Annotated in this window: 39 protein-coding genes; 5 read left to right on the forward strand and 34 right to left on the reverse strand. The window is 70.9% G+C overall.

Annotation, left to right across the window (positions count from 1 at the left end):
• The 4 genes from ACIWQI_RS12385 to ACIWQI_RS12400 form a co-directional block, all read right to left on the reverse strand.
• Positions 1-817, reverse strand: an 817-nt coding sequence (locus ACIWQI_RS12385; protein ID WP_396657816.1) for a cbb3-type cytochrome c oxidase subunit I, incomplete at its 3' end; no start/stop codon positions are given.
• Positions 818-819: 2 nt separating this feature from the next.
• The gene (gene coxB / locus ACIWQI_RS12390; protein WP_396657818.1) at positions 820-1,719 is read right to left on the reverse strand and encodes a cytochrome c oxidase subunit II; all 900 of its coding nucleotides are present in this window, start codon (positions 1,717-1,719) and stop codon (positions 820-822) included.
• 125 nt (positions 1,720-1,844) lie between these two features.
• Complete coding sequence (gene erpA, locus ACIWQI_RS12395) at positions 1,845-2,210, reverse strand: iron-sulfur cluster insertion protein ErpA (protein WP_396657820.1); 366 nt, start codon at positions 2,208-2,210, stop codon at positions 1,845-1,847.
• A 67-nt stretch (positions 2,211-2,277) separates the two neighbouring features.
• Positions 2,278-3,687 (reverse strand): dipeptidase, encoded by a 1,410-nt coding sequence (locus tag ACIWQI_RS12400; RefSeq protein ID WP_396657822.1) that lies wholly within the window; start codon positions 3,685-3,687, stop codon positions 2,278-2,280.
• Positions 3,688-3,737: 50 nt separating this feature from the next.
• Here ACIWQI_RS12400 and ACIWQI_RS12405 point away from each other — a divergent pair, with 50 nt between their 5' ends.
• Complete coding sequence (locus tag ACIWQI_RS12405; RefSeq protein ID WP_396657824.1) at positions 3,738-4,310, forward strand: DUF3043 domain-containing protein; 573 nt, start codon at positions 3,738-3,740, stop codon at positions 4,308-4,310.
• On the opposite strand, the gene ACIWQI_RS12410 is transcribed toward ACIWQI_RS12405, so the two are convergent.
• The 25 genes from ACIWQI_RS12410 to ACIWQI_RS12530 all read right to left on the reverse strand — a co-directional run bounded on the left by ACIWQI_RS12410 (position 4,285) and on the right by ACIWQI_RS12530 (position 30,727).
• The gene (locus ACIWQI_RS12410; protein ID WP_396657825.1) at positions 4,285-5,322 is read right to left on the reverse strand and encodes a quinone-dependent dihydroorotate dehydrogenase; all 1,038 of its coding nucleotides are present in this window, start codon (positions 5,320-5,322) and stop codon (positions 4,285-4,287) included. The genes ACIWQI_RS12405 and ACIWQI_RS12410 overlap by 26 nt on opposite strands.
• 6 nt (positions 5,323-5,328) lie before the next feature.
• Positions 5,329-5,781 carry a transcriptional regulator NrdR gene (nrdR, locus tag ACIWQI_RS12415; RefSeq protein ID WP_396657827.1) on the reverse strand — a complete coding sequence of 151 codons (453 nt, stop codon included), beginning with the start codon at positions 5,779-5,781 and terminating at the stop codon, positions 5,329-5,331.
• 34 nt (positions 5,782-5,815) lie between these two features.
• Entirely contained in the window at positions 5,816-7,117 is a 1,302-nt protein-coding gene (gene hisD / locus ACIWQI_RS12420; protein ID WP_396657829.1) for a histidinol dehydrogenase, read from the reverse strand.
• A gap of 22 nt (positions 7,118-7,139) precedes the next feature.
• Complete coding sequence (locus ACIWQI_RS12425; protein WP_396657831.1) at positions 7,140-8,285, reverse strand: hypothetical protein; 1,146 nt, start codon at positions 8,283-8,285, stop codon at positions 7,140-7,142.
• A gap of 76 nt (positions 8,286-8,361) precedes the next feature.
• Positions 8,362-11,844 carry a DNA polymerase III subunit alpha gene (gene dnaE / locus ACIWQI_RS12430; protein ID WP_396657920.1) on the reverse strand — a complete coding sequence of 1,161 codons (3,483 nt, stop codon included), beginning with the start codon at positions 11,842-11,844 and terminating at the stop codon, positions 8,362-8,364.
• Positions 11,845-11,990: 146 nt separating this feature from the next.
• Positions 11,991-12,440 carry a DinB family protein gene (locus ACIWQI_RS12435; protein WP_396657832.1) on the reverse strand — a complete coding sequence of 150 codons (450 nt, stop codon included), beginning with the start codon at positions 12,438-12,440 and terminating at the stop codon, positions 11,991-11,993.
• A 46-nt stretch (positions 12,441-12,486) separates the two neighbouring features.
• Positions 12,487-13,407 carry an RluA family pseudouridine synthase gene (locus tag ACIWQI_RS12440; protein WP_396657834.1) on the reverse strand — a complete coding sequence of 307 codons (921 nt, stop codon included), beginning with the start codon at positions 13,405-13,407 and terminating at the stop codon, positions 12,487-12,489.
• 1 nt (position 13,408) lies between these two features.
• The gene (gene lspA, locus ACIWQI_RS12445; protein ID WP_396657836.1) at positions 13,409-13,975 is read right to left on the reverse strand and encodes a signal peptidase II; all 567 of its coding nucleotides are present in this window, start codon (positions 13,973-13,975) and stop codon (positions 13,409-13,411) included.
• A gap of 9 nt (positions 13,976-13,984) precedes the next feature.
• The gene (locus tag ACIWQI_RS12450) at positions 13,985-14,575 is read right to left on the reverse strand and encodes a DivIVA domain-containing protein (RefSeq protein ID WP_396657838.1); all 591 of its coding nucleotides are present in this window, start codon (positions 14,573-14,575) and stop codon (positions 13,985-13,987) included.
• 120 nt (positions 14,576-14,695) lie between these two features.
• A complete protein-coding gene (locus ACIWQI_RS12455) occupies positions 14,696-14,995 on the reverse strand; it encodes a YggT family protein (protein ID WP_396657839.1) in 300 nt (99 codons plus the stop codon).
• 6 nt (positions 14,996-15,001) lie between these two features.
• Positions 15,002-15,463 carry a cell division protein SepF gene (locus tag ACIWQI_RS12460; protein ID WP_396657841.1) on the reverse strand — a complete coding sequence of 154 codons (462 nt, stop codon included), beginning with the start codon at positions 15,461-15,463 and terminating at the stop codon, positions 15,002-15,004.
• Positions 15,464-15,494: 31 nt separating this feature from the next.
• Positions 15,495-16,193 carry a YggS family pyridoxal phosphate-dependent enzyme gene (locus tag ACIWQI_RS12465; RefSeq protein ID WP_396657842.1) on the reverse strand — a complete coding sequence of 233 codons (699 nt, stop codon included), beginning with the start codon at positions 16,191-16,193 and terminating at the stop codon, positions 15,495-15,497.
• A 45-nt stretch (positions 16,194-16,238) separates the two neighbouring features.
• Positions 16,239-17,381 (reverse strand): cell division protein FtsZ, encoded by a 1,143-nt coding sequence (gene ftsZ, locus ACIWQI_RS12470; protein WP_396657843.1) that lies wholly within the window; start codon positions 17,379-17,381, stop codon positions 16,239-16,241.
• A 169-nt stretch (positions 17,382-17,550) separates the two neighbouring features.
• Positions 17,551-18,486, reverse strand: coding sequence for an FtsQ-type POTRA domain-containing protein (locus ACIWQI_RS12475; RefSeq protein ID WP_396657844.1), 936 nt, complete (start codon positions 18,484-18,486; stop codon positions 17,551-17,553).
• 3 nt (positions 18,487-18,489) lie between these two features.
• A complete protein-coding gene (murC, locus tag ACIWQI_RS12480; protein ID WP_396657846.1) occupies positions 18,490-19,890 on the reverse strand; it encodes a UDP-N-acetylmuramate--L-alanine ligase in 1,401 nt (466 codons plus the stop codon).
• An 89-nt stretch (positions 19,891-19,979) separates the two neighbouring features.
• On the reverse strand, positions 19,980-21,056 hold the full coding sequence (gene murG, locus ACIWQI_RS12485; RefSeq protein WP_396657847.1) for an undecaprenyldiphospho-muramoylpentapeptide beta-N-acetylglucosaminyltransferase: 1,077 nt from the start codon (positions 21,054-21,056) through the stop codon (positions 19,980-19,982).
• A 9-nt stretch (positions 21,057-21,065) separates the two neighbouring features.
• Positions 21,066-22,271 carry a putative lipid II flippase FtsW gene (gene ftsW, locus ACIWQI_RS12490; protein ID WP_396657849.1) on the reverse strand — a complete coding sequence of 402 codons (1,206 nt, stop codon included), beginning with the start codon at positions 22,269-22,271 and terminating at the stop codon, positions 21,066-21,068.
• Entirely contained in the window at positions 22,222-23,769 is a 1,548-nt protein-coding gene (gene murD / locus ACIWQI_RS12495; protein ID WP_396657851.1) for a UDP-N-acetylmuramoyl-L-alanine--D-glutamate ligase, read from the reverse strand. The genes ftsW and murD overlap by 50 nt, the downstream gene beginning before the upstream one ends.
• Positions 23,766-24,875: a phospho-N-acetylmuramoyl-pentapeptide-transferase gene (mraY, locus tag ACIWQI_RS12500; RefSeq protein WP_396657852.1), complete on the reverse strand. Its 1,110-nt coding sequence runs from the start codon at positions 24,873-24,875 to the stop codon at positions 23,766-23,768. Before mraY ends, murD begins: the two co-directional genes overlap by 4 nt.
• Positions 24,872-26,302, reverse strand: coding sequence for a UDP-N-acetylmuramoyl-tripeptide--D-alanyl-D-alanine ligase (gene murF, locus ACIWQI_RS12505; protein WP_396657854.1), 1,431 nt, complete (start codon positions 26,300-26,302; stop codon positions 24,872-24,874). The genes mraY and murF overlap by 4 nt, the downstream gene beginning before the upstream one ends.
• 31 nt (positions 26,303-26,333) lie before the next feature.
• Positions 26,334-28,109 carry a peptidoglycan D,D-transpeptidase FtsI family protein gene (locus tag ACIWQI_RS12510; protein WP_396657856.1) on the reverse strand — a complete coding sequence of 592 codons (1,776 nt, stop codon included), beginning with the start codon at positions 28,107-28,109 and terminating at the stop codon, positions 26,334-26,336.
• Positions 28,110-28,123: 14 nt separating this feature from the next.
• Complete coding sequence (locus ACIWQI_RS12515) at positions 28,124-28,699, reverse strand: hypothetical protein (protein ID WP_396657858.1); 576 nt, start codon at positions 28,697-28,699, stop codon at positions 28,124-28,126.
• On the reverse strand, positions 28,696-29,649 hold the full coding sequence (gene rsmH / locus ACIWQI_RS12520; RefSeq protein ID WP_396657860.1) for a 16S rRNA (cytosine(1402)-N(4))-methyltransferase RsmH: 954 nt from the start codon (positions 29,647-29,649) through the stop codon (positions 28,696-28,698). The genes ACIWQI_RS12515 and rsmH overlap by 4 nt, the downstream gene beginning before the upstream one ends.
• Positions 29,650-29,754: 105 nt before the next feature.
• Positions 29,755-30,186 (reverse strand): division/cell wall cluster transcriptional repressor MraZ, encoded by a 432-nt coding sequence (gene mraZ / locus ACIWQI_RS12525; protein ID WP_396657862.1) that lies wholly within the window; start codon positions 30,184-30,186, stop codon positions 29,755-29,757.
• A gap of 172 nt (positions 30,187-30,358) precedes the next feature.
• A complete protein-coding gene (locus ACIWQI_RS12530) occupies positions 30,359-30,727 on the reverse strand; it encodes a DUF3040 domain-containing protein (RefSeq protein ID WP_396657864.1) in 369 nt (122 codons plus the stop codon).
• A gap of 67 nt (positions 30,728-30,794) precedes the next feature.
• On the opposite strand from ACIWQI_RS12530, the gene ACIWQI_RS12535 reads away from it, so the two are divergent.
• A complete protein-coding gene (locus tag ACIWQI_RS12535) occupies positions 30,795-31,889 on the forward strand; it encodes a polyprenyl synthetase family protein (RefSeq protein WP_396657866.1) in 1,095 nt (364 codons plus the stop codon).
• Positions 31,890-31,895: 6 nt separating this feature from the next.
• Here ACIWQI_RS12535 and ACIWQI_RS12540 read toward each other — a convergent pair whose 3' ends face one another.
• The gene (locus ACIWQI_RS12540) at positions 31,896-32,255 is read right to left on the reverse strand and encodes an Rv2175c family DNA-binding protein (RefSeq protein WP_396657868.1); all 360 of its coding nucleotides are present in this window, start codon (positions 32,253-32,255) and stop codon (positions 31,896-31,898) included.
• A gap of 120 nt (positions 32,256-32,375) precedes the next feature.
• Here ACIWQI_RS12540 and ACIWQI_RS12545 point away from each other — a divergent pair, with 120 nt between their 5' ends.
• Both ACIWQI_RS12545 and pknB read left to right on the forward strand, forming a co-directional pair.
• Positions 32,376-33,545 carry a LysM peptidoglycan-binding domain-containing protein gene (locus ACIWQI_RS12545; RefSeq protein ID WP_396657870.1) on the forward strand — a complete coding sequence of 390 codons (1,170 nt, stop codon included), beginning with the start codon at positions 32,376-32,378 and terminating at the stop codon, positions 33,543-33,545.
• 50 nt (positions 33,546-33,595) lie between these two features.
• Positions 33,596-35,533, forward strand: a complete 1,938-nt coding sequence (gene pknB, locus ACIWQI_RS12550) for a Stk1 family PASTA domain-containing Ser/Thr kinase (protein ID WP_396657871.1) — start codon at positions 33,596-33,598, stop codon at positions 35,531-35,533.
• Between the two features lie 7 nt (positions 35,534-35,540).
• On the opposite strand, the gene ACIWQI_RS12555 is transcribed toward pknB, so the two are convergent.
• From ACIWQI_RS12555 to ACIWQI_RS12570, 4 genes are all read right to left on the reverse strand, one after another.
• On the reverse strand, positions 35,541-36,878 hold the full coding sequence (locus ACIWQI_RS12555) for a class II 3-deoxy-7-phosphoheptulonate synthase (RefSeq protein WP_396657872.1): 1,338 nt from the start codon (positions 36,876-36,878) through the stop codon (positions 35,541-35,543).
• Positions 36,879-36,933: 55 nt separating this feature from the next.
• On the reverse strand, positions 36,934-38,130 hold the full coding sequence (locus ACIWQI_RS12560) for a M23 family metallopeptidase (protein WP_396657873.1): 1,197 nt from the start codon (positions 38,128-38,130) through the stop codon (positions 36,934-36,936).
• Positions 38,131-38,284: 154 nt separating this feature from the next.
• Positions 38,285-38,974 carry a lysophospholipid acyltransferase family protein gene (locus tag ACIWQI_RS12565; protein WP_396657875.1) on the reverse strand — a complete coding sequence of 230 codons (690 nt, stop codon included), beginning with the start codon at positions 38,972-38,974 and terminating at the stop codon, positions 38,285-38,287.
• 1 nt (position 38,975) lies between these two features.
• A complete protein-coding gene (locus tag ACIWQI_RS12570; RefSeq protein WP_396657877.1) occupies positions 38,976-39,911 on the reverse strand; it encodes an ROK family glucokinase in 936 nt (311 codons plus the stop codon).
• Between the two features lie 121 nt (positions 39,912-40,032).
• Between ACIWQI_RS12570 and ACIWQI_RS12575 the strand changes: the two genes are divergently transcribed.
• Positions 40,033-41,883, forward strand: a complete 1,851-nt coding sequence (locus tag ACIWQI_RS12575) for an AMP-dependent synthetase/ligase (protein ID WP_396657878.1) — start codon at positions 40,033-40,035, stop codon at positions 41,881-41,883.
• Positions 41,884-42,497: the final 614 nt, after the last annotated feature.

The raw sequence follows: 42,497 nt of genomic DNA on the forward strand, positions 1-42,497 counted from the left end.
AGAACAGGTGCTGCCACAGCAGCACGCCGCCGTTGGCGGGATCGTAGATGTGCGCGCCGAGGATGCGGTCGGCCGCCGCCGCGAGCAGCCCCGCGGCGAGCACGGGGAACACCATGATGATGAGGATGCTGGTGATCAAGGTGTTCCACGAGAAGATCGGCACGCGGAACATCGTCATACCGGGCGCGCGCATGGTGATGATCGTCGTGATGAAGTTGACCGCGCCCAGGATCGTGCCGAAGCCGCTCATGCCCAGGCCCAGCATCCAGAGGTTCCCGCCGACTCCTGGTGAGAAGGTGAGCCCAGCCAGCGGCTGATACGCGAACCATCCGAACGATGCCGCGCCCTGCGGGGTCAGGAAGCCGGCGGTGGCAATGGTCGATCCGAACAGGAACAGCCAGAAGGCGAAGGCGTTCAGCCGCGGGAACGCGACGTCGGGGGCGCCGATCTGCAGCGGCATGATCACGTTGGCGAAGCCGGCGAACAGCGGCGTCGCGAACATCAGCAGCATGATCGTGCCGTGCATCGTGAACAGCTGGTTGTACTGCTCCTTGGTCGGGATGATCTGCATCCCGGGCTCGAACAGCTCAGCACGGATGATCAGGGCCATCACGCCGCCGAGCATGAAGAACATCACGGAGGCGATCAGGTACAGGTAGCCGATCGTCTTGTGGTCGGTGGAGGTGATCCACTTGACGATGATGTTGCCCTTCTGCTCCGTGCGGGAGGCGCTCAGCAGCGCCGCCTGGCGGGGCGGGAGGGTGGTCGGCCGGGCGTTCGGGACCTGTTCTTCCCGTGGCGGGAGTGTCGTTGTCATTTTCAGTTCCCTTCCCCGTCGTCCGGAGCGCCCGTGCCCGGGAAGTTGTTGAGACGGTTGTACTCGTCGGTGACCGGACCGGTCTGCCCGGCGTCGCGCAGCGACTGCAGGTAGTCCTCGTATTCGGCCTCGCTGACGACCTTCACGTTGAAGAGCATCTCGGAGTGGTACTCGCCGCACAGCTCGGCGCACTTGCCGGCGTACGTGCCCTCACGGGTGGGCGTGAACGACCACGAGTTGTCGTGCCCGATGTACATGTCCTTCTTGTAGAGGAAGTCGATGATCCAGAACGAGTGGATGACGTCGCGCGAGCGCAGGTCGATGCGCACGCTCTGGTCGACCGGCAGGTAGAGCGTCGGCAGGGCCTCCTGGTCGACGTCGCCGGTGGTGTGGTCGACCTGCGCCTGGATGCCCATGGTCCACACCGCGTCGGACTGGTCATCGGCCTCGCCGTTGTACTGGAAGTCCCACGCCCACTGCTTCCCGTAGGCGATGATCGAGACATCCGGATTCTCGTCCTGCGTCTCGAGGATGGTCTGGTCACGCGCCGTGAAGGCGAAGAAGCCGATGATCAGGATGACCGGGACGATCGTGTAGAAGATCTCGATCGGCATGTTGTACCGCAGCTGCACCGGAAGGCCGGTCTGGCCCTTGCGACGGCGGTACACGGTGATCGCCCAGAGCATGAGGCCCCAGGTCACGATGCCGACGACCAGCAGCACGATCCACGACGTGGTCCACAGCCCGGCGATCAACTCGGTGCGGTTCGTTGCGGGCTGGCCGTCCTCGGTGAACCCGGGCATGAACCCGTGCAGCTCCGTCGGAGTGCAACCCGCGAGAGCGATGGCCACCGCGATCCCGACGGGGATCACGGCCCAGCGGAGACGGTGTTTCGAGTGCACAGCGCACCTTTCCGGGACGAGGATGTGACTGTCGCCAGTCTAGGGCAACCTCACGGGTGATTCTGGCCGTAGACCCAGGTTCAGACCGTGTCGACCGGCGGCCGGCGACACGATTCCCGGTCTGATCAGTGGAAGCTGTCGCCGCAGGCGCAGCTGCCCGCCGCATTGGGGTTGTCGATCGTGAAGCCCTGCTCCGAGATCGTGTCCTTGAAGTCGATCTTCGCGCCGTCCAGGTAGGGCACGCTCATGTCGTCGACGACGACCTCGACCCCGTCGAAGTCCACGGTCTTGTCGCCGTCGAGGAGCCGCTCGTCGAAGTACAGCTGGTAGATCAGTCCCGAGCAGCCGCCGGGCTGCACGGCGACACGCAGCCGCAGGTCGTCGCGTCCCTCCTGCTCCAGCAGGCTCTTCACCTTGGCGGCGGCGTCGTCCGTGAGGGCGACCCCGTGAGCGCGCGTCGCGGTGTCGGGCGACAGGGCGGTGTCTGTCATTTCTTCTCCTTCGGCCACGGCCGCAGTGTGCGTCGGCCTCCCTCGGAGTCTACCGCCCGAGCCACCCTCAGGGTCGTGACTCTCCCGACCGCTGGTCGAGTCGCGACAGCAGCAGGGCCTCGGTCAGCACGGCGTTGCGGAAGGTCTCCAGATGCAGCGATTCGTCGGGGCTGTGCGCCCGTGAATGCGGGTCCTCCACCCCGGTGACGAGGATCTGCGCTCCGGGGAACTCGCGGACCAGATCGGCGATGAACGGGATCGATCCGCCGACCCCGACGTCCACGGGCGGCACGCCGAAGCCATCGTGCATCGCCTCGCGCGCGAGCGTCGCGGCCCACCCTTCGGTGTCGACCAGGAAGGCGTCCCCGCAGTCGACGTCGCTGAATTCGAGCTCCGCCCCGAAGGGTGCGTGGGCGCGCAGGTGGGCCGCGATCGCCTCGTACGCCTCCTGAGCGGGCTGGCCGGGGGCCACCCGTGCGCTGACGACGACACTCACCTCGGGCGCGAGCGTGTTCGATGCGGCCGCGACGCTCGTCGCGTCGATGCCGGTGACGGTGATCGACGGCTGATACCAGATGCGGCTGAGGATGCTGCCGCTCCCGATCGGCGAGACGCCGTCCAGCAGTCCGGTCTCGGCGCGCAGCGTCGCCTCGTCGTAGTCCGGCGTGTCGGCCTCGTGAGCGGTCAGGCCGGCGACGGCGACGGAGCCGTCCGGATTCCACAGCGAGTCCAGCAGCCTGACCGTCGCCATCATCGCATCCGGCACCGCGCCCCCGAACATCCCGGAGTGCGAAGCGTGCGCGAGGGTGCGCACCCGCAGCGTGAACCGGGCGTTGCCGCGCAGCGAGACGGTCAGCGCCGGCGTCCGCTCGTCCCAGTTGCCGGAGTCGGCGACCACGATGACATCCGCGCGCAGCGCGTCGGCGTGGTCGGAGAGGAACTGCCCGAAGGAGCGGGAACCGTACTCCTCCTCCCCCTCGATGAACATCGCGACACCGAGGTCGATGTCGTCGCCCAGAGCCGCCTTCAGGGCGCGCAGTGCGGCGACGTGTGCCATGATCCCGGCCTTGTCGTCGGCCGCGCCGCGCCCGTACAGCCGGCCGTCGCGCACCGTCGGCTCGAAGGGCGGCGAGCCCCACAGCGCCTCGTCGCCCGGGGGCTGCACGTCGTGATGCGCGTACAGCAGCACGGTCGGCCTGCCGTTGCGGGCCCGCCGCACGGCGAGCACCGCCGGCTGGCCGACCTCGTCGGTGCCGGGGATCGCGGCGCGGGCGACCTCGACCCGCTCGAACAGGCCGGTGCCTTCGACCAGCGCCGCCACGGCCTCCGCGCTGCGCACCACCTGCTCCTGGTCGAACGCGGGCCAGGCGATGGAGGGGATGCGCACGAGAGCGCCGAGGTCGGCAAGGGCGGCGGGGAGGCCGGCGGCGGCCGCTTCGCGGACGGCGGATTCCCGAGACGAAGTCGCTGAGATCATGCGGGTAATCTTAAGGGGCAGCTTCCCGACGTCTCCCAGAGGAATCCACTGTGGCCAAGACCCCTTCCCCTTCCGCGCCCGACGGCGAGCAGGACGCTCCCGCCACGGTCGGCAAGGGGCGCCCGACGCCCTCCCGCGCCGAGCGCGAGGCCGCCCGCCGGCGCCCGCTGGTCGCGGACACCAAGGAGGCGAAGGCGCGTGCCCGGGCGGAGATGGCCGAGAAGCGCGAGAAGGCGCGGATCGGCATGGCAGCCGGCGACGATCGCTTCCTCACGCCCCGAGACCGCGGCCCGCAGCGTCGCTTCGTGCGCGACTGGACGGACGCGCGCTGGAGTCTGAGCGAGTGGATCATGCCGCTCATGCTCATCGTGATCATCATCGGGTTCCTGCCCAGCACCGGATGGCTGGTCACCTACTCGTTCCTGGCGCTGTGGGGGATCATCTTCCTGGTCATCATCGAGATGATCCTGACCTCCGTGCTCGTCAAGCGCGCCGCGGCGCGCAAGTTCGGCGCCGACCGCGTCGAGAAGGGCCTGGGCTGGTACGCGGCGATGCGGCAGATCCAGATGCGCTTCCTGCGCCTGCCCAAGCCGCAGGTCAAGCGCGGCGCGAAGGTCGACTGAGCAGCCCCCGGGCGATCTGCCGCGCCCACAGCGGACCGCGGTAGAGGAACGCCGTGTACCCCTGCACGAGGTCGGCACCGGCATCCCGCCTCTCCTGCACATCGGCGGCGGTCTCCACTCCCCCGACCGACACGACGCAGAACTCCGGCGGCACGACCGCCCGCACCTGTCGCAGCACGGCCAGCGAGCGCTCTTTCAGCGGAGCACCCGACAGTCCGCCGTCGCCCGCGGCCGCGACCACGGCGGGATCGGTGACCAGGCCCTCGCGCGAGACGGTGGTGTTGGTCGCGATGAGCCCGGCAAGGCCCAGCCGCACGGCCAGCCGGGCGATGGCGGCCACCTCGTCGTCGGGCAGATCCGGCGCGATCTTCACGAGCAGCGGCGTGGACCCGGCCGCCTCGCGCACCGCCGTCAGCAGGGGTTCGAGGGTCTCCACGGCCTGCAGGCCGCGCAGGCCCGGCGTGTTCGGCGACGACACGTTGACGACGAGGTAGTCCGCGAGCGGGGCGAGCAGCCGGGCGCTGTGCAGATAGTCGGCGGTGGCCTCGGCGACATCCACCACCCGGCTCTTGCCGATGTTGACTCCGATGACCGGTCGCCGCGCACGCCGGCGGAGCCTGGTCAGGCGACGGGCCGCGGCCTGCGCCCCCTCGTTGTTGAATCCCATGCGGTTGATCACGGCGCGATCCGGGATGAGCCGGAACAGCCGCGGCCGGGGGTTGCCGCTCTGCGGGATCGCGGTCACCGTGCCGACCTCGACGTGACCGAACCCGAGTGCGCCCAGGCCGCGCACGCCCTTCGCATCCTTGTCGAACCCGGCGGCGACGCCGAAGGGCGTGGCGAACTCCAGCCCCAGGGCCTGCGTGCGCAGGCGCGGGTCGGGGCGGGTGATTCCGCGTGCGATCCAGGAGAACGGCGGGATGCCGAGGACCCTGATCACCGTCATGGCGGCGTGGTGCGCGGTCTCGGGATCCATGCGCGCGAGCACGGTCCGGAACAGGAGCGGGTACATCGCCGGCTAGTGGTCGTGATCGGCGCGCAGCTGCGCGATCGCGATGTCGAAGTCGTCGAGCGAGTCGAACGCCTGATAGACGCTCGCGAAGCGCAGGTAGGCGATCTCGTCGAGCTCGCGCAGCGGACCGAGGATCGCGAGCCCGATCTCGTTGGTGTCGATCTGCGACGAGCCGGTCCGGCGCACCGTCTCCTCGACGGTCTGGGCGAGCAGCGCGAGGTCGGCGTCGGTGACCGGACGGCCCTGACACGCCTTGCGCACGCCGGCGACCACCTTCTCGCGGCTGAACGGCTCGATCACGCCGGAGCGCTTGATGACGTTCAGGCTCGCCGTCTCGATCGTCGAGAAGCGGCCGCCGCACTCCGGGCACTGCCGGCGCCGGCGGATGCTGAGCCCGTCGTCGCTGGTGCGGGAATCGATCACGCGCGAGTCGGGGTGGCGGCAGAAGGGGCAGTGCATGGCGGGACCAGCCTAACGGGAGTGCTGCGCGGGATCAGGCGAACCGGACGCGCACGGCCTCACCGTGTGCGGGCAGCTGCTCGGCCTCCGCGAGGGCGGTGATGTCGTCGGTCACCGCGGCCAGGGCCGAGCGGTCGTACTCCACCACCTGCTGCGGACGCAGGAACGTGTGGGCGCCCAGGCCCGCGGCGTAGCGCGCCTGCCCGCCCGTGGGCAGCACATGGTTGCTGCCGGCGAGATAGTCGCCCAGGCTCACCGGGCTGTGCGCGCCGATGAACAGGGCTCCGGCGTTGACGTACCGCGCGGCCGCTTCGGCGGCGCCGTCGATGTGCAGCTCGAGATGCTCGGGGGCGTACGCGTTGCTGAACGCCTCCGCGGCGGCCGCATCGTCGACGAGCACGACGGCGGACTGCGGTCCTGCCAGCGCCGCGGCGACCCGATCGCGGTGTCGCGTGGCGGCGGCCATGCGCTCGACCTCCGCGACGACGCGCTCGGCAAGCCCTGTCGACGCCGTGACCAGCACCGCGCCGGCCTGTTCGTCGTGCTCGGCCTGGCTCACGAGGTCTGCGGCGACATAGCGGGGGTCGGCCGTGTCGTCGGCGACGACGAGGATCTCCGTGGCTCCGGCTTCGGAGTCGGTGCCCACGATTCCCGCGACCACGCGCTTGGCGGCGGCGACGAAGTTGTTGCCTGGTCCGGTCACCACATCCACCGGGACGAGCCCGATGCCCGGCACACCGTGCGCCAGTGCCCCGATGGCGCCTGCGCCGCCCATCGCGTACACCTCGTCGACGCCCAGCAGCGCGGCCGCGGCCAGGATCGTGGGGTGCACGCGCCCTCCATGCTCGCGCTGGGGCGGCGATGCCAGCGCGACGTCGCGGACGCCCGCCACCTGGGCCGAGACGACGTTCATGACGACGCTGGAGGGATACACCGCCTTGCCGCCGGGCACGTAGACGCCCGCGCGGGCGACCGGCTGCCATCGCTGGGTGACACGGGCGCCGGGCGCGAGCCGGGTGACCGATGCCAGGGGCACCTGCGCGGCCGACGCAGCCCGCACGCGGCGGATCGCCTCGGTCAGGGCATCCCGCACCGCCCGGTCCAGCGCGGCGATGGCCTCGTCGAGGTGCTCGCGGGGCACTCGGATCAGGTGACCCGAGACGCCGTCGAAGCGCTCGGCCTGCTCGCGCAGCGACTCCTCGCCGCGGGCGCGCACGTCGGCGACGACGTCGGCGGCCACCTGCAGGGCGTCGGCGCGCGCGCCGGTGGCGCGCGGGACGACGGCCAGCAGCTCCGCGGTCGTCAGCGCACGACCGCGCAGGTCGATGATGCGCACTCCTCCAGCGTACTGGCGGCGCTCAGCCGCGCGTGACGCCGGTCACGTCGTGCAGGTAGCCGATGCGGCCGTCCTCATGACGGATCACGAACAGCGAGCCGCGGTCTTCGATCACCAGCGCCCACGCGGTGGGTCCGATGCGGAAGATCGGGACCCCGTGCTCGTCGTGCACGTCCCGCTCCTCCGGCGCCAGCGCCCAGAACGCCTGGTGCGCGGTGCGCTGCGGCTCCGGCTCCGGCTCCGGTTGCGGCTCGGGCTCGGGCTCGGGCTCGCTGCGGGCGTACCGCGGCCCGGCGGCGAACTCGTCGGCGACCGGCTCGTCCCGCCGCTCGCCCTCGAACCCGAGCGCGCGGTAGGCGCCGGTGACCGTGAGCGCATCGTCGAGAGGCTCCGGCCGCACCGTGGGATCGGCCGGCGCCCCGGCGCTCGCGGTGACCTCGTCGCCCGCGCGGCCATAGGCCTCTTCGGCGGTGAAGGTCCCCTCCGCGGGCGGCACGGCCTGGGCCTCATCCTGATCCGGCGCAGCGTACGGGTCGGCCGCCGGGGCCGGCGCCGGCTTCGGGCGCGGGGGCCGCGGGGTGACGGCGCGCACGGGACGTGCGCTGCGGTGCGCCGGAGTCTCGGGCCGGCCGCGGAAGTCCTCGGCGAGCACGGGGATCAGCGGAGCGGCGACGGTGAGCACGACGCCGGCGAGCATGAGGAAGAACTCGACCCACACAACCCAGGTGCGCACCCAGACGCCGTCCGAGATGACGACGGCGACGTTGTGCCACAGCGCGACGAGCCACACCGTGGCCGAGACGGTGAACGCGACCGAGGCGAACTGGTCGATCCCGAGTGATCCCACGCGGCGGATCCCCTGCGGGGAGAATCGGCGCAGAACGACGAGGAACATCGCCACCGTCGGGACGCCGATGGTCAGGATCCAGTCCAGGCCCATCACCCACACCGACAGGCCGCCGCCGAGGGCGCGGCCGACGAGGTCGGTGTACACGGGGAAGAACGAGACCACGAAGGCCGCGAGCCACACGCCCAGCAGGGCGACTTCACGGATGGTGAACGGTCCGACGCCGTACTGCGGCGGATCCTGCGACGACATCGGGTCTGCGCCGACGGCGTCGGCCTCGATCGGATCGTCTGCGGGCTGTGCGAACTGGTCGTCGGTCACGTCATACCTTCCGTCGGGGGGACACGCCGGAGCGCGCTGAGCGGATTCGCGTCCCCGATACTACCCGCGCGACCTTTCAGCCCAGGCAGTTCGGGCCGAGCAGGCCCTTGAGCTCGCCGTAGAGGTCTGCAGTGACCGTCACCGGCAGCGGCACCTCGAAGACCTTGGCCACGCCGGCGCTCGCGCGGCCGGGCAGCAGCCGCAGCATCACCTCCGTCGATCCGGAGTGCCGGCCGAGCACGTCGGCGAGCTCGCCCACGACCGACTCGGTGGCGCGGTGCTCGGGCATGACCAGCAGCAGCGGGCCGCCGGAATCCATCGTCCCGAGATCCGGCGCGAACGCGGACTGCGCGTGCAGGTTGAGCCCGTCGTCGCGCCGCGACACGCGGCCGCGCACCACGAGGATCGCGTCGGGCTGCAGGACCGGCTGGAACTCGGTGTACGTCTTGCCCATGAACATGACGGTCACCTCGCCGCCGAAGTCCTCGACCGTGACCATGCCGTACGGGTTGCCGCTCTGCTTGGCCACGCGGTGGCTCACCCCGGTGAGCAGGCCGGCGATGGTGACCTGGTCGCCGTCTTCGATCTTCTCGTCGGAGAGCAGATCGTGGATCGTGTGGGTCGCATGCTTGGCCAGCGGCACCTCGAGTCCGGCGAGCGGATGATCGGAGACGTAGAGACCGAGCATCTCGCGCTCGAAGGCGAGCTTGTCCTTCTTGGCGAACTCCGGGCGCTCGGGGACCTTCGCGGTCGTCTGCGGCTCGTCGTCGCCCCACAGGCTGTCGAAGTCGAAGCCGACCTCGCCGTTGGCCTCGCGGCGCTTGTCGAGCACCGCCTGCTCGGCGGCATCCTCGTGGATCTCCAGCAGCGCCCGGCGGGTCGAGCCGAGCGAGTCGAAGGCGCCGGCCTTGATGAGCGACTCGATCGTGCGCTTGTTGGCGACGTGGACGGGCACCTTGGCGAGGAAGTCGTGGAACGACGTGAAGGGTTCCTGCTTGCGGGCCTCGACGATCGCATCGACGACGTTCGCGCCCACGTTGCGCACGGCGCCCAGCCCGAAGCGGATGTCGTCGCCGACCGCGGCGAAGTACCGCCCCGACTCCCGCACGTCGGGAGGCAGCACCCGGATGCCCATGCGGCGGCATTCGTTCAGGTACACCGCGAGCTTGTCCTTCGAGTCGCCCACGCTGGTCAGCAGCGCCGCCATGTACTCGGCCGGGTAGTGCGCCTTCAGGTAGGCGGTCCAGTACGAGATCAGCCCGTACGCGGCGGTGTGGGCTTTGTTGAAGGCGTAGTCGGAGAACGGCACCAGCACGTTCCACAGCGCGGTGATCGCAGCATCCGAGTAGCCGTTGGCCCGCATCCCCTCGGAGAACGGGACGAACTCCTTGTCGAGGATCTCCTTCTTCTTCTTGCCCATCGCACGCCGCAAAAGATCGGCCTGGCCGAGGGTGTAGCCGGCGAGCTTCTGCGCGACGGCCATGACCTGCTCCTGATAGACGATGAGCCCGTACGTCGTCTCGAGGATGTCCGCCAGGGGCTCGGCGAGCTCGGGATGGATCGGCTCGATCGCCTGCTTCCCGTTCTTGCGCAGCGCGTAGTTGGTGTGGGAGTCCACGCCCATCGGACCGGGCCGGTACAGGGCGAGGACGGCCGAGATGTCCTCGAAGTTGTCGGGCTTCATGAGGCGCAGGAGCGACCGCATCGGCCCGCCGTCGAGCTGGAAGACCCCCAGCGTGTCGCCGCGGGCGAGCAGCTCGTACGAGGCGCGGTCGTCGAGGGCGAGCTCTTCGAGCACGAGCTTCTCGCCGCGGTTGGCCGCGATGTTGTCGAGCGCATCGTCGATGATGGTGAGGTTGCGAAGCCCCAGGAAGTCCATCTTGATGAGCCCCAGCGCCTCGCACGCCGGGTAGTCGAACTGCGTGACGATCTGGCCGTCCTGCTCCCGCTTCATGATCGGGATGATGTCGATGAGCGGCTCGCTCGACATGATGACGCCCGCCGCGTGCACGCCCCACTGGCGCTTGAGGTTCTCGAGTCCGACCGCCGTGTCGAAGACGGTCTTGGCCTCCGGGTCGGTCTCGATGAGGGTGCGGAACTCGCTCGCCTCCCGGTAGCGCGGGTGCTCCGGGTCGAACATGCCCTCCAGCGGCATGTCCTTGCCCATCACGGCGGGCGGCATGGCCTTGGTGAGCCGCTCCCCCATGCTGAAGGGGAAGCCCAGGACGCGGCCGGCGTCCTTGAGCGCCTGCTTGGCCTTGATCGTGCCGTACGTCACGATCTGCGCGACCCGCTCGTCCCCGTACTTCTCGGTGACGTACTGGATCACCTCGCCGCGACGCCGATCGTCGAAGTCGACGTCGAAGTCGGGCATCGAGACGCGCTCGGGGTTGAGGAAGCGCTCGAAGATGAGCCCGTGCTGCAGCGGATCCAGGTCGGTGATCTTCATGGCGTACGCCGCCATCGACCCGGCGCCCGAGCCGCGGCCGGGGCCGACGCGGATCCCGTTGTCCTTGGCCCAGTTGATGAAGTCGGCGACGACGAGGAAGTAGCCGGGGAACCCCATCTGCACGATCACGCCGCACTCGTACTCGGCCTGCCGGCGCACGTCGTCGGGGATGCCGCCCGGGTACCGCTCGTGCAGGCCCCGCTCGACCTCCTTGACGAACCAGGACTCCTCGGTCTCGCCCTCGGGCACCGGGAATCGCGGCATGTAGTTGGCGCTCGTGTCGAACTCGACCTCGCAGCGCTCGGCGATCAGGAGGGTGTTGTCGCACGCCTCGGGGTGGTCGCGGAAGATCTGCCGCATCTCGGCGGGGCTCTTGATGTAGTAGCCGTCGCCGTCGAACTTGAAGCGCTTCGGGTCGTCGAGGGTCGACCCGGACTGCACGCACAGCAGGGCGGCGTGGCTGTTCGCGTCGTGCTGGTGCGTGTAGTGCGAGTCGTTGGTGGCGACCAGCGGGATGTCGAGGTCCTTCGCGATCCGCAGCAGATCGGGGATCACGCGGCGTTCGATCTCGAGCCCGTGCTCCATGATCTCGCAGAAGTAGCTGTCCTTGCCGAAGATGTCCTGGAACTCGGCGGCCGCGGCGCGCGCGGCGTCGTACTGGCCCAGGCGCAGCCGCGTCTGCACCTCTCCGGACGGGCAGCCCGTGGTGGCGATCAGGCCCTTGCTGTAGGTCTGGAGCAGCTCCCTGTCCATCCGCGGCTTGAAGTAGTAGCCCTCGATGCTGGACAGGCTCGCCAGGCGGAACAAGTTGTGCATGCCCGCGGTGCTCTCGGACAGCAGGGTCATGTGCGTGTACGCACCCGAGCCCGACACGTCATCGTCGCTCTGCTCCGGCGAGCCCCAGCGCACCCGCGCCTTGTCGGAGCGGTGGGTGCCCGGGGTGACGTACGCCTCGATGCCGATGATGGGCTTGACCCCGCCCGCCCTGGCCGCCTTGTAGAACTCGAAGGCGCCGAACGTGTTGCCGTGATCGGTGATGGCGATCGCCGGCATCCCGTGCCGGCCGGCCTCCTCCACCATCGAACCGAGCCGGGCCGCACCGTCGAGCATCGAGTACTCGCTGTGCACGTGCAGATGGACGAAGGAATCGGATGCCACGTCCTCCACTCTATGGAGGCCGTCCGACGCCGCGGGTCCGGCACCGGCGGGTCCTGCGAACCCGCCTGACCTTCGACCTGAACTCGAAGGTTCTGCCCTCACTCCGGCTCGAGGACGTAGCGCTGCACCCACGATGCCGGCACCGGCAGGGGCACGGCGTACAGGTATCGGATGAGCTGGCCGTGATGCTGGGTCTCGTGCTCGAGAAGGCGCAACGCGACCTCGATGCTGTCGGCGTCGCCGGGATCCAGCTCGCCGAGCCAGGCGTCCACCTCGGCCGCGCTCTGCTCGAGCGCGGCGCGCACCTGGTCGGCATCCTCGTCGTCGGCGAGCGAGCAGTCGAAGCCCTGCCACGACCCTGCCCGCGCCGCACGGACGTAGCTCTCCCGCGCGCCCACCACGCACCAGAAGTGGTTGGAGACCGGGCTCGACCGGACACCGGGCAGGCGCGCCCGCAGCCGGTCCGGCGGGAGGGCGTCGAGCAGATCGAGGTAGAGGCTGTTCGCGATCGTGTGCCGGCGCCGCAGCAGGGCGATCAGGTCGGTCATGTCGGCTGCCCTCCGTCAGAGACAGGATGCCACGCGGCTCTGACCGTCAGGTGCCGCGCAGCACGTCGAGCGCGTGGGCGAGGTCGGCCGGATACTCCGAGGTGAACCGCACCCGTTCGCCCGTGGCGGGGTGGTCGAACGAGAGCTCGCGCGCGTGCAGCCACTGCCTGGTCAGGCCCAGCCGCGCGGACAGCGTCGGATCCGCGCCGTAGAGCGGATCGCCGGCGCAGGGATGCCGGTGGGCGGCCATGTGCACGCGGATCTGATGCGTGCGCCCGGTCTCGAGCTCGATCTCCAGCAGGGAGGCGCCCGGGAAGGCCTCCAGTGTGCGGTAGTGGGTGATCGAGTCCTTGCCGTGCGGGGTGACGGCGAACTTCCACGAGTGCGAGGGGTGCCGGCCGATGGGCGCGTCGATGGTGCCGGCGAGCGGATCGGGATGCCCCTGCACCACCGTGTGGTAGATCTTGTCGACCTCGCGCTCCTTGAACGCGCGCTTGAGCGCCGTGTAGGCGCGCTCGGTCTTGGCCACGACCATGAGGCCGCTCGTGCCGACGTCCAGCCGGTGCACGACGCCCTGCCGCTCGGCCGCCCCGGTCGTCGCGGTGTGCACGCCGGCAGCCGCCAGCGCGCCGAGGACGGTCGGCCCCTCCCATCCGACGGACGGGTGGGCCGCGACGCCCGCCGGCTTGTCGACGACGACGATGTCGTCGTCCTCGTACACGATGCCGAGGTCGGGCACCGCGAGCGGCACCACCTCGGGGTCGCGCCGGTCCTCCCACGTCACCTCGAGCCACGACCCCGCGCGCAGCCGGTCGGACTTGGTCGCCGTGCGCCCGTCGAGCAGAACGCCTCCGGCATCGGTCACATCCGCGGCGAACGTGCGCGAGAACCCGAGCATCCGTGCCAGGGCCGCATCCACGCGGGTGCCCTCCAGCGCGTCCGGGACCGGCAGGCTCCGGGTCGGCATGTCAGCGGTCTTCGTCCGCGTCGGGCGCGGCCATCGCCTCGGTGTCGGCGTGCTTGCGGTCGCGGGTGCCGTCCAGGTGCAGCCCGAGCAGGACGAGCAGGGCCACCACGATCATGCAGCACACGATGAACATGTCGGCGATGTTGTAGATGGCGGGCATCATCCAGGGCGTGGAGATGAAGTCGACCACGTGCCCCACGGCGAACCCCGGTGAGCGGAACAGGCGATCGCCCAGGTTCCCCAGCACTCCGCCCAGCAGCAGGCCCAGCACGATGGCCCAGGTGCGCGAGCGCACGCGGGTGATCAGCAGCCACACGATGGCCACCGCGACCGCGCTCAGCGCGATCGTGAACAGCCAGGTGACGCCCTCACCGAGCGAGAACGCGGCGCCCGAGTTGCGGACGTAGTAGAAGATCAGGAAGTCGCCGAGGATCGGCACCGGCGTCTCGAAGGGAAGCGTCCGGATGACGGCGAGCTTGGACAGCTGATCGGCGGCCAGCACGAGCACCGCGAGGACCGCGGCGATCGTGCCGGCCGCCGCGGGACGCAGTGCGGGCCGGTCTGTCAAGGGATCGGGTCAGAGGCCGATGGCCGAGACGGGCGTGGGCCCGGACGGCGTGGCCTTCGCGTCGAGGTCGCGCAGCTGGCCCTCGATGTAGCTGCGCAGCTGCTGACGGTAGTCGCGCTCGAAGCTGCGCAGCTCCGTGATGCGGCTCTCGAGGTTCGAGCGCTCCTGGTCGAGGCGCGCGATCTCCTCGCGGCCCTTGGCCTCAGCTTCCGAGACGATCGACGCCGCCTGCGCGCGGGCGTCGGCGATGAGCTTGTCGCGCTGCGCCTGTCCCTCGGCGACGTGCTCGTCGTGCAGGCGCTGGGCGAGCTCGATGATGCCGGCGCTGGCGGCGGCCGGAGGGGCGCCGGCGGCGTCGGCCGGTGCCTCAGGCGCCAGGGCGGCGGGCGTCTCGGCGGTCTGTGCCGGTGCCGCCGCCGGAATGGCACCGGACTCGTAGCCGGCGAGCTTCGCCTTCAGCTCCTCGTTCTCGGCGATGGTCTTGCGCCACTCGACGACGATCTCGTCGAGGAAGTCATCGACCTCGTCCGGGTCGAAGCCCTCCTTGAACCGGACGTGCTGGAACTGCTTGGTGACGACGTCATCGGGCGTGAGTGCCATTGTCATTCCTCTTTCGGGGGGTCACTGCGTATCGATGTCGGCGGCGCACCCACCGATCGGGCACGTCATCCTGCCAGCATAGCCGCGCCCCGGCGGACCTGTCGAAGCCCCGGCACCGGGTCAGCCGGCGAGCGCGCGGGTGATGCTGAGGAGGATGAAGCAGGCGAGCATGACGATCGCGAACGCGAAGTCGATCGCGAATCCGCCCACACGCAGCGGCGGGATGAACCGGCGCAGCAGCTTGATCGGAGGGTCGGTGAGCGTGTAGACGATCTCGGCGATGACGAGCATGGCCCCGCGCGGGCGCCATTGGCGGTTGAACAGCGGGATGTAGTCCATCACCAGCCGCGCGAGCAGCACGACGATGTAGAGGAGGATGAGCGTGTTGAGGATCGCAGCGGCGACGCGCAGCACGTCCACGCTGCGTTACGACTGCGCGAAAGCGGGCTCGGCCTCGCCCTGCGCGATCGATCCCTCGCCCGACACGGCGATGTTCTCCGGCGAGAGCAGGAAGACCTTGCTGGTGACCCGCTCGATGCGGCCGTACAGGCCGAGCGACAGTCCGCTCGCGAAGTCGATCAGGCGCCGCGCGTCCGCGTCGCTCATCTGCGACAGGTTGATGATCACCGGGATCCCCTCGCGGAAGTTCTCGGCGATCACCTGGGCGTCGCGGTACTGCTTGGGGTGCACCGTGAGGATCTCGCTGAGCGGCCCGGCGGCGGGCTGCCGGACGACGGCGGGGCGGCGCAGCGGCGTCACCGGGGCGGGCTTGGCGTCCACCTCCTGCTGACGGCTGCCGCGGGGCTGATGCGGCTGCGGCTCCTCGTAGGTCTCCTCCTCGTCGGCGAGGCCCAGATAGACCATGGTCTTCTTCAGCGGGTTCGACATCGCATCCTCCGTATCGCTGTCTGTTCCGAGGTTAACCGCCCGTGGGGCGCGGGCCCGTGATTGCCGTGCCGATCCGCAGGTGTGTCGCACCCACGGCGATCGCCTCAGCGAAGTCGGCGGTCATCCCGGCCGAGATCCAGTCCGCCGCCGGATCGAGTGCGCGCACGACGTCCGCGCAGGAGCGCAGCCGCTCGAAGGCGGGGGCCGCAGGCTCGCCCAGCGGAGCGACCGCCATGACGCCGCGCAGCCGCAGGCTGGGCAGGCCCAGCACATGGGTCGCCAGCGCCTCCACCCCGTCGGGCACGACTCCCCCGCGCCCGGGGTCGTCGGTGAGGTTCACCTGGATCAGCACGTCCAGGGTCGGGTCGCCGTCGTCCGCCGCGGAGTGGAGCGCGTCCGCGAGCCGGTCACGGTCGACCGAGTGCACCGTGAGCGGGACGTGGGATGCGGCCTGCCGCAGCGCGCGGGCCTTGTTGCGCTGCGCCTGCCCGATGAAATGCCAGCGCAGTCCGGGCAGGTCGCCCACCTCGGCGATCTTCGCAGTGATCTCCTGCTGGCGGTTCTCGCCGACGTCCGCCACGCCGAGCCCGTGCAGGGCGCGCACGAGCTCGGGTGGATGGAACTTCGTGACGACGATGCGCGTGAGCTCGGACGGGTCGCGGCCGCCCGCCCGGGCGGCGTCGGCGATCGCCGCGTCGACCGCGGCCAGGCGCGCAGAGAGATCGCTCATCGGGTTCCTGAGCCTGTCGAATCGGTTCCTGAGCCCGGAGCGGGGCTATTTCAGGAAGTCGGGGATGTCGAGGTCGTCGTCGCCGAACGGCGAGTCGATGCCCGCCGGCTCGGCCAGCGCCGCCACCGAGACCTTCTCGCGCTCGCTCTCGGGCTCGAGCTCGGCCGCCACCTCCGCCGCCACGGCGGGGATCGCCGGAGTCTGACGCTGGGCGGTGACCGGGTCGATGCGCAGCTGCGGCTCGCCGCCGTCGAAGCCGGCGGCGATGACGGTGACCCGCACCTCGTCGCCGAGCGTGTCGTCGATGACCGTGCCGAAGATGATGTTCGCCTCGGGGTGCGCCGCCTCCTTGACCAGCTGTGCAGCGTCGTTGATCTCGAAGATGCCGAGGTTCGAGCCGCCCTGGATCGACAGGAGCACGCCGTGCGCGCCCTCGATCGAGGCTTCCAGCAGCGGGGACTCGACCGCGAGCTCGGCGGCCTTGATCGCCCGATCCGCGCCGCGTGCCGAGCCGATGCCCATGAGCGCGGAGCCCGCGCCCTGCATGACCGACTTGACGTCGGCGAAGTCGAGGTTGATCAGACCGGGGGTCGTGATGAGGTCGGTGATGCCCTGGACGCCCGCCAGGAGGACCTGGTCGGCCGTGGCGAACGCCTCGATCATCGAGATGCCGCGATCGCTGATCTCGAGCAGACGGTCGTTGGGCACCACGATGAGGGTGTCGACCTCCTCCTTCAGCTTCGCGACCCCGGTCTCGGCCTGCTGCTGGCGACGGCGGCCCTCGAACGAGAACGGCTTGGTGACCACGCCGATCGTCAGCGCCCCGATCGACTTCGCGATCTTCGCGACGACGGGCGCGCCGCCGGTGCCGGTCCCGCCGCCCTCGCCGGCGGTGACGAAGACCATGTCGGCGCCGCGCAGCGCCTCCTCGATCTCCTCCGCGTGGTCCTCGGCGGCGCGGCGCCCGACCTCGGGGTCGGCCCCGGCGCCCAGGCCGCGGGTGAGCTCGCGGCCGACGTCGAGCTTGACGTCGGCGTCGCTCATCAGGAGCGCCTGGGCGTCCGTGTTGACGGCGATGAACTCGACCCCGCGCAGGCCGAGCTCGATCATGCGGTTGACGGCGTTGACGCCGCCGCCGCCCACGCCGACCACCTTGATGACGGCGAGGTAGTTCTGGTTCTGGCTCATGCCGGCCTCCGTGCCCTTGACTGCGCTCTGCACTCGTTCTGCTGCGGGAAACCTTCAACCTCTACCAGAGGGTTAAAGAATTGCCCGGTATGCATTTGTTGATTCAGACGGTATGCGCCGCCGGTGCCCCGAACGGCATCGACGTGGGCGTGTCGCGACATCCGCGCGGTCAGCCGACGACCACGGCCTCCGGCGACGAGACGTCGTAGCGGTCGACCTGGTCCGGGGGCCGGCTGACCATGAGCTTCTCGAGCACGACGGCCTTCCTGGCGGACTCCTCCGCGCCGCCCCACACGATGGTGGTGCGGGTCTTCCCGAGGGTGAGCGTCACGTCGTCCGGGGTGGTCGCACGCACCGCCGTGACCTGCGGCCGCAGCGCGTCCGGCAGCGAGCGCATCACCGTGCCCACCGCCTCGAAGGCGGGGGTCTGCGTCCCCCCGCGCACGTCGATCACAGGTTGGCCCGAGGGCCGCTTCTGGGTCGTGGAGAGGGCGACGCCTGCGGCATCCACCAGCGTGTATCCAGCCGCCGACTCGATCACGCCCACGGGTGTGCGCTCCACGATGCGCAGGACGAGGTCGTGGGGCGGCTGCGCCTCCAGGCTGTACGTCTCGATCAGGGGGAAGCGGACGAGGGCCTCCTTCACCGCACTGTCGTCGACGAGCGGCAGCGGCGTGCCGAGCTGATCGGCCAGGGCCGCCTCGACCTCGGCGACATCCAGCGCCTGGGCGCCGACGACCGAGATGCGCTCGACGGCGAACAGCGGGCTGTACGCCGCGCCGAGCGTGCCGAGGACGAGCACCGCCAGCGACGCGGCCGCCCCGATCCACAGCGCCCGGCGACGGCGCGATCGCGCCGTGAACCGGCGCACCTCGGCCCGCAGCGCACGGCGCCGTGCGCGTGCGGCACGCCACACGTCGCGCAGGCGGACGGGCGCGGCATCCGCGGCGGGATCGTCGGCACGCGCCGTCGCCGCCGCCTCGTCCAGCCGGAGCGGGACCGGCGCGGCCGGCGTCGCGGGCTCGGTGCTCTCGGTCGCGGGCGGCTCGTGCGCGGGCGGAGCGACCCGCTCAGGGGGCGCCGGCAGAGGGGTGGGCCGCCGCATCCGCTAGTCCCCCTCGCCGGGCGCCAGCGCCTCCAGCAGCTGCGGCACGAGCAGATTGACGTTTCCGCACCCGAGCGTGACGACGAAGTCGCCCTCGCGCGCGATCGATGCGGCGTAGTCGGCCGCCTGCTGCCAGTCGGCGATGAACCGCACCCGCGACCGGTCGCGGAAGGCGTCGCTGACGAGGGCGCCGGTGACCCCCTCGACGGGGTCCTCCCGCGCGCCGTACACGTCGAGCACGATCGTCTCGTCGGCGAGCTGTTCGAGCACCTCGGCGAACCACGGCGACATCACGGCCGTGCGCGAGTACGTGTGCGGCTGGTGCACGGCGATGATGCGCCCCCCGCCGATCACGCTGCGCGCGCCCGACAGCGCCGCAGCGACCTCGGCCGGGTGGTGCGCGTAGTCGTCGTAGACGCTGACGCCGCGCCGCACCCCGTGCAGCTCGAACCGGCGGGCGGTGCCGGCGAACGGCTCGACGGCGCGCACGGCGTCCTCGAATCGGTGGCCCAGGGCGACGAGCACCGCCACCGCGCCGGCGGCGTTGACGGCGTTGTGCACGCCGGGCACGGTCAGCTGCGCCCGGACCGAGGTGCCCGCGTGGGTGAGCGTGAACGCGACGGGGCCGTCCGCGACGATGTCCTCGAGGCGCACGTCGGCGGCGGCGTCCTCGCCGAAGGTCACGACGTCGGGATGCCGCAGCTGCGCCCGCACCCGCTGGGCCCCCGGGTCATCGGCCGAGATCACCACCGCGTCACGGGCGTCGTCGGCGAAGCGGGTGAACGCGGCGTAGAAGTCGTCGTCGCTGCCGTAGAAGTCGACGTGGTCGGGGTCGACGTTCGTGATGAGCGCGACGGAGGTCTCGTAGAGCAGGAACGTGCCGTCGGACTCGTCGGCCTCGATCACGAAGAGCTCATCGGCTCCGGTGTCGCTGGAGGACCCCAGCTCGGCGATGACCCCGCCGTTGACGAAGGACGGGTCCGCCCCCAGCCGCCGCAGCGCCGTGACGATCATGCCGGTCGAGGTCGTCTTGCCGTGGGCGCCCGCCACCGACACGAGCCGGCGGCCGCCGATGAGCCAGTGCAGCGCCTGGGAGCGATGGATCACGTGCAGTCCGCGCGCCTTGGCGAGCACGTACTCGGGGTTGTCGGGCCAGATCGCGCCGGTGTGGACGACGGTGTCGGCGTCGCCCAGGTTCGCCGCATCGTGGCCGACGTGCACCGTGGCGCCGAGGCGCTCGAGCTCGCGCAGGCCGGGGCTGTCGGCCCGGTCGGAGCCGGAGACGCGGATGCCGCGCGCCAGGAACATGCGCGCGAGCCCCGACATCCCCGATCCGCCGATGCCGATGAAGTGCGCGGCGTGGATCTCGTCGGGGATGGGAAGGCTCAGGTCGGGTCGGATCATGGCCCGTCAATCCTAAGTTGGCGCGGTGCCGCCCAGGCTCCGGCGCGCTGGGTGCCGGCTGTGTCTTCGCCGCACGCCGCGCGCGCTGCTCAGCGCCCGAGCGCTTCGTCGATGAGCGCGAGCACGTTGTCGGTGCCCCTCAGGGTGCCGACCTCGGCGGCGGCCGCGTGCATCCGCGCGCGCCTGTCCGCGTCGTGCAGGAGCGGGATCACCTCGGCGCGCACCCGGTCGCCGGTGAACTCGGCGTCCGGGATGAGCACGGCAGCGCCGGCGGCCACCGCGGCGGCGGCGTTGCGGGCCTGCTCGCCGTTGCCGACCGCGTACGGGACGAACACCGCGGGGATGCCGAGGGCTTCGATCTCGCTGACGGTCGCCGCGCCGGCGCGCGAGACGATGAGGTCGGCGAGCGCGTAGGCCAGGTCCATCCGGTCCTCGTACCGCGGGGTGACGTGCCCGGGCGCGGTCGCCTCGAGACCCTCGCGCTGATCGCCGGTGAGGTGGACGAGCTGCCAGCCCGCCTCGAGCACGTCGCGGTGCGCGTCGGCGAAGGCGTCGTTGAGGCGCTTGGCTCCGAGCGACCCGCCGAACACGAGCAGCGTCGGCGTGGCCGGGTCGAGCCCGTAGCGGGCCGCGGCCTCGGCGCGCGCGGCGGTGCGGTCGAGCTCGACGAGCTCGCGGCGCAGCGGCATCCCCACGACGCGGGCGCCCTTCAGCGGCGTGCCCGCGAACGCGACTCCCACCGCCGCCGCGGAGCGCGCGCCGAGCCGGTTGGCGAGGCCGGGCAGGGCGTTGGCCTCGTGGATCACGACGGGCACGCCCGCGCGCCGCGCCGCGACGTACGCCGGCGCCGATGCGTAGCCGCCGAAGCCGACGACGACGTCGACGCCGCGGTCGGCGATGTGCCCGCGCACCTGTGCGATGGCGCGGCGGAACCGCGCCGGGAAGCGCAACGCCTCGCCGTTTGGCCGCCGCGGGAAGGGCACCTTGTCGACCAGGAGCAGCTCGTAGCCCCGCTCGGGCACGAGCCGGGCCTCCAGACCCTCCCGGGTGCCCAGCACGAGGACCTCGGCGTCGGGCTCGCGGGCGCGCAGCGCGTCCGCGACCGCGAGCAGCGGGTTGACGTGTCCGGCGGTGCCGCCGCCGGCGAGGAGGTAGGTCGTGGCCACCCCGCGACTTTACCGGAGCGGCGCTGGGCGCTCCTTGACCGGCAGGGTGCGCGCGAACGACAGCAGCACCCCCGAGGCGAGCAGCACCGACAGCAGCGCCGTGCCGCCCTGGGACATGAACGGCAGCGGCACGCCCAGCACGGGGAACACGCGCAGCACCACGCCGACGTTGACGAGCGCCTGACCGACCACCCACACCGTGATGCCGCCGGCGACGATGCGCACGAACGGATCGTCGGTCTTGCGGATGACGTGGAAGGCGCCGACGGCGAACAGGGCGAACAGCGCGAGCACGACGGCGCAGCCGATGAGGCCGAGCTCCTCCCCCACGATCGCGAAGATGTAGTCGTTGGCGGCGGCCGGGAGCCAGTCGTACTTCTCTTTCGAGTTGCCCAGCCCCAGCCCGAAGATCCCGCCGCTGGCCAGGCCCCAGATGCCGTGCAGCGGCTGGTAGCAGCTGTACTCGTAGTCCTCGAGGCAGTTCGGGTTCAGGAAGCTGGTGATCCGGCGCATGCGGTCGGGGCTGGCGATGGCGAGCGCGGCGACCGCGAGCGCCGACAGCACGAGCGGGATGATGAAGATCCGCAGCTTCACCCCCGAGAAGAACAGCGCGCCGAGGGCGATCAGGAACAGGACCATCGCGGTGCCCAGGTCGTGGCCCGCCATGACCGTGGCGATCACGAGCGCGACCACCGGCACCACCGGGATGAACACGTGCCGCCACAGGCCCAGCAGGGTCTGCTTGCGGAACAGCACGTACCCGAGCCACAGCGCGAGGGCGAGCTTGAGCAGCTCCGAGGGCTGCGCGGTGATGCCGCCGATCTCGATCCAGTTCCGGTTGCCGTACAGCTCGTAGCCCAGCGGGGTGAACACGAGCAGCTGGAAGACCACCGCGACGATGAGCGCCGGCCACGCGACCCGCTTCCAGAACGCGACCGGCAGCCGGCTCGCGATGAACATCAGCGGGATGCCGAGGACGGCGAACACCAGCTGCTTCAGGACCGCGTCGAACGGCTCGGAGCTCGCCGAGGTCGCGGACAGGATCATGACCAGCCCGAAGCCGGTCAGCAGCAGCGCCGTCGAGGCGATCAGCAGGAACTCGCTGGGCACGGGCGCGAAGATGCGCCCCAGCGACACGCGCGCGGCCAGCCCGCGCCGACGCGGTTCAGGCGGGTCGCCCGCCGACCGGGCCGGGCGCGGCACCGTGCTGGTCACCGTTCCCCCTCCCGATCCAGTCCCGCACCGCTGCTGCGAAGCGTTCGCCGCGATCCGTGTACGACGCGAACTGGTCGAAGGATGCCGCCGCCGGCGCGAGGAGGACCACGTCGCCGTCGTCGGCCGCCTCCGCCGCCAGTGCGACGACACGTGCCATGACGTCTTCAGTCTCATCGTGCTCGACCTCGAAGAGGGGCACATCGGGCGCGTGTCGTCCGAACGCGGCGACCAGCGCCGTGCGGTCCGTGCCGATGACGATCACGGCCTTGGCCTGCCCGCCGCGCGCCGCGATGAGCTCGTCGACGTCGACGCCCTTGAGCAGGCCCCCGATGATCCAGATCGCGCCGGGATAGGCCGCCAGCGACGAGGCGGCCGCGTGCGGGTTGGTGGCCTTCGAGTCGTCCACCCAGGTGACGCCGCCCGCGACGGCGACCACCTCGATGCGATGCGGGTCGAGCCGGAAGGCGCGCAGGGCGTCGCGGACGGCGGTGGGCGCGACCTCCAGCGAGCGCGCCAGCGCCGCCGCGGCGAGGATGTTCGCGACCACATGAGGGGCCGCCAATCCCCGCTCGGCGAGCTCGGCGACGGTGGTCAGCTCGAGGGCGCTCGTGCGCCGGTCCTCGAGGAACGCGCGGTCGACGAGGATCCCGTCCACCACCCCCAGGTCGCTCGGCCCCGGAACCCCCAGGTCGAAGCCGATGGCGCGGGCCCCCTCGACGACGTCGGCGTCCTCGACCATGCGCAGCGTCGCGGCATCCGATTTGTTGTACACGCACGCCACCCTCGTGCGGTCGTAGACGTGCGCCTTCGCCTCGCGATACGCCTCGAACGACCCGTGCCACTCGAGGTGATCATCGGCGAGGTTCAGGCACACCGCCGCGTAGGGCGAGATCGCGTCCGGGCCGGTGCTCAGGCCCAGGTACCAGAGCTGGTGGCTCGACAGCTCGACCACGAGCACGTCGAAGCCCGCCGGATCGCGCACGGCGTCGAGCACCGGCATCCCGATGTTGCCGCACGGCGCTGCGCGCAGGCCGCCTGCGGCCATCATGGTCGCGGCCAGCCGCGTGGTGGTGGTCTTGCCGTTCGTGCCGGTCACCAGCATCCAGTCAGCCGGGCTGCCGTCCGTGCGGACGACCTTGTCGCGCACCCGCCACGCCAGCTCCACATCGCCCCACAGTGCGATGCCGCCCTCCCGGGCCCAGCGGATGAGGGCGTGGTGCGGCGCGAAGCCGGGCGAGGCGATCACCACCTCCGGGTCGAAGGCGATGAGCTCGTCCGGCACACTCGCCAGCGGTCCCTCCCACAGGCGCGCGCCGATGACCGGCAGCAGCCGGCGGTACTCGTCGGTTGCCTGCTCGGTGACCACGAGCACGTCTGCGCCGAGTTCGGCGAGCGTGTCGGCGACCGAGAAGCCGGTGACCGAGAGCCCGAGCACGGCGACGCGCAGCCCCCTCCAGTCCGCATGCCAGCTGGTGAGGGTGTCGAGACGGCTCGTCATGTGTGCGCGAGCCAATCCACGTAGAACAGACCGATCCCGGTGACGGCGAGCATCCCGGCGATGATCCACATGCGCACCACGATGGTGATCTCCGGCCAGCCGCGCATCTCGAGGTGATGGTGGAACGGGCTCATCAGGAACAGCCGCTTGCCGCGCGTGAGCTTGAAGTAGAGCCGCTGCAGGATCACCGAGCCCGGCCCGATGATGTAGACGCCGGCCAGCAGCACGCCGAGCACCTCGGTGCGGGTGAGGATCGACAGTGCGGCGATGACGCCTCCGATCGCCATCGACCCCACATCGCCCATGAAGATCTTGGCCTTCGGGGCGTTCCACCACAGGAACCCGACCAGGGCGCCCACGAACGCGGCCGCGACGATGGCCAGGTCGAACGGGTTCGCGGTCGGGTAGCACGCATCGCGGGTGGCCGGGTCGAGGAACGGGTTCGTGCAGGACTGGTTGAACTGCCAGAACGCGAGCAGGCTGTACGCGCCGACGACGAACACGCCGCATCCGGCGGCGAGGCCGTCCAGTCCGTCGGTCACGTTGGTGCTGTTCGACCAGGCGACCCCGATGAACGAGACCCAGGTGAGGTAGAGCAGCCACCCGAGGATCGGGCCGAGCACGAAGAAGTACAGCCACGGCACGTCCCGCACGATCGACACGTAGGCCGATGCGGGCGTGCCTCCGTTCGCGGTCGGGAGCGTGAGGGCGAGGATGCCGAAGGGCACTGTGACGATGACCTGCCCGATGACCTTGCGCCAGCCGCTGAGGCCGAGGCTGCGCTGGCGGCGCACCTTCATGTAGTCGTCGATGAAGCCGACGGCACCGAGGCCGATCATCATCCACAGCACGAGCAGGCCCGAGACGGTGGGCGGATTCGCGCCCACGAAGCACCCGACGATGTACCCCACGACGGTTCCGGCGATGAAGATCGTGCCGCCCATGGTGACCGTGCCGCGCTTCTCGGCATGGCTGGGGTTCTCGATCGCCTCCGGCGTCCGGATCACCTGGCCCCAGCCCCAGGTGCGGAACAGGCGGACGAACACCGGCGTCAAAAAGAGCGTGAACGCCACCGAGATCGCCGCCGCGGTCAGGAGAGATCTCACGAGAAGAATCCTCCCAGACGATCGCCCAGCGTGCGCAGGCCCGCCGCGTTGGACGACTTCACGATCACCCGGTCGCCGTCGCGCAGCTCGCCCACGAGGTAGTCGTACGCCTCGTCGGCGGTGGCGAAGTACACGGCCTCGCTGCTCCACGACCCCTCGGCGACGGCGGCGAGGTGGATCCGCCGCGCGTCCTCGCCGACCACGACGATCCGCTGGATGCGCAGGCGCACCGCGAGCTCGCCGATGCGGTCGTGCTCCTCGCCGGAGAACTCGCCGAGCTCGCTCATCGCACCGAGCACCGCGACCGTGCGCTCGCCGGGTCCGGTGATCTGCGCCAGCGTGCGCAGCGCCGCCGCGACCGAGTCGGGGCTGGCGTTGTAGGCGTCGTTGATGATCCGCACCGAGTCGGACCCCATCGGCTGCATGCGCCAGCGCTCGGCGATCTCCACCGTCTCCAGCCGGGCGATCGCATCGTCCAGCGAGACGCCCAGCGCCGTCGTCGCGGCGATGGCCGCCAGCGCGTTGCCGACGTGGTGCTCGCCGATCACCTGCAGCCGCAGCGGGCGGCTGACACCGTCGGCGACCACCGTGAGCGTGGTGCCGGCTGCGGTCGCCTCGACGTCCTGCGCGCGCACCTGGGCGGCCGGCCCCTGCCCGAACCAGCGCACGTCGATGCGGCGATCCTCGGCGATCGACGCCATCGCCGCCACCCGCGGATCGTCGGCGTTGAGCACGGCGACGCCGCCCGGGCGGATGTGCTCGACGAGCTCCGCCTTGGCCGCGGCGATCGCCTCCAGGCCCCCTTCGCCGCCGGCGTGCGCCTTGCCCACCATCAGCACGACGCCGACGTCGGGCTCGATGAGCTCGGCGAGCCCGCCGACCACGCCCTTGAGCGAGGTGAACTCGCCCTGACCCCGCGCGCTGAGCTCGCTGACGAGGTAGCGCGTGTCGTGGGTGATCCGGAGCATCGTCAGGGGCGCGCCGACCTCGTTGTTCAGCGATGCGCGCGGGGCGACGGTCTCGCCCTCGTCCCGCAGGATGCGGGCGATGAGGTTCTTCGTGGTGGTCTTGCCGTTGGATCCCGTGATCGCGACGACCCGGAGGTCGCCGTGCTCGCGCACCCGCTCGACGACCTCGCGGGCGAGGTCGGCGAGCGCGACCAGGACGTCGGGCACCACGATCTGCGGCACGTCCGCGTCGACGACGTGCTCGACGACGGCCAGCACTGCTCCGGCCTGGACGGCCGCCGGCACGAACAGATGGCCGTCGGAGTGCTCCCCGGGCTTGGCCACGAAGATGTCGCCCGGCCCGATGAGGCGGGAGTCGGTCTCCACCGTCCCCGACACCACGGCGTCGTCGGCGTCGCCGGCGCTCACGAGCCGCCCGTGGACGATGTCGGCGATCTCGGCGAGCGACAGGGCGATCATGAATCCTCCGGGCGGCGCGAACCGCGCCGCCTCACTTGTAGACGGGAAGCTCGGGGGCCTTCGTCGTCGAGGGCATGACGCGGTAGGTCTTCATGACCTGCGTCATGGCCTTCTGGAACCCTTCGGCGTCGGCCGAGGAAGACTTTACCCTGGTGGGCTCATCCTGCGTGATCGCCACGATGTACTCCGGGTCCTCGGCCGGGGCGAATCCGATCATCAGCGTGTACCAGACGCCGGACTTGTAGTGGCCCTTGCCGTCGGACTTCTGGCCGGTGCCGGACTTCATCGCGACGCGGTAGCCGGGCACGTGGATGGCCTTGGAGTACCCCGCCTGCATGTAGACGTTCTCCAGCATGGTGGTGACCTGCCGCGCGGATTCCTCGCTGATCACGCGCACCTTCTCGGGAAGCTCCGGCTCGATGACCGTGCCGTCCGCCTTGGTGCACGACTCGATGAGCTGCAGCGGAACCCGCACGCCGCCGTTCGCGATCGCGCTGTAGGCGCCGATGAGCTCGGGCACGGTCGTGGCGACGCCCTGGCCGTAGTTGGTGTCGTAGAGCTGCTGGTTGTCCCACTCGGACGCCGGATAGAGGATGCCCTTCTGCTCGGCCGGGAAGTTCACCGCGCTCCCCTGCCCGATGCCGAACTTCTTGAGGTACTCGTAGCGCGTCTGGGGGTCGATGCGCTCGCTCAGCCGCGAGATTCCCACGTTCGACGATTCGACGAGCACGCCGTTGAGGGTGTAGTCGACCGTGGCGTGGCCCGACATGTCGCGCACCCGCGCGCCGTTGTCGAAGGTCACCTTCCAGGGCGCGTGCACCGTGGTCAGCGGGGTCAGGCCCGCACCGTCGACGAGCACCGCCGCCGACAGCGCCTTGAAGGTCGACGCCGGCTCGAAGGTGTCCTGGAAGACCCGGTTGCGCAGGAAGGCGCCTTCCGCGTCGAAGTCGTTGGGATCGACCGTCGGGTACTCTGCGGCCGCGCGGATCTTGCCGGTCTTGGCCTCCACGACGGTGATGGTGCCGCTGATCGACTTGTACTTCTTCACCTGCTCGGCGATCAGCTGCTGCAGATACCACTGCAGGTCGGAGTCGATCGTCAGCTGGAGCGTGCCGCCGTCCTGCGCCGGGGTCTCCACCTTGGTCCCGGGGATCACCACCCCGTCCTGCCCGCGCTGGAACGTCTCCTCGCCGTCGGTGGCGGCCAAGCACTGGTCCTGGGCCACCTCCAGGCCCTCCAGCGGGGAGCCGTCCACGCCGACGAAGCCGGTGAGGCTCCCGGCGACGGCCCCCTGCGGATACACGCGCGAAGGCTGCGACGTGAAGCTGAGGTACGGCAGGCCGAGCTCGGCGAGATCGCGGTACTGCTCGGTGGTGAGCCCGCGCTTGAGGTACGCGAACTGCGACTCCGGGTCGCGCTCGAGGGCGTCGGCCACGATCGTCATGACCTCCTCGGCCGTCTGGCCGGTGATGGCCGCGATCTCGCCCGCGGTCTGCGCCCACGGGATCTGGATCTTCTCCCCGCCGCGCACGACCTGCTGCGGCTTCACGTTCTTCGGCGACAGCTGGGCGTCGTACAGCAGAGTGCTCTCGGCGAGCACCCGGCCCGAGGCATCCGTGATCGACCCGCGCGTCCCCTTCAGCGCGACCCGCTCGCCGATCTTGGTGAGCGAGTCCTTGACGTGCTGGTCGGCGTTGACGATCTGGATGTCGACGAGGCGGATGCCGAAGGCCACCAGCACCGCCAGCACCACTCCGAGCGCGACGACCGTGCGGCGTCGAGGGCTGCGCGACGTGCGTGTCGTCATGCGTTCGGCTCCGTTCAGCGTGTGGTCGGGGTGGGCAGTCCGTCGGTGATCGGCGGCGGCAGGGCGGTCGTGACGTCGGATTCCGTCGCCGTCTCGAGCGTGCCCTGCATGGTCGCGTCCGGCGTGGTCACCAGCGGTGTGTCGGCGACGAGCGCGTTGCCCACCGCCCCTTTGCTCAGAGCGCTCACCGACGAGGCGTATCCGGCCGGCTTCCCGCTGCCGATGATCGCGCCGTCGCTGAGGCGCAGGTAGGTGGGCGACTGGTTGATCACCATCCCGAGCGATGCGGCGTTGGCGGCGAGGTACTGCGGCGAGCTCATCCCGGCGATCTCGTCGTACAGCACCTGCTTCTGCCAGGTCAGCTCGCGCTGCTGCTGGGTCAGCTCGCTCACCCGGTACGTCGTCTCGGTCGTGGCGACCGAAAGCCCCATCTGTGCGGCGGCGATGGCCAGCGCGCCCAGCAGCGCCGTGAGCGCGTAGGCGACGCGCGGCCGCCGGCGGCGACCGACCTGCTCGACCGGGCGCAGCGGCGGCTCGCGGCGGGGCAGCTCGGCGATGAGCGGCTGCAGCGTGTCCGGCGCGGCGCTCATGCCGCCTCCCGCAGCCGTTCGGCGGCGCGCAGGCGCACGGGCGTCGCCCGCGGGTTCCGGGCGCGCTCGGCGTCGCCCGCGAGCTCCGCGCCCTTGACGAGCAGACGGAAGCGGGGGGCATGCTCCGGCAGCTCGACCGGCAGCCCGGCCGGTGCGGTCGAGGCCGACGCCCGGGCGAACAGCCGCTTGACCAGACGGTCTTCGAGCGACTGATAGGCCAGCACGACGATGCGCCCCCCGACGTCGAGGGCGTCCAGGGCCGCGGGGATCGCACGCTCGAGCACGGCGAGCTCTTCGTTGACGGCGATGCGCAGCGCCTGGAAGACGCGCTTGGCGGGGTGTCCGGCGCGCTGCGCGGCGGCCGGCGTGGCGGCAGTGATGATCTCCACGAGACGGCCTGAGCGTTCGATCGGAGCCTCGGCGCGCGCCCGCACGATCGCCCTCGCATAGCGGGCCGCCAGCTTCTCCTCGCCGTAGTGCTCGAAGATCCGGCGCAGCTCGCCCTCGCTCGCGGTGGCGATCAGCTCGGCCGCCGTCCGGCCGGCGGTCTGGTCCATGCGCATGTCCAGCGGGGCGTCCTTGGAGTAGGCGAAGCCGCGCTCGGCGGCGTCCAGCTGCAGCGACGAGACGCCGAGGTCGAAGAGGATGCCGTCGACGGCCGAGACGCCGACCGAGGTCAGCGCGTCGCCGATGCCGTCGTACACCGTGTGCACGAGCGCGACCCGGTCGCCGAAGGGGGCGAGCCGCTCCCCCGCGATCCGCAGGGCCTCGGTGTCGCGGTCGAGGCCGATCAGCCGCACGCGGGGGAACCGCTGCAGGAACGCCTCCGCGTGCCCGCCCATGCCGAGGGTGGCGTCGACGAGCACGGCGCCGTCGCGGGTGAGCGCGGGCCCGAGCAGCTCGACGCAGCGGTCGAGCAGGACGGGGGTGTGGAGGTCGCGGGCTTGCATGATCTGTGCGGATTCCGGGCCTTCGGCCCCGGTCCCCCTCCGCTCTGACCTGGCACCGGGGAAGGTGCGCCAGGGCGCGAGCGGCGAGAGATCGCGGCCGGAGGATCAGAACAGTCCGGGGTACACCTCCTCCTCGAGCTCGGCGAACGCGTCTTCGTTGGCGGCGGTGTACTCGGCCCACCGGTCGGCCTGCCAGATCTCGGCGTGGTCGCCGATGCCCGCGACGACGAGGTCGCGCTCCAGGCCCGCGTAGGCGCGCAGCGCCGGCGGGATCGTCACCCGGTTCTGGCTGTCGGGCTTCTCGTCGCTGGCGGCGGCCAGGAACATCCGCAGGAAGTCGCGCGCCCGCTTGTCACCCATCGGCGCTTGGCGCATCCGGTCGTGGACCCGTTCGAACTCGGCGGCGCTGAACACATACAGGCAGCGTTCCTGTCCGCGGGTGATGACGACGCCGTCCTCGAGTTCGCGGCGGAACTTCGCCGGCAGGATCAGCCGGCCCTTGTCGTCGAGTTTCGGGGTGTGAGTGCCCAGAAGCATCCGGGATCGCCCCCCTTCGGCCGGCCGCTTCGAAGTTGCTCCAATCTACTCCATTTTCCTCCACTCCACTACCATTTTGCTCCACTTTCGCGATATCGCACTCCCTGGCGACCCCCGCGCGGGCATAAAAAAACACCGGCCCGAAGGCCGGTGTCGATCTGGATGCCGGGTTTCAGCCGCCCTCGTGACGGCGGTCCCAGCGGTCGTTCATGCGGTCCATGAACGAGGCGGAGCTCTTGGGTGGGGTCTGTGGCGCGTCGCTGCGCGCGGTCGTGCCCGATGCGGCGCGGGTGGGCGTCACGGCCAGGATCACTCCGCCGACCATGAACACGAACCCGACGACGCCGACGATGATCTGCGGGATCGCGACGCCGAGCACGAGCAGCCCGAGCCCGACGAGCACGGTGATCGACCCGTAGACGACGTTCCGATAGCTGATGGTGCGGCCGTCTCTGGGTGCACTGACGACATCGGCGTCGTTGTGCATGAGATGGCGTTCCATCTCGTCGAGCAACCGCTGCTCTTGTTCGGAGAGTGGCATTCCGTCCCCCCCTTTGCTCCAAGGACGATTCGATTCTACGCGTCGCGCCTGAAAGTAGGCTAGGCCCGTGGCAGCCTCCATGGCCGTGATCGATGCGGTTTCCCAGCGACTCGATAGCTTCGCCGACCTCCGGCGGGCGGAATCGTCCGAGATGGGCCCGGAGGCGGTCGACTTCGTGCAGGCCGGAATCGACGCTCTGCGCGGGGGGAAGCGGCTGCGCGCGCGGTTCCTGCATACCGGATGGCGGACCGTCGCCGAGGCCGACGGGCGCTCGGCCGATCCCGGCGAGGCCGTCGTCGCCTCGGCCGCCGCGCTGGAGGTCTTCCACGTCGCAGCCCTCGTGCACGACGACCTCATCGACAACTCGGACACCCGGCGCGGGCGCCCCGCAGCCCACCGCCTGCTGGAGGCCGCGTATCGCGACCGCGGCTGGAGAGGGGATGCCGGGGCCTTCGGCCGATCGGCGGCGATACTGCTCGGCGACCTCCTGCTGGGCTGGAGCGACGATCTGCTCGAGGACGGCCTGGGCACGGTGCCGGCCGACCGCGCCGCGCAGGCGCGGACGCTGTACGGGCGCATGCGCCGAGGCGTGACCGTCGGCCAGTACCTCGACGTGGCCGAGGAGTCGGCGTGGGCGACGACCCCCGACGACGAGCACGCGGCGCGCGCCCTGCGCGTCGCACGGTTCAAGTCCGCTCGCTACAGCGTGCAGCAGCCGCTGCTCATCGGCGCGGCGCTCGCGGGGGCCGATGCCGGGCAGACGGCCGCGCTGGCCGCGTTCGGCGAGCCTCTCGGTCTCGCCTTCCAGCTGCGCGACGACGTGCTGGGCGTCTTCGGCGACGCGTCGGTCACCGGCAAGCCCGCCGGCGACGACCTGCGCGAAGGCAAGCGGACGGTGCTCATCGCGTTGGCCCGCGAGCGGCTCCCTGCGGGCGGGCGGCACGTCGTCGACGAGCTGCTCGGCGACCCGGGGCTCGACCAGGCGCAGATCGCGACCCTGCAGCGCACCGTGATCGACTCCGGCGCCCTCGATCGCGTCGAGGATCTCATCACGCGCTATGTGCGCGAGGCCGACCGCGCGCTCTCGGGCGCGCAGCTGGGCAACGCCGCCGTCGGCGAGCTGCGCGATCTGGCGCGCGCCGCGACGGCGCGCACGTCCTGACCTGCGTCAGGCGAGGGTGCGGGCGACCCGCCGCACCTCGCTCTTGCGCCCGGCCAGCAGCGCCTCCAGCGGCGTGGTCCCGATCGAGTCCTCCGGCGCGAGCAGCCAGTCGATCGCCTCGTCGTCCGAGAACCCGGCGTCGTGCAGCACGAAGACCGTGCCGCGCAGGGCCGGCAGAGGCCGTCCCTCCACGATGAACGCCGCCGGCACCTTCGGGCCGCCGCCGTGGCGGCGCGAGGCGATGAGCTGGTTCTCGTCGAGCATGCGCCGCACGCGTCCGAGCGGTTCGCCGAGCACCTCGACGAGTTCGGGCAGGCTCAGCCATTCCACGGCGGCGGCCGAAGTGTCACCGGTCACGATGCCCACTATGCCAAACGCGCGCGGCGCCGCCGACACCACTTCTGCGACAGATGTCACTCCTATAACACTTGTTGACACGAATTCACATCCGTGACAGCGTTTCAGCAGTCACAGAGGGGGGAACTCGTGCGACACAGTGACGTCCGCCGACCCGGGGTGCTCGTGGGGGTTCCGGCCGCCATCGTCGGTTCGCTCGCCCTCGGGCTGGGCCTTGCCCCGTCCGCATCGGCCGCAGAGGTCCGCGCTGACACGAGCGCCCTCGGCATCCGGGTGCCGACCGCATCCCCACCCGCGACCTACACCGTGCGCAAGGGCGATACCGTCTGGGCGATCGCGCAGCGCTACGGGCTGCGCATGGCCGATGTCCTGGCATGGAACGGCCTGACCTCGGGGTCGGTGATCCACCCCGGCCAGGTGCTGAAGCTGCGCGCGCCGGCGGCGAAGAAGGCCGCGCCCGCGCCGGCGCAGAAGGCCGCCGCATCCACCTCCTACACCGTGAAGCGCGGCGACACCGTCTGGGCCATCGCGCAGCGGCACGGCAGGAGCGTCGACCAGGTGCTCTCCGCGAACGGGCTGACCCGCTCATCGATCATCTACCCCGGCCACAAGCTCGTCATCCCCGGCGCGGCCGGGTCGAGCGCTCCCGCCCAGCCGGCGCCCGCGAAGAAGTCGACGGCGCCGGCGAAGAAGGCACCCGCCTCGGCGACGCACACGGTGCGCAAGGGCGACACCGTGTGGGCCATCGCCACACGCGCGGGCGTCTCGGTGCAGGCGGTGCTCGACGCGAACGGGCTGAGCCGCTCGTCGATCATCTACCCCGGTCAGAAGCTCGTGATCCCCGGGTCGTCCAAGGCCGCGGCAGCATCGTCGGGGTCATCGAAGATCACGAAGCTGGATGCCGAGCAGCAGCGCAACGCGAAGCTCATCATCCAGGTCGGCCGCCAGCTCGGCGTCCCGGAGCGCGGCATCGCGATCGCGCTCGGCACCGCCATGCAGGAGTCGTGGCTGCGCAACCTGGACTGGGGCGACCGCGACTCGCTCGGCCTGTTCCAGCAGCGTCCCAGCACGGGATGGGGCACGGCCGCGCAGGTGCGCGACCCGGTGCGGGCAACGCGCGCGTTCTTCGGGGGTCCGGGCGACCCCAACGGGAGCCGCACGCGAGGGCTGCTCGACATCCGCGGATGGCAGAGCATGTCGTTCGCGCAGGCGGCCCAGGCGGTGCAGATCTCGGCGTACCCCGACCGGTACGCGCGGTGGGAGGACGACGCCTACGCCTGGCTCAAGGCCTACGGCTGAGGGGTGAGGCGCTCCCCGGCCTCCCAGCATCCCGTCCCTAGACTCGGATCGTGAGCACGAGCCAGCAAGCCGATCCGATGATCGGCCGTCTTGTCGACGGCCGGTATCGGGTGCGGGCGCGCATCGCTCGGGGCGGCATGGCCACCGTCTACGTGGCGACCGACCTGCGCCTGGAGCGGCGGGTCGCGCTCAAGGTCATGCACGGCCACCTCACCGACGATGCGGTGTTCCAGAGCCGCTTCATCCAGGAGGCGCGCTCGGCCGCGCGGCTGGCGAACCCGCACGTGGTCAACGTGTTCGACCAGGGCCAGGACGCCGGCATGGCGTACCTGGTCATGGAGTACCTGCCCGGCATCACGCTGCGCGAGCTCCTGCGCGAGCAGCGCAGGCTGACCGTGCCGCAGGCGGTCACGATCATGGACGCCACCCTCGAGGGCCTCGCCGCCGCGCACCGGGCCGGCATCGTCCATCGCGACGTCAAGCCCGAGAACATCCTGCTGGCCGAGGACGGCCGCATCAAGATCGGCGACTTCGGGCTGGCCCGCGCCACGACGGCGAACACGGCCAGCGGCGCGCAGCTGCTGGGCACCATCGCGTATCTCGCGCCCGAGCTCGTGACCCGCGGCACGGCCGATGCCCGCAGCGACATCTATGCCCTGGGGATCATGCTCTACGAGATGCTCACCGGGGAGCAGCCGTACAAGGGCGAGCAGCCGATGCAGATCGCCTTCCAGCACGCCACCGAGTCGGTGCCGCGCCCGAGCGCGCGCAACCCCGGCGTTCCCGAGCAGCTCGATGAGCTCGTGCTGTGGGCCACCGAGAAGGTGCCCGACGAGCGCCCGGTCGACGCGCAGGCCATGCTCGACCGGCTGCGGGAGATCGAGCGCGAGCTCGACATCAAGCCCGCGGTGACCACGGCGACCGCCGGCATCCCGCTCGACGACAGGATCGACACCGGCGACCTGACCAAGGTGCTGCCGGGTGCCGTCACCGCACCCACGATCGCCGTCGACGACGCCGACAACGGCACCCGCCTGCGACGGCGGGCGAAGCGGCGGCGCGCCAAGGGCGCCTGGCTGCTGGCACTCGTGCTGCTGCTGGCCGGCGGCGCCGCCGGCGCGGGCTGGTGGTTCGGGTCGGGCCCCGGATCGCTCGTGGCGGTGCCGGATGTCACCGGCCGCACCTTCGCCGACGCCAAGGCGCTGCTGGCCGAGCACACGCTGGAAGGCGTCGAGGAGAAGGTCTACGACCTGAACGTCGAGGCCGGCCTCGCCGTCGGCAGCGACCCGGCCTCCGGGGAGCGCGTCGACAAGGACACCGCGGTGACCGTGTTCATCTCGCAGGGCCCGCAGCCGATCACGATCCAGAAGCTCACCGGGATGCCCGAGGCCGATGCCATCGCCATCGCCACCGGCGACGCGCTGCTCCTGCATGTCACCGAGCCGTCGGCGCAGCGCTACCACGAGACCGAGGCGGGCACCGTCCTCGCGGTGACGCTCACCCCGCGCGGCGACGGCGAGGCGGTGGGCTGCAACGACGGCTGCGAGGCGCACCAGGGCGACACCGTGAGCTTCGAGATCTCGGCGGGTCCGGTGCCCTCGGTCGCGGGCAGGAGCGTGTCGGACGCGCGGGACGCCCTGACCTCGGTCGGCCTGGAGGTCGCCGGCGAGAACCGCGAGGAGTTCAGCGAAGACGTCGAGAAGGGCCTCGTCATCGGCCTCGTGCCCGTCGAGGGCGCGCTGCGCCCGGGCGACACGGTGCAGCTGATCGTGTCGAAGGGTCCCCAGCCCATCGAGGTGCCGAACGTCATCGGCCTGACCATCCGCGATGCCGTCGCCGAGCTCCAGGGCAGGCGGTTCACGGTGACGACCGTGTCGCTGCCACCCGAGATCACGTGGGATCTGTGGCGGGTCACCTCGATCAGCCCGGAGGCGGGCACCATGCAGCTGCCCGGCACGCAGATCACGATCACCGGCTTCGGGCTGTGAGCCGCGCTCAGCGCTTCTCGAGCTCCTCGGCCACCAGGAACGCCAGCTCCAGGGACTGCATGTGGTTCAGGCGGGGGTCGCACAGGCTCTCGTAGCGGGTCGCGAGGGTCTCCTCGTCGATCATCTCCGAGCCGCCCAGGCACTCGGTCACGTCGTCGCCGGTCAGCTCGACGTGGATGCCGCCCGGGAACGTGCCGACGGCGCGGTGCGCCTCGAAGAACCCCCGCACCTCGTCGACGACGTCGTCGAAGCGACGGGTCTTGTACCCGGTCGGGGTGGTGATGCCGTTGCCGTGCATCGGGTCGGTGACCCACAGCGGCGTCGCGCCGGAGTCCTTCACCGCCTGCAGCAGCGGCGGCAGCGCGTCGCGGATCCGCCCGGCCCCCATGCGCGTGATGAAGGTGAGCCGCCCGGGCTCGCGGTCGGGGTCGAGCCGATCGATGAGCGCGAGCGCGGTCTCCGGCGTCGTCGCCGGCCCGAGCTTGACGCCGATGGGATTGCGGATGCGCGAGAAGTAGTCGACGTGCGCGCCGTCGAGGTCGCGGGTGCGCTCGCCGATCCACAGGAAGTGCGCCGACGTGTTGTACGGCGTGCCGGTGCGCGAGTCGATGCGCGTCATGGGCCGCTCGTAGTCCATGAGCAGACCCTCGTGGCCGGTGTAGAACTCCACCCGCGTGAGCTCGTCGAAGTCGGCGCCGGCCGCCTCCATGAACTTGATGGCCCGGTCGATCTCGGCGGCCAGGCCCTCGTACCGCTGGTTGGCCGGGTTCTTCGCGAAGCCCTGATTCCACGAGTGCACCTCGCGCAGGTCGGCGAACCCGCCCTGCGTGAAGGCCCGGATCAGGTTCAGCGTCGACGACGCCGTGTGGTAGCCCTTCAGCAGACGCGACGGGTCGGCCTGCCGCGAGCCCTCGGTGAAGTCGTAGCCGTTGACGATGTCGCCGCGGTATGCCGGCAGCGTCACGTCGCCGCGGGTCTCGGTGTCGGAGGAGCGCGGCTTGGCGAACTGCCCGGCCATCCGGCCCATCTTCACGACCGGCATCGACGCGCCATAGGTGAGGACGACGGCCATCTGCAGCACCGTCTTGATCCGGTTGCGGATCTGGTCGGCGGTGGCGCCCGCGAACGTCTCGGCGCAGTCGCCGCCCTGGAGCAGGAAGGCCCGGCCGGATGCGGCACGCGCGAGGCGGGTGCGCAGGTTGTCGACCTCGCCCGCGAACACGAGCGGAGGCAGCGTCGCGAGCTCGGCAGACACGGCGGCGACCTCTTCGGGGTCGGGCCAGGACGGCTGCTGCTTGATGGGCAGCGTCCGCCAGGCATCCAGTGCGTCGATCTGCTGAAGCATCCGATCAGTCTACTGGCGCCCGCAGGCGCCCAGCCCGCCCGGCGACGGATGCCTATCAGGGGAAGTTCACGATGGTCTCATAGAGCGGATACACCTCGCGCAGCTCGCCCGACGCCGGCTCGATGTCGAGCTCGTCCCCGGTCACCGCGGAGATGTCGACCGTGCCCACGAGGGTGAGCGCCTCGAGCACGAAGGGCAGGCTCTGCCCCACGAACAGGTCGGGCGTGTCGAGCAGGCCGAAGTGCAGGTGCGGGCCCTGCGAGGGCCCGGTGTTCCCGAGCTTGGCGAGCACATCCCCCGTGCGCACCGTGTCGCCCACCTCCACCGCGAGACTGCCCGGCTGCAGGTGGGCGTAGGCGGCGTAGACGCCCGGCGCGATCTCGAGGATGATCTGGTTCCCGCCGAACCCCGCCTTCGTCGTCGGCGGCACCGATGCGAACGGGATCGACTCCTCGACGCCGTCCTGCGCGGCGACGACGGTGCCGTCCGCGACGGCGAGCACGTCCGCGCCGAACCCGTAGAACATCTCGTTGGCGCTGCCGTCCCCCTCGTAGACCCGGTTGCCCTCGACCCTCGCCCAGTCGACGGCGAAGACCTCGGCGGTCGCCATCCGCAGGCCGCCGGCCGCGAGTCGGAGATCGCGGTGCACGTTCGGGCTGCAGCACGCCGAGGTGGCCAGCCAGCCGTCGCCGGCCAGGGGCGGGGCGATCACGATCGCCTCGCTGCGATCGATGGCGACCTGCGGGCCGTTCACCGTGTAGCCGTCGATGATCGCCGCGCCCGCGATCCCATCCGGCAGGGTGTACTCGATGCGGTGCGTCACGGTCTCGGGCACCTCGCCCGGCGGCACCACCAGGTCGACTTCGACGGCCACCGCCGCCGACGCCTCCACGACGGCGGACGGGGCGTGCGTGTACAGCGACTGCGTGGCCGCCGCCAGAGTGTCGCCGTCCACGGTCATGAGCTCGTCGCCCGCGGCATCCACGACGGTCACCGCGCTCAGCGTCACCGGGTCGCTGAAGACGTTGACCACGAGCAGGCTGTACTCGACGTGGTCCATCTCGTCGGTGCCGCGCACGACCTGACCGTCGCCGAGCGGCTGGACGAGGATCGCGCTGACGTGCTCCGGTGGGCCGGCGGTGGCGTCGGGCGACGCGGTCGCACCGCCCGCATTCTCGAAGGTGCATGCCGTGGTCGTCAGCGCGAGCGCCGCAAGTGCGGCACCGAGCACGAGCCGTCGTCGATTGCGCATGGGGCCATCCCCGATCGTCGGGCGCCGGCCGTGCCATCCTCTCCGGCCGCCGCGGCCGGTGAGCGACTTCGATGTGCGCACGGGAGGTCTGCCACTGCGCACGCTACTGCACGCGCCGGGCCCCTCACCAGGGGACCTCTGCGCAGTGCGCTCCTCAGGGCACGCGCTTGGTGAGGCGGTCCTTCACAGTCGACGCGTACACGTCGTCGTACTGCTGCTCGCCCAGCCGCTGCAGCGCGACCATGATCTCGTCGGTGATCGAGCGCAGGATGTAGCGGTCGCCCTCCATGCCCGCGAAGCGGGAGAAGTCCAGCGGCTCGCCGATGACGACCCCCACGCGGACCACCCGCGGCATGCGCGTGCCGATCGGCATCATGACGTCGGTGTCGACCATCACCACGGGCACCACCGGCACGCGCGCCTCCAGCGCCATGCGGGCGATGCCGGTGCGCCCGCGGTACAGCCTGCCGTCGGGGCTGCGGGTGCCCTCGGGGTAGATGCCGAGCAGGTCTCCTCCGCCCAGCACCTGCAGGCCGGTGTTCAGGGATGCCTCGGACGCCTTGCCGCCGGAGCGGTCGATGGGCAGCTGGCCGGTCGCCTTGAAGAACATGCGCGTGGCCCAGCCCTTGATGCCGCGTCCGGTGAAGTAATCGCTCTTGGCCAGGAACGACACCGGCCGATCGATCATCAGCGGGAGGAAGATCGAGTCCACGAACGAGAGGTGGTTGCTGGCCAGGATCGCCGCGCCCTCGCGCGGCACGTTGTCGCGCCCGACGATCCATGGGCGCCAGATCGCCTTCACCCAGGGGCCGATCACGATGTACTTCATCAGCCAGTAGAACATGTCAGTCCCGCCTCGCCGCGAGGTCGGCGGCTCCGATGATGCCGGCGTCGTTGCCGAGCTGCGCGGTCGTGAACTCGGCGAGCGGGCGCGCCACGAGCCCGGGAACGGATGCCTCGTAGGCCCGTCGCACCGGCGCGAGGAGATCCTCGCCGAGCTGGGACACTCCCCCGCCGATCACGAAGACCTCGGGGTCGACCACCGCCTGCAGGCCGCCGCAGCCTTCGCCGAGCGCGGTCGCGATGCACTCGACGGCCTCGATGGCGCCGGGGTCACCCTCGCGCGCGAGGCGCGAGATCTCCCGACCCGGGATGCGGCCGAGCTCCGCCCGCAGCGCTGCCAGGCGCGCGCCGACGCCGCCGGCGTCGGCGATCTCGCCTGCCGCGCGCTGCAGCGCCCGGCCCGACGCGTACTGCTCGAGGCATCCATGCTGCCCGCAGCCGCAGAGCCGTCCGCCGCGGACGAAGCGGGTGTGGCCGAGCTCGGCCGCGATGCCGTGGCCGCCGGTGAGCAGCTCGCCGTCCAGGATGATCGCCCCGCCCACCCCCGTGCCGAGCGTGAGCATCACCATGTGGTCGTGGCCGCGCCCCGCGCCGTACCTGTATTCGGCCCAGCCGGCGGCGTTGGCGTCGTTCTCGAGGGTCACCGGCAGGCCCAGCCGGGACTGCAGCCGGTCGCGCAGCGGCTCGTCGCGCCACGCGATGTTCGGCGCGTGGATGACCGTCGACCTGTCTTTCGAGATGAACCCCGCCGCGGCGACGCCCACCCGGGCGACCTGGTGCCGCTCGGCGAGGGCCTGCACCATTCCCACGACGGCATCGGCGATCGCCGCCGCGTCGGACGGGGTGTCAGCGCGCAGCCTCTCGACGATCGCTCCGGCGGCGTCGACCGCGCCGCCGGCGATCTTCGTTCCGCCGATGTCGATTCCGACCGTGAGCACGGGTGGAGTCTATCCCTCCGCCCGCATCCTCTTTCGAGCAGCCTCGAGCGGGTCCGCCGGGGTGCACAGCACTAGACTCGAAGGAACAGCCGCCCGAGCCGGTACCGAAGGAGTTGCCGACATGACCTCGTCCGAAAAGCCGACACGAGTCCAGTTCGAAGTCCCGCCGATCGTCCCCGCCGATCCGCAGGCGAACGTCACCGACCTTCTCGTCGAACGGGTCAAGGAGACGCCGAACCGCCCGCTGTTCGGACTCCCGGACGGTGACGGGTGGCGCGATGTGTCCGCCGCGGAGTTCGAGAAGCAGGTCATCGCGCTGGCGAAGGGCTTCGCCGCCGCCGGGATCGAGCCCGGCGACAAGGTCGGCTTCATCGCCCGCACCACGTACGACTGGACCCTCGTGGACTTCGCGCTCTTCTACGCGGGCGCGGTGATGGTGCCGATCTACGAGACCAGCTCCCCCGCGCAGATCCAGTGGATCATGGAGGACTCCGGTGCGATCGCGTGCATCGTCGAGAGCGCCGATCACGAGGCGCGCCTCGACGAGGTGCGCGCCGACCTGCCCCTCATCCGCTCGGTGTGGGCGATGCACCTGGGCGACCTCGACAAGCTCGTCGAACAGGGCAAGGGCGTCGAGGACGCCGAGATCGAGCGCCGCCGCAACCTGGCCGCCGGCGAAGACATCGCGACGCTCATCTACACCTCCGGCTCGACCGGCCGGCCGAAAGGCTGCGTCATCACGCACAGCAACTTCGTCGAGCTCACCCGCAACTCGGCCCGCGCGATGCGCGAGGTCGTCGAGTATCCCGGTGCGTCGACGCTGCTGTTCATCACGACCGCGCACGTGTTCGCCCGCTTCATCTCGATCCTGAACATCCACGCGGGCGTGAAGACGGGCCACCAGCCGGACACCAAGCAGCTGCTGCCCGCGCTCGGGTCGTTCAAGCCGACCTTCCTGCTGGCGGTGCCGCGCGTGTTCGAGAAGGTGTACAACTCGGCCGAGCAGAAGGCCGAAGCCGGCGGCAAGGGCAAGATCTTCCGCGCCGCCGCGAAGACCGCGGTCGAGCACTCCAAGCTGCAGCAGGAGGGCAAGAAGGTCCCCTTCGGCACGAAGATCAAGTTCGCCCTCTTCGACAAGCTCGTCTACGGCAAGCTGCGCGAGGCGATGGGCGGCAACGTGGTCTACGCCATCTCGGGTTCGGCGCCGCTCGGCGAGCGTCTCGGCCACTTCTTCCACAGCCTGGGCGTCGTGATCCTCGAAGGATACGGCCTGACCGAGACGACGGCGCCGGCCACGGTGAACGTGCCGTCGAAGGCGAAGATCGGAACCGTCGGACCTGTGCTGCCGGGCGTCGGAATCCGGCTCGCCGAGGACGGCGAGGTCGAGATCCGCGGCATCAACGTGTTCAAGGAGTACTGGCGCAACCCGGAGGCCACGGCGGCGTCGTTCGACGGCGACTGGTTCAAGACCGGCGACCTGGGCACGTTCGACGAGGAGGGCTTCCTCACGATCACCGGACGCAAGAAGGAGATCATCGTGACCGCGGGCGGCAAGAACGTCGCCCCCGCGGCCCTCGAGGACCCGATCCGCGCGAACCCGATCGTCGGCCAGGTGGTGGCCGTCGGCGACAAGAAGCCGTTCATCGCGGCGCTCATCACCCTCGACAGCGAGATGCTGCCGACGTGGCTGGCCAACAACGGCCTGCCCGCGGACATGACGCTGGAGGATGCCGCGCGCAACGAGACTGTCCGGGCCGAGGTGCAGCGTGCCGTCGACGAGGCCAACAAGCACGTGTCACGTGCCGAGTCGATCCGCAAGTTCACGATCCTGCCGACCGAGTGGACCGAGGCGAGCGGACACCTCACCCCGAAGCTGAGCATCAAGCGCAACGTCATCCTGGACGACTTCGCCGGCCAGATCGAGGAGATCTACGCGGTGCCGGTGTCCACGACGACGACCTCGATCAGCTGACGCGTCAGCAGCCCCCGGCCGCTGTGCGAGCGCAGCGCCCCCCGGCCGTTGAGCGAGCGGAGCGAGACGAAACGCGGCAAACCACCACACGGGGCGGACCGCGTTTCGTCTCGGTCGCGCTGGCGCGCGTCCTCGCTCAACGACCAGACACGCACAACCCTCCGGCCGTTGAGCGAGCGCAGCGAGACGAAACGCGGTGAGTTTTCTGCGGTGGCTCGGTGCGTTTCGTCTCGGTCGCGCTTGCGCGCTCAACGACCAGAACCACACACCACCACCCGGCCGTTGAGCGAGCGGAGCGAGACGAAACCCGGTGTGCTTTTCTGCGGTGGCTCGGTGCGTTTCGTCTCGGTCGCGCTGGCGCGCGGCCTCGCTCAACGACCGGGCCGCGCGGCCATGTTCACCCCCGCCCGTTGAGCGAGCGGAGCGAGACGAAACCCGGTGTGCTTTTCTGCGGTGACTCGGTGCGTTTCGTCTCGGTCGCGCTGGCGCGCGGCCTCGCTCAACGACCGGGACGCGCCGCCATGTTCACCCCCGCCCGTTGAGCGTGCGCAGCGAACCCCGTTTCGTCTCGGTCGCGCTGGCGCGCGGCCTCGCTCAACGACCGGGACGCGGGG

The sequence above is a fragment of the Microbacterium sp. genome (assembly GCF_044508325.1).
Taxonomy (GTDB): domain Bacteria; phylum Actinomycetota; class Actinomycetes; order Actinomycetales; family Microbacteriaceae; genus Microbacterium.

Excerpts from the sequence above, each read along its gene's own strand:
- erpA (WP_396657820.1), bottom strand. The coding sequence starts at position 2,210 with ATGACAGACACCGCCCTGTCGCCCGACACCGCGACGCGCGCTCACGGG.
- ACIWQI_RS12400 (WP_396657822.1), bottom strand. The coding sequence starts at position 3,687 with ATGATCTCAGCGACTTCGTCTCGGGAATCCGCCGTCCGCGAAGCGGCC.
- ACIWQI_RS12410 (WP_396657825.1), bottom strand. The coding sequence starts at position 5,322 with ATGTACCCGCTCCTGTTCCGGACCGTGCTCGCGCGCATGGATCCCGAG.
- nrdR (WP_396657827.1), bottom strand. The coding sequence starts at position 5,781 with ATGCACTGCCCCTTCTGCCGCCACCCCGACTCGCGCGTGATCGATTCC.
- dnaE (WP_396657920.1), bottom strand. The coding sequence starts at position 11,844 with ATGCTCGACGGTGCGGCCCGGCTCGGTTCGATGGTGGAGGAGGCCGGC.
- ACIWQI_RS12435 (WP_396657832.1), bottom strand. The coding sequence starts at position 12,440 with ATGACCGACCTGATCGCCCTGCTGCGGCGCCGGCACACGATCGCGAAC.
- ACIWQI_RS12440 (WP_396657834.1), bottom strand. The coding sequence starts at position 13,407 with ATGCCGACCCGGAGCCTGCCGGTCCCGGACGCGCTGGAGGGCACCCGC.
- ACIWQI_RS12450 (WP_396657838.1), bottom strand. The coding sequence starts at position 14,575 with ATGGCACTCACGCCCGATGACGTCGTCACCAAGCAGTTCCAGCACGTC.
- ACIWQI_RS12460 (WP_396657841.1), bottom strand. The coding sequence starts at position 15,463 with ATGTCGAACCCGCTGAAGAAGACCATGGTCTATCTGGGCCTCGCCGAC.
- ACIWQI_RS12465 (WP_396657842.1), bottom strand. The coding sequence starts at position 16,193 with ATGAGCGATCTCTCTGCGCGCCTGGCCGCGGTCGACGCGGCGATCGCC.
- ftsZ (WP_396657843.1), bottom strand. The coding sequence starts at position 17,381 with ATGAGCCAGAACCAGAACTACCTCGCCGTCATCAAGGTGGTCGGCGTG.
- ACIWQI_RS12475 (WP_396657844.1), bottom strand. The coding sequence starts at position 18,486 with ATGCGGCGGCCCACCCCTCTGCCGGCGCCCCCTGAGCGGGTCGCTCCG.
- murC (WP_396657846.1), bottom strand. The coding sequence starts at position 19,890 with ATGATCCGACCCGACCTGAGCCTTCCCATCCCCGACGAGATCCACGCC.
- murD (WP_396657851.1), bottom strand. The coding sequence starts at position 23,769 with ATGACGAGCCGTCTCGACACCCTCACCAGCTGGCATGCGGACTGGAGG.
- murF (WP_396657854.1), bottom strand. The coding sequence starts at position 26,302 with ATGATCGCCCTGTCGCTCGCCGAGATCGCCGACATCGTCCACGGGCGG.
- ACIWQI_RS12510 (WP_396657856.1), bottom strand. The coding sequence starts at position 28,109 with ATGACGACACGCACGTCGCGCAGCCCTCGACGCCGCACGGTCGTCGCG.
- ACIWQI_RS12515 (WP_396657858.1), bottom strand. The coding sequence starts at position 28,699 with ATGAGCGCCGCGCCGGACACGCTGCAGCCGCTCATCGCCGAGCTGCCC.
- rsmH (WP_396657860.1), bottom strand. The coding sequence starts at position 29,649 with ATGCAAGCCCGCGACCTCCACACCCCCGTCCTGCTCGACCGCTGCGTC.
- mraZ (WP_396657862.1), bottom strand. The coding sequence starts at position 30,186 with ATGCTTCTGGGCACTCACACCCCGAAACTCGACGACAAGGGCCGGCTG.
- ACIWQI_RS12530 (WP_396657864.1), bottom strand. The coding sequence starts at position 30,727 with ATGCCACTCTCCGAACAAGAGCAGCGGTTGCTCGACGAGATGGAACGC.
- ACIWQI_RS12555 (WP_396657872.1), bottom strand. The coding sequence starts at position 36,878 with ATGCTTCAGCAGATCGACGCACTGGATGCCTGGCGGACGCTGCCCATC.
- ACIWQI_RS12560 (WP_396657873.1), bottom strand. The coding sequence starts at position 38,130 with ATGCGCAATCGACGACGGCTCGTGCTCGGTGCCGCACTTGCGGCGCTC.
- ACIWQI_RS12565 (WP_396657875.1), bottom strand. The coding sequence starts at position 38,974 with ATGTTCTACTGGCTGATGAAGTACATCGTGATCGGCCCCTGGGTGAAG.
- ACIWQI_RS12575 (WP_396657878.1), top strand. The coding sequence starts at position 40,033 with ATGACCTCGTCCGAAAAGCCGACACGAGTCCAGTTCGAAGTCCCGCCG.